At 66.7% G+C, this 56,274-nt stretch carries 52 protein-coding genes and 1 pseudogene (1 of these 53 only partly in view); 25 read left to right on the top strand and 28 right to left on the bottom strand.

Translation table 11 applies throughout. The features are described from left to right. The 4 genes from ASE63_RS28080 to ASE63_RS16820 form a co-directional block, all read left to right on the top strand. Positions 1–555: methyl-accepting chemotaxis protein (locus tag ASE63_RS28080; protein ID WP_244491430.1), on the top strand; the 555-nt coding region annotated here is incomplete at both ends. 865 nt (positions 556–1,420) lie between these two features. Further along, positions 1,421–1,690, top strand: a complete 270-nt coding sequence (gene rpsO / locus ASE63_RS16810; protein WP_056803628.1) for a 30S ribosomal protein S15 — start codon at positions 1,421–1,423, stop codon at positions 1,688–1,690. Between the two features lie 263 nt (positions 1,691–1,953). After that, positions 1,954–4,122, top strand: coding sequence for a polyribonucleotide nucleotidyltransferase (gene pnp, locus ASE63_RS16815; protein ID WP_056803631.1), 2,169 nt, complete (start codon positions 1,954–1,956; stop codon positions 4,120–4,122). A gap of 238 nt (positions 4,123–4,360) precedes the next feature. Next, the gene (locus tag ASE63_RS16820; RefSeq protein ID WP_082610047.1) at positions 4,361–4,996 is read left to right on the top strand and encodes a pyridoxamine 5'-phosphate oxidase family protein; all 636 of its coding nucleotides are present in this window, start codon (positions 4,361–4,363) and stop codon (positions 4,994–4,996) included. Positions 4,997–5,186: 190 nt separating this feature from the next. On the opposite strand, the gene ASE63_RS16825 is transcribed toward ASE63_RS16820, so the two are convergent. From ASE63_RS16825 to ASE63_RS16845, 5 genes are all read right to left on the bottom strand, one after another. Continuing rightward, positions 5,187–6,185, bottom strand: coding sequence for an adenosine kinase (locus tag ASE63_RS16825; RefSeq protein WP_056803638.1), 999 nt, complete (start codon positions 6,183–6,185; stop codon positions 5,187–5,189). Between the two features lie 85 nt (positions 6,186–6,270). Next, positions 6,271–6,648: a helix-turn-helix domain-containing protein gene (locus ASE63_RS16830; protein ID WP_056803641.1), complete on the bottom strand. Its 378-nt coding sequence runs from the start codon at positions 6,646–6,648 to the stop codon at positions 6,271–6,273. After that, a complete protein-coding gene (locus ASE63_RS16835) occupies positions 6,645–7,208 on the bottom strand; it encodes a Smr/MutS family protein (protein ID WP_082610039.1) in 564 nt (187 codons plus the stop codon). Before ASE63_RS16835 ends, ASE63_RS16830 begins: the two co-directional genes overlap by 4 nt. A 2-nt stretch (positions 7,209–7,210) precedes the next feature. After that, a complete protein-coding gene (locus ASE63_RS16840; protein WP_056803648.1) occupies positions 7,211–8,389 on the bottom strand; it encodes an MltA domain-containing protein in 1,179 nt (392 codons plus the stop codon). Next, positions 8,386–9,117 carry a Tim44/TimA family putative adaptor protein gene (locus ASE63_RS16845; protein ID WP_056803651.1) on the bottom strand — a complete coding sequence of 244 codons (732 nt, stop codon included), beginning with the start codon at positions 9,115–9,117 and terminating at the stop codon, positions 8,386–8,388. The genes ASE63_RS16840 and ASE63_RS16845 overlap by 4 nt, the downstream gene beginning before the upstream one ends. 243 nt (positions 9,118–9,360) lie before the next feature. Between ASE63_RS16845 and secB the strand changes: the two genes are divergently transcribed. Next, positions 9,361–9,846 (top strand): protein-export chaperone SecB, encoded by a 486-nt coding sequence (gene secB, locus ASE63_RS16850; RefSeq protein ID WP_056803653.1) that lies wholly within the window; start codon positions 9,361–9,363, stop codon positions 9,844–9,846. Between the two features lie 179 nt (positions 9,847–10,025). Then, positions 10,026–10,772 (top strand): TerC family protein, encoded by a 747-nt coding sequence (locus ASE63_RS16855; RefSeq protein ID WP_056803656.1) that lies wholly within the window; start codon positions 10,026–10,028, stop codon positions 10,770–10,772. Positions 10,773–10,783: 11 nt separating this feature from the next. Here ASE63_RS16855 and dnaQ read toward each other — a convergent pair whose 3' ends face one another. Genes dnaQ through ASE63_RS16880 form a run of 5 tightly spaced genes read right to left on the bottom strand, consistent with a single transcriptional unit; the run spans position 10,784 to position 14,477 of the window. Continuing rightward, positions 10,784–11,491 carry a DNA polymerase III subunit epsilon gene (dnaQ, locus tag ASE63_RS16860; protein ID WP_056803658.1) on the bottom strand — a complete coding sequence of 236 codons (708 nt, stop codon included), beginning with the start codon at positions 11,489–11,491 and terminating at the stop codon, positions 10,784–10,786. Continuing rightward, complete coding sequence (gene coaE / locus ASE63_RS16865; protein ID WP_056803662.1) at positions 11,484–12,110, bottom strand: dephospho-CoA kinase; 627 nt, start codon at positions 12,108–12,110, stop codon at positions 11,484–11,486. The genes dnaQ and coaE overlap by 8 nt, the downstream gene beginning before the upstream one ends. A gap of 60 nt (positions 12,111–12,170) precedes the next feature. Further along, positions 12,171–13,007, bottom strand: a complete 837-nt coding sequence (locus ASE63_RS16870; RefSeq protein WP_056803665.1) for a shikimate dehydrogenase — start codon at positions 13,005–13,007, stop codon at positions 12,171–12,173. A gap of 16 nt (positions 13,008–13,023) precedes the next feature. After that, on the bottom strand, positions 13,024–13,650 hold the full coding sequence (locus ASE63_RS16875; RefSeq protein WP_056803668.1) for a Maf family protein: 627 nt from the start codon (positions 13,648–13,650) through the stop codon (positions 13,024–13,026). After that, a complete protein-coding gene (locus ASE63_RS16880; protein ID WP_056803671.1) occupies positions 13,647–14,477 on the bottom strand; it encodes a pyruvate, water dikinase regulatory protein in 831 nt (276 codons plus the stop codon). The genes ASE63_RS16875 and ASE63_RS16880 overlap by 4 nt, the downstream gene beginning before the upstream one ends. A 450-nt stretch (positions 14,478–14,927) precedes the next feature. On the opposite strand from ASE63_RS16880, the gene hemE reads away from it, so the two are divergent. The 8 genes from hemE (at position 14,928) to ASE63_RS16920 (ending at position 23,819) form a co-directional block, all read left to right on the top strand. Then, positions 14,928–15,968 (top strand): uroporphyrinogen decarboxylase, encoded by a 1,041-nt coding sequence (gene hemE / locus ASE63_RS16885; RefSeq protein ID WP_056803674.1) that lies wholly within the window; start codon positions 14,928–14,930, stop codon positions 15,966–15,968. A gap of 32 nt (positions 15,969–16,000) precedes the next feature. After that, positions 16,001–16,423, top strand: a complete 423-nt coding sequence (gene hemJ, locus ASE63_RS16890; protein ID WP_056803677.1) for a protoporphyrinogen oxidase HemJ — start codon at positions 16,001–16,003, stop codon at positions 16,421–16,423. 219 nt (positions 16,424–16,642) lie between these two features. Further along, positions 16,643–17,908: a transcription termination factor Rho gene (rho, locus tag ASE63_RS16895; RefSeq protein ID WP_056803680.1), complete on the top strand. Its 1,266-nt coding sequence runs from the start codon at positions 16,643–16,645 to the stop codon at positions 17,906–17,908. A 230-nt stretch (positions 17,909–18,138) separates the two neighbouring features. Then, the gene (gene mnmE, locus ASE63_RS16900) at positions 18,139–19,452 is read left to right on the top strand and encodes a tRNA uridine-5-carboxymethylaminomethyl(34) synthesis GTPase MnmE (protein WP_056803683.1); all 1,314 of its coding nucleotides are present in this window, start codon (positions 18,139–18,141) and stop codon (positions 19,450–19,452) included. A gap of 86 nt (positions 19,453–19,538) precedes the next feature. Then, a complete protein-coding gene (gene mnmG / locus ASE63_RS16905) occupies positions 19,539–21,431 on the top strand; it encodes a tRNA uridine-5-carboxymethylaminomethyl(34) synthesis enzyme MnmG (protein WP_056803686.1) in 1,893 nt (630 codons plus the stop codon). 3 nt (positions 21,432–21,434) lie between these two features. After that, positions 21,435–22,079 (top strand): 16S rRNA (guanine(527)-N(7))-methyltransferase RsmG, encoded by a 645-nt coding sequence (gene rsmG / locus ASE63_RS16910; RefSeq protein WP_056803688.1) that lies wholly within the window; start codon positions 21,435–21,437, stop codon positions 22,077–22,079. Next, positions 22,079–22,909: a ParA family protein gene (locus ASE63_RS16915; protein WP_056803691.1), complete on the top strand. Its 831-nt coding sequence runs from the start codon at positions 22,079–22,081 to the stop codon at positions 22,907–22,909. Before rsmG ends, ASE63_RS16915 begins: the two co-directional genes overlap by 1 nt. A gap of 31 nt (positions 22,910–22,940) precedes the next feature. Continuing rightward, positions 22,941–23,819, top strand: coding sequence for a ParB/RepB/Spo0J family partition protein (locus ASE63_RS16920; RefSeq protein WP_056803694.1), 879 nt, complete (start codon positions 22,941–22,943; stop codon positions 23,817–23,819). A 13-nt stretch (positions 23,820–23,832) separates the two neighbouring features. Here the strand turns inward: ASE63_RS16920 and holA are convergent, their stop codons facing one another. The 3 genes from holA to leuS are packed head-to-tail and all read right to left on the bottom strand — an operon-like array spanning position 23,833 to position 28,046. Next, positions 23,833–24,864: a DNA polymerase III subunit delta gene (gene holA / locus ASE63_RS16925; RefSeq protein WP_056803698.1), complete on the bottom strand. Its 1,032-nt coding sequence runs from the start codon at positions 24,862–24,864 to the stop codon at positions 23,833–23,835. A gap of 16 nt (positions 24,865–24,880) precedes the next feature. Beyond that, entirely contained in the window at positions 24,881–25,435 is a 555-nt protein-coding gene (gene lptE / locus ASE63_RS16930) for an LPS assembly lipoprotein LptE (protein WP_056803702.1), read from the bottom strand. Continuing rightward, positions 25,422–28,046, bottom strand: coding sequence for a leucine--tRNA ligase (gene leuS / locus ASE63_RS16935; RefSeq protein ID WP_056803705.1), 2,625 nt, complete (start codon positions 28,044–28,046; stop codon positions 25,422–25,424). The genes lptE and leuS overlap by 14 nt, the downstream gene beginning before the upstream one ends. 95 nt (positions 28,047–28,141) lie before the next feature. Between leuS and ASE63_RS16940 the strand changes: the two genes are divergently transcribed. Further along, positions 28,142–28,807 (top strand): YggS family pyridoxal phosphate-dependent enzyme, encoded by a 666-nt coding sequence (locus ASE63_RS16940; protein ID WP_082610049.1) that lies wholly within the window; start codon positions 28,142–28,144, stop codon positions 28,805–28,807. A gap of 101 nt (positions 28,808–28,908) precedes the next feature. Here ASE63_RS16940 and ASE63_RS16945 read toward each other — a convergent pair whose 3' ends face one another. Beyond that, a complete protein-coding gene (locus ASE63_RS16945; protein ID WP_056803711.1) occupies positions 28,909–29,292 on the bottom strand; it encodes a glyoxalase superfamily protein in 384 nt (127 codons plus the stop codon). Between the two features lie 116 nt (positions 29,293–29,408). Continuing rightward, complete coding sequence (locus ASE63_RS16950; RefSeq protein ID WP_244491431.1) at positions 29,409–29,978, bottom strand: L,D-transpeptidase family protein; 570 nt, start codon at positions 29,976–29,978, stop codon at positions 29,409–29,411. An 81-nt stretch (positions 29,979–30,059) separates the two neighbouring features. On the opposite strand from ASE63_RS16950, the gene ASE63_RS16955 reads away from it, so the two are divergent. Both ASE63_RS16955 and ASE63_RS16960 read left to right on the top strand, forming a co-directional pair. Beyond that, on the top strand, positions 30,060–30,746 hold the full coding sequence (locus tag ASE63_RS16955; RefSeq protein WP_056803716.1) for a response regulator transcription factor: 687 nt from the start codon (positions 30,060–30,062) through the stop codon (positions 30,744–30,746). A gap of 4 nt (positions 30,747–30,750) precedes the next feature. Continuing rightward, complete coding sequence (locus ASE63_RS16960; RefSeq protein ID WP_056803719.1) at positions 30,751–31,215, top strand: Crp/Fnr family transcriptional regulator; 465 nt, start codon at positions 30,751–30,753, stop codon at positions 31,213–31,215. Positions 31,216–31,255: 40 nt separating this feature from the next. Here ASE63_RS16960 and xth read toward each other — a convergent pair whose 3' ends face one another. From xth to tesB, 6 genes and pseudogenes are all read right to left on the bottom strand, one after another. After that, positions 31,256–32,071, bottom strand: coding sequence for an exodeoxyribonuclease III (gene xth / locus ASE63_RS16965; RefSeq protein ID WP_056803723.1), 816 nt, complete (start codon positions 32,069–32,071; stop codon positions 31,256–31,258). Between the two features lie 128 nt (positions 32,072–32,199). Continuing rightward, positions 32,200–33,051, bottom strand: a complete 852-nt coding sequence (locus ASE63_RS16970) for an outer membrane lipoprotein carrier protein LolA (RefSeq protein WP_056803726.1) — start codon at positions 33,049–33,051, stop codon at positions 32,200–32,202. A gap of 180 nt (positions 33,052–33,231) precedes the next feature. After that, positions 33,232–34,487 (bottom strand): annotated as a pseudogene (locus ASE63_RS28460) (DNA translocase FtsK); the annotation flags it as partial. Positions 34,488–36,231: 1,744 nt separating this feature from the next. Beyond that, positions 36,232–37,578 (bottom strand): ammonium transporter, encoded by a 1,347-nt coding sequence (locus tag ASE63_RS16980; protein ID WP_056803728.1) that lies wholly within the window; start codon positions 37,576–37,578, stop codon positions 36,232–36,234. 31 nt (positions 37,579–37,609) lie between these two features. Then, the gene (locus ASE63_RS16985; protein WP_056803731.1) at positions 37,610–37,948 is read right to left on the bottom strand and encodes a P-II family nitrogen regulator; all 339 of its coding nucleotides are present in this window, start codon (positions 37,946–37,948) and stop codon (positions 37,610–37,612) included. Between the two features lie 238 nt (positions 37,949–38,186). Further along, the gene (gene tesB, locus ASE63_RS16990; RefSeq protein ID WP_056803734.1) at positions 38,187–39,053 is read right to left on the bottom strand and encodes an acyl-CoA thioesterase II; all 867 of its coding nucleotides are present in this window, start codon (positions 39,051–39,053) and stop codon (positions 38,187–38,189) included. A 163-nt stretch (positions 39,054–39,216) separates the two neighbouring features. Here tesB and ASE63_RS16995 point away from each other — a divergent pair, with 163 nt between their 5' ends. Beyond that, positions 39,217–40,464 (top strand): ubiquinone biosynthesis hydroxylase, encoded by a 1,248-nt coding sequence (locus tag ASE63_RS16995; protein ID WP_156410426.1) that lies wholly within the window; start codon positions 39,217–39,219, stop codon positions 40,462–40,464. Positions 40,465–40,594: 130 nt separating this feature from the next. On the opposite strand, the gene ASE63_RS17000 is transcribed toward ASE63_RS16995, so the two are convergent. Both ASE63_RS17000 and ASE63_RS17005 read right to left on the bottom strand, forming a co-directional pair. Next, the gene (locus tag ASE63_RS17000) at positions 40,595–40,795 is read right to left on the bottom strand and encodes a Trm112 family protein (protein WP_056803739.1); all 201 of its coding nucleotides are present in this window, start codon (positions 40,793–40,795) and stop codon (positions 40,595–40,597) included. Between the two features lie 48 nt (positions 40,796–40,843). Continuing rightward, on the bottom strand, positions 40,844–45,679 hold the full coding sequence (locus ASE63_RS17005; RefSeq protein WP_244491432.1) for an NAD-glutamate dehydrogenase: 4,836 nt from the start codon (positions 45,677–45,679) through the stop codon (positions 40,844–40,846). 186 nt (positions 45,680–45,865) lie between these two features. On the opposite strand from ASE63_RS17005, the gene ASE63_RS17010 reads away from it, so the two are divergent. Together ASE63_RS17010 and ASE63_RS17015 are read left to right on the top strand one after the other, a co-directional pair. Further along, on the top strand, positions 45,866–46,414 hold the full coding sequence (locus ASE63_RS17010) for a peroxidase-related enzyme (protein WP_244491434.1): 549 nt from the start codon (positions 45,866–45,868) through the stop codon (positions 46,412–46,414). A gap of 373 nt (positions 46,415–46,787) precedes the next feature. Further along, positions 46,788–47,156, top strand: coding sequence for a DUF2794 domain-containing protein (locus ASE63_RS17015; RefSeq protein WP_056803745.1), 369 nt, complete (start codon positions 46,788–46,790; stop codon positions 47,154–47,156). Between the two features lie 7 nt (positions 47,157–47,163). Here the strand turns inward: ASE63_RS17015 and ASE63_RS17020 are convergent, their stop codons facing one another. From ASE63_RS17020 to ASE63_RS17035, 4 genes are all read right to left on the bottom strand, one after another. Further along, a complete protein-coding gene (locus ASE63_RS17020) occupies positions 47,164–47,700 on the bottom strand; it encodes a GNAT family N-acetyltransferase (RefSeq protein ID WP_056803748.1) in 537 nt (178 codons plus the stop codon). A gap of 89 nt (positions 47,701–47,789) precedes the next feature. Then, complete coding sequence (locus tag ASE63_RS17025; protein ID WP_056803751.1) at positions 47,790–48,566, bottom strand: Bax inhibitor-1/YccA family protein; 777 nt, start codon at positions 48,564–48,566, stop codon at positions 47,790–47,792. Between the two features lie 221 nt (positions 48,567–48,787). Next, positions 48,788–51,373, bottom strand: a complete 2,586-nt coding sequence (locus tag ASE63_RS17030; RefSeq protein WP_056803755.1) for an FtsX-like permease family protein — start codon at positions 51,371–51,373, stop codon at positions 48,788–48,790. Between the two features lie 2 nt (positions 51,374–51,375). Further along, a complete protein-coding gene (locus ASE63_RS17035) occupies positions 51,376–52,104 on the bottom strand; it encodes an ABC transporter ATP-binding protein (RefSeq protein WP_056803758.1) in 729 nt (242 codons plus the stop codon). 177 nt (positions 52,105–52,281) lie between these two features. On the opposite strand from ASE63_RS17035, the gene ASE63_RS17040 reads away from it, so the two are divergent. From ASE63_RS17040 to ASE63_RS17055, 4 genes are read left to right on the top strand one after another with little or no spacing between them, the layout of a single operon-like run. Beyond that, positions 52,282–52,878 (top strand): arylesterase, encoded by a 597-nt coding sequence (locus ASE63_RS17040; RefSeq protein WP_056803761.1) that lies wholly within the window; start codon positions 52,282–52,284, stop codon positions 52,876–52,878. Positions 52,879–52,930: 52 nt separating this feature from the next. Then, positions 52,931–53,986 (top strand): aldo/keto reductase, encoded by a 1,056-nt coding sequence (locus ASE63_RS17045; protein WP_056803764.1) that lies wholly within the window; start codon positions 52,931–52,933, stop codon positions 53,984–53,986. Positions 53,987–54,042: 56 nt separating this feature from the next. Next, positions 54,043–54,621 (top strand): RNA 2',3'-cyclic phosphodiesterase, encoded by a 579-nt coding sequence (gene thpR, locus ASE63_RS17050; RefSeq protein WP_056803767.1) that lies wholly within the window; start codon positions 54,043–54,045, stop codon positions 54,619–54,621. A 2-nt stretch (positions 54,622–54,623) separates the two neighbouring features. After that, the gene (locus ASE63_RS17055; protein WP_056803882.1) at positions 54,624–54,914 is read left to right on the top strand and encodes a 4a-hydroxytetrahydrobiopterin dehydratase; all 291 of its coding nucleotides are present in this window, start codon (positions 54,624–54,626) and stop codon (positions 54,912–54,914) included. A 23-nt stretch (positions 54,915–54,937) separates the two neighbouring features. On the opposite strand, the gene ASE63_RS17060 is transcribed toward ASE63_RS17055, so the two are convergent. After that, positions 54,938–55,612, bottom strand: a complete 675-nt coding sequence (locus ASE63_RS17060; protein WP_244491435.1) for an RNA pseudouridine synthase — start codon at positions 55,610–55,612, stop codon at positions 54,938–54,940. Between the two features lie 229 nt (positions 55,613–55,841). On the opposite strand from ASE63_RS17060, the gene ftsY reads away from it, so the two are divergent. Beyond that, positions 55,842–56,274, top strand: the 5' end (the start) of a protein-coding gene (gene ftsY / locus ASE63_RS17065; protein ID WP_056803771.1) for a signal recognition particle-docking protein FtsY. Its footprint extends 758 nt past the window's final position; the window shows 433 of its 1,191 coding nt (coding positions 1–433); its start codon is at positions 55,842–55,844; its stop codon lies beyond the right edge, outside the window.

The raw sequence follows: 56,274 nt of genomic DNA on the forward strand, positions 1-56,274 counted from the left end.
GAGACCGCCGCCACCACCGAGGAGCTCGCGGCCTCGGTCAAGGCCTCGGCCCAGGCCTCGAAGGAGGCCGCCGCCATCGCCGACGATGCGATGCARGCGGCCCAGTCGGGCGGGCAGATCGCCGGCCAGGCGGTCGAGGCGATGGCGCGCATCGAGAGCGCCTCGACAAAAATCTCCGACATCATCCGGGTGATCGACGACATCGCCTTCCAGACCAATCTGCTGGCGCTGAACGCGGCCGTCGAGGCGGCCCGCGCTGGCGATGCCGGCAAGGGCTTTGCGGTCGTGGCCTCCGAGGTGCGCACCCTGGCGCAGCGCTCCAGCGCCGCCGCCAAGGACATCTCCGGCCTGATCTCGTCCTCGAACATGGAGGTCGGCGAGGGCGTCAAGCTGGTGCGCCAGGCCGGCGAGCAGCTCGACCAGATCCTGTCGCATTCGCGCAAGGTCGCGGCGACCATCGCCGACATCTCGGCGGCGGCCGGCGAACAGGCCCACGGCATCGACGAGATGAGCCAGGCGGTGGCGCATCTCGACGAGATGACTCAGCAGAACGCGNGAGGGCGTCAAGCTGGTGCGCCAGGCCGGCGAGCAGCTCGACCAGATCCTGTCGCATTCGCGCAAGGTCGCGGCGACCATCGCCGACATCTCGGCGGCGGCCGGCGAACAGGCCAACGGCATCGACGAGATGAGCCAGGCGGTGGCGCATCTCGACGAGATGACCCAGCAGAACGCGGCGCTGTCCGAACAGAGCGCGGCGTCGGCCGCCTCGCTCTCCTCCCGCATCGGCCAGCTCAACGACCTCGTCGCGGCATTCAGGACCGGACAGGAGCAGGGCGCGGCGAACACAGAGCGCGGCGTCGGCCGCCTCGCTCTCCTCCCGCATCGGCCAGCTCAACGACCTCGTCGCGGCATTCAGGACCGGACAGGAGCAGGGCGCGGCGAACTCCGAGCCGGACCGCCTGCGCAAGCTCGCCGAGGCCGCCTTCGCGCAGACCAAAGCACAGGCTCCCAAGGCACAGGCTCCCAGGCCGCCGGCGGCCCCTGTCCCGGCGCCCGCAGCCGCACCGCGCCAACCCGCCCGCAAGGTCGCCAACGGCCGCGCCAACGATGCCGGATGGGAAGAGTTCTGAGCGCGGCCGTCGTTCCGGAATGAATTGTCTTCGGGGCCTGAACCGCTTGGCGGTTCAGGCCCCGATCATGTCGAAACCCGGAACGCCTAACCCGTCGGCCGCGGGGGCGGGGCCTGCGACAGAACCCGCGGATCCACTGGCCTTTCCCGCGATTTCGTGTATACCCCCGCCATCCGGCGTCGAAACCGGCTGCGCGACCCCTCCACGATGAGGCGCTCGCGGGCTTCGGACCCTGCTGGACGACATCCCGGCTGGGCCCGCCAGATCAACCCCAATACGAGGATCATCCGATGTCGATCACTGCCGAGCGCAAGACCGCGCTCATGAAAGAGCATGCCACCAAGCCGAACGACACCGGCTCGCCGGAAGTCCAGGTCGCGATCCTGACGGAGCGCATCAACAACCTGACCGGCCACTTCAAGTCGCACACCAAGGACAACCATTCGCGTCGCGGCCTTCTCAAGATGGTCTCGCAGCGCCGTTCGCTGCTCGACTACCTGAAGAGCAAGAGCGAGCCGCGCTACCGGACGCTGATCGAGAAGCTCGGCATCCGCCGCTGATCGACGCCTGACGCTGAACGCCCGGTGCGACATCGCTCCGGGCGCTTCGATAAGGGGGATGCCGCAATGGTGCGGCATCGGCCCCGCTACCACGCGGCAACCGCATGGGCGGCCTGCCGCATGACCCGCCGGGACGTTCTCTGCGTCCATGGCAGGATTGCCAAGCGCTCGGGCGCGACCCTCGTCCGGAACCCGAACGCTTCGCCGTCTTGCCCATGGGCCTGGGACACCGGCCGGGTCGCATCCGATCCGAAAGAAAATCCATGTTCGATGTACAGACCGAAGAACTGATCTGGGGCGGGCGCAAGCTCGTGCTCGAAACCGGCAAGATCGCCCGCCAGGCCGACGGCGCCGTGCTCGCCACCTATGGCGAGACCGTCGTGCTCGCGACCATCGTCTCGGCCAAGGAGCCGAAGCCCGGCTTCGACTTCTTCCCGCTGACCGTCAACTACCAGGAAAAGACCTTCGCGGCCGGCCGCATCCCCGGCGGCTACTTCAAGCGTGAAGGCCGCCCGAGCGAGAAGGAGACGCTGGTCTCGCGCCTGATCGACCGGCCGATCCGCCCGCTCTTCGCCGAAGGCTACAAGAACGACACGCAGGTCGTCGTAACCGTGCTGCAGCATGACCTCGAGAACGATCCCGACATCGTCGCAATGGTCGCAGCTTCCGCTGCGCTCACGCTGTCCGGCGTGCCCTTCATGGGCCCGGTCGGCGCTGCCCGCGTCGGTTATTTCGACGGTGCCTACAAGCTCAACCCGCTGGTCGACGAGATCAAGGAATCGGGCCTCGACCTCGTCGTCGCCGGCACCCAGGACGCCGTGCTGATGGTCGAGTCGGAAGCCAAGGAGCTGCCGGAAGACGTCATGCTCGGCGCCGTGATGTTCGGCCACAAGCATTTCCAGCCGGTGATCGACGCCATCATCCGCCTCGCCGAGAAGGCCGCCAAGGAGCCGCGCGACTACGTGCCGGCCGACAATTCGGTCGTGCTCGATGCGGTGCTGAAGCTGGTCGATGCGGATCTGCGCGCCGCCTACAAGATCACCACCAAGGCCGAGCGCTACAAGGCGCTGGACGCCGCCAAGGCGAAGGTCCAGGCCCTCGTCTCGGCCGAGCCGGACGGCAAGACCACCTTCACCAAGGAGCAGGTCGGCGGCCAGTTCAAGGAAGCCCAGGCCAAGGTCGTGCGCTGGACCATCCTCGACGACGGCACCCGCATCGACGGCCGCGACCTCAAGACGGTCCGCAAGATCGTCGCCGAGGCCGGCATGCTGCCGCGCACCCATGGCTCGGCGCTGTTCACCCGCGGCGAGACGCAGGCGCTGGTCGTGACCACGCTCGGCACCGGCGACGACGAGCAGTTCATCGATTCGCTGGAAGGCACCTACAAGGAGACCTTCCTGCTGCACTATAACTTCCCTCCCTACTCCGTCGGCGAGACCGGCCGCATGGGTTCGCCCGGGCGTCGCGAGATCGGCCATGGCAAGCTCGCCTGGCGCGCCATCCGGCCGATGCTGCCGGCGAAGGCGGAGTTCCCCTACACGATCCGCGTCGTCTCGGAGATCACCGAGTCGAACGGCTCCTCCTCGATGGCCACCGTCTGCGGCACCTCGCTGGCGCTGATGGATGCCGGCGTGCCGCTCAAGGCGCCGGTCGCGGGCATCGCCATGGGCCTGATCCTGGAAGGCGAGCGCTTCGCGGTGCTCTCCGACATCCTCGGTGACGAGGACCATCTCGGCGACATGGACTTCAAGGTCGCCGGTACCGCCGCGGGCATCACCTCGCTGCAGATGGACATCAAGATCGCCGGCATCACCGAGGAGATCATGAAGGTCGCCCTCGACCAGGCCAAGGGCGGCCGCGACCACATCCTCGGCGAGATGAACAAGGCGCTGTCGGCGTCGCGTGGCCAGCTCGGCGAGTATGCCCCGCGCATCGAGACGATGAAGATCCCGGTCGACAAGATCCGTGAAGTCATCGGCTCCGGCGGCAAGGTCATCCGCGAGATCGTCGAGAAGACCGGCGCGAAGGTCAACATCGAGGATGACGGCACCATCAAGATCGCCTCGGCCGACGGCAAGTCGATCGAAGCGGCGATCAAGTGGATCAAGTCGATCGTCTCGGAAGCCGAGCCGGGCATGATCTATGACGGCACGGTCGTGAAGATCATGGAGTTCGGCGCCTTCGTGAACTTCTTCGGCGCCAAGGACGGTCTTGTTCATATTTCGGAGCTGGCCGCCAATCGCGTCCAGAAGGTCTCCGACGTCGTCAAGGAAGGCGACAAGGTCAAGGTCAAGTTCCTCGGCCAGGACGATCGCGGCAAGATCCGCCTCTCGATGAAGGTCGTCGACCAGCAAACCGGCGAAGACCTCACCGAGAAGCTGAAGGCCGAGCGCGACGCTGAGAAGTCCCGCGAGAAGCAGCAGGCCGAGTAAGCCAAGCCGGCTTCGTCGGATTCACGTGAAACGGGACGCCCCGCATCGAAGGATGCGGGGCGTTTTGTTTTCGGCATCGCACGTCGTGCTCGGGCTCCGGCCCGACGGCTCTTGCCAGAAGAGGTTCTCGAACCTTCGCGTCGGGAGATTCTCGGGTCGTCGCTTCGCGTCGCCCGAGAATGACGGTGGCGGTTCGCTGCGCAATAGTCTAGACATATGCCGATCCATGGAGACCGGCATGTTCGACCATCGCATCACCTCGCTAGACCAGCTCGCGGCGCTCTACCCCAACCCGATCGCGCCGGCTTCGATCGCCAAGGAGATCGATCATCTCGATGCGAACTATGCGGCGCTGATCGCGGCCTCACCGTTTTTCGTGCTCGCGACCAACGGTCCGGAGGGCCTGGATTGTTCGCCGCGCGGGGATTTGCCGGGCTTTGTCACGGTCCAGGACGCGAAAACGCTGCTGATTCCGGACCGAAGAGGCAATAACCGACTGGATTCACTTAAGAATATCCTGTCCGACCCGCGCGTCGGAATGCTCTTCATCGTGCCCGGTTACGGGGAGACGCTGCGCGTCAACGGAGTCGCGACCCTCTCCAGCGACCCTGAGTTGTGCGGGCGCTTCGAGATGACGGGAAAGCTGCCAGCCTGCGTCATCGTCGTCACGGTGGAGAGCGTCTACTTCCAGTGCTCGCGGGCCGTGGTGCGGGCCGACCTCTGGAACCCGACCAGGCATGTCGCGCGGGGCGAGTTGCCGAGCGCCGGCCAGATCCTGAAGGACATCACGTCGCGTGACGCGGCCGTCGCGACCTTCGATGGCGAGGCCTATGACAAGGCGCTGCCGGAGCGAATCAAGGCGACGCTGTACTGAGCAAGCGCGGGATCCCCTCTCCTGTAAGGAGAGGGGTAGGGGTGGGGTGTCGGCCGTTCGACCAGTAGAGCTTTGCCTGACAGCGGGGCAGCGGTGAGTTCACGGCTTCGGCGTCAGATGGCCGACCCCTCACCCTACCCTCTCCCTACGGGAGAGGATTCCCCGTGCCTTTATGGAAAGAGATGCACGCTCAGAGCAGCCCTTCGTTACCGGCCAGCGTTTTCAGGCTGACATCCGGACGGGCGCCGACATGGCTGATGATCTCGGCTGCGGCGAGCGCACCGAGCCGCAGCGAATCGCGAACCTCGCGGCCCGAGGTCAGGCCGAAGAGGAAGCCGGCGGCGAAGAGGTCGCCGGCACCGGTCGCATCGACCACGCGCTCGACCGGGAAGATCGGCTCCTCGACGATGCCATCCGGGGTAACGGCGAGAGCGCCCTTCTCGGAGCGCGTTACGACCGCGAGGATGTTCTCCGAGCGCAGCCAAGACAAGGCCGTGTCGAAATCGCCGGTCTCGTAGAGGCTCTTGAGCTCATGCTCGTTGGCGAAGACGATATCGACCATGCGGTTGCGGATCAGGCCGACGAATTCGTCGCGATAGCGGTCGACGCAGAAGGAATCGGACAGGGTTATCGCGACCTTGCCGCCGGCCTTGTGGGCGATCTCGGAGGCCTTGCGGAAGGCGTCCTTCGCCGCCGGCGGATCCCAGAGGTAGCCTTCGAGATAGACGATGTCGGCGTTCTCGATCGCCTTCGCGTCGACATCGGCGACGGTCAGACCCTGGCAGGCGCCGAGATAGGTGTTCATCGTGCGCTCGCCATCCGGCGTGACGATGATGAAGGAGCGGGCCGTCGCCGGGCCGTCGGCAGCCGCAGCAGAATCGAAGGCAACGCCCAGCGACGTCAGGTCGTGCCGGTAGAGGCGGCCGAGTTCATCGGCCTTGACCTTGCCGATGAAGGCGCCCTTGCCGCCGAAGGAGGCGAGGCCGGCGATGGTATTGGCCGCAGAGCCGCCCGAAATCACCTTGCCGGGCCCCATCGAAGCATAGAGCGATTCCGCCCGCGCCTCGTCGATCAGCGCCATCGCGCCCTTGGTCAGGCCGTGCTTCGCCAGGAAATCCTCCTCGGCGGCGGCGATCACGTCGACGATGGCGTTGCCGAGGGCGAGGACGTCGGTGCGCGTGCTGGTCATGAGGAAGCCCGATGCTGTGCGGATGGAAATGGCGGAAAACAGACGAAATGGTTGGCGCGGCGTGTCGCACCCGCGGCCGCCGGGGTCAAGCGGGGCCGCTGCGCCGGGCCGCGGCCGCATCCAGCACGGCGGCGAGACGATGCAGATCCTGTACCTCCAGCTCGCCGATCTCGCGCGCGAGCCGGTTGGCGAGCAGGGTCGCTTCCGGGTCGAGGCCGGCCGTGTCGACGGTCACGCGCGGATGGGAGAGATCGGCCAGCCGCACCAGCTCATCGGCCTCGTCCCAGATCACGCCGAGGACATGGATGACGCCCTGGATCAAAGTGAAGGTCGGGCGGCCGCGCTTCCCGTGCTCGAGTGCCGAGAGATAGGCCGGCGTCACGCCGAGCACCGCGGCCATCTCGGCCAGCGTGATGCCGCGCCGCGCACGATGATCGCGGACGCGCTGGCCGAAAGGCGTCACCGTCCCGGTTCCCGCGTGCGGCGCAGGCGGACATAGAGCGCGCCCGATCCGCCATGGCGCAATTGCGCCTCCTCGAAGCCGACCACCAGCGGCCGAAGATCGGGCAGCCGCAGCCAATGAGGCACGACCCGGCGCAGCACGCCGCGCTCCTCGCCGAACAGGGGCGTACCGGCGCCACCCTTGCCGGTCACGACGAGCGCGATCCGCGTACCCCGACCCTGCTCGCGCCGCAGAAAGGCATTCAGCGCCAGATGCGCCTCGTCCTGGCGCATGCCGTGAAGGTCGATGACGGCCTCGACGCCCAGCTGCCCGCGCCTGAGCTGCGTGCGCAGGCGATTCTCGAGCGGAGCCAGCGGTGGCGGAGACGGCGGTGATTGCTTGGCGCCCGCAGCGACGAGAAAAGCCTGCGTCGTCGCCTGCACCGCCGGCCGGGCCACGGGGATAGGCGCCGGCTCGGGCTCGATCGGCAGGCGGCCGGGCAAGGGCGTGACCGAGCACGCGACCTGTCGCCAGAGCGCGAGGTCGACCTGAGACAACGTCTTTCCGCGACGTGCCTTCATCGTCAAGGACCGGGTTGGCGCGGCCAGAGCACGGTGAATTCGACCGGATGCCGGACGAGGCCGGCACGGTGGCCCGCCTTGGCGCCCGAGCCTACGAAGAGATCGAGCCGTGCCGGGCCGAGAATGGCGGAACCGGTGTCCTGCGCGATCATCAGCCGGGCGAGCCGCTCCATGCCACCATCGCCGGCCGGCAGCGTGGCATCGATCCAGACCGGCAGGCCGTAGGGCCAGATCGTACGGTCGATGGCGATGCTGCGCAGCGGCGTCAGCGGCAGGCCGGCCCCGCCGATCGGCCCGGATTCGGCCGGGAGGTCGTCACGGCGGGCGAAGAAGACGAAGGAGCGGTTCAGCCGGATCAGGTCCCGGGCGAAATCGGCATCGGCCTTCAGTCGCGCGATCAGGCGGTCCATCGTCATCTGCGCCGGCGGGATGCTCTCGCGCTCGCTCAGCACGCGGCCGAGCGAGGTATAGGCATGGCCGCTGCGGCCAGCATAGACCAGCCGCGTCACCGAGCCATCCGGCAGGCGGATGCGGCCGGAGCCCTGAACCTGCAGGACGAAGCGGTCGACCGGATCGCGCATCCAAAGGATCTCGAGGCCGCGCCCGTCCAGCGCGCCGGTCTCGATCGCCGTACGGTCGGGAAAGGGTTCCAGCCCGTCTGCCGAGCGTCGCGCGGCCGAAAGCGCGGGATCGAGGCCGGGCCAGACATCATCCGGCATGCGCGTCACCAGTTCGGGCGGGCGACCGTAAAGCGGTGTCGGGTAAGCCTCCGAGCGGGTCAGGGAACCTTCGAATTCGGGCTCGAAATAGCCGGTCATGAAGCCGGTGCCAGAACCAGCCTGCCGGATTCGCCAGAAGCTGAAATGCTGCTCGAAGAAGGCTCGCGCCGTTTCGCGATCGACGGGGCCTGCGGCCACAGCGCGTTTCGCCTGCTCGCAGACGGCGCCGAGCGCGGCAGGCACGGCAACGGAGGTGCGCAAGGGAGGCTCGGTCTGGCAGCCGCTGGCGAAGATGTCGAAGGCCGCCCGGTGGTCGTCGGCGGCCCAGCCCGGGACCTGCGCCGGCTCAAGGACCTCGGCGCTGGCGCCGGGCGGCAGAGGTGGGGATGCTGCGGCCATGGCGCTCACCGCCGCCCAAGGCGCTGCAAGCAGCACCAGCGCGACACCGGCGCCACGGATCACGCTGCGGATTCGGTGGCGACCAGGAGCCAGTTGGGGTCGCGGCTGCCGAGCTGGCGCGAGAAGGTCCAGATGTCGTTGACCTCCGAAACCGCCTCGGCGCTGCCGTCGACGACCGCGCCCTGCGCGTCGCGGGTCACGCTGATGAGTTGCGAGACGAAGGCAATGGTGACCTGCGCGGTCTTGCCCTTGACGTCGACAGCGGTGATCTCGGCCTTGTCGATCGAGACGAAATTGGACTCGGCCTTCTCGCCGCGCTTCTCGCGATCGGTAATGGCCTGTTCGAAACCCTCATAGACCTCCTTGGCGAGGAGGCCCTTCAGCGTCTTGCGGTCGCCGCGGGCGAAGGCCGTGACAATGGCCTCGTAGGCATCCTTGGCGCCGCCGAGGAAGCCGCGCGGATCGAAGTCCGGCTCCTGCCGGACGATTCCGTCGATGCCGGCGATGATCGGCGAATCCGGCGGGGCGATGTCGGACCAGCGATCGGCGGGCTGCGGCGGGCCTGCGGCGGGATCATTCGCAGCGCCGGGCAGGCGGATGACGTTGTCGCGCTTGGGGTCGGCCGCGCCGGGCTGGTCGGGCCGCACCGGCGGCGTCTCGCGGCGCGAGAAGGGATCGGTCGGCGGTTGCTCGCTGCCGGTCTTCTGGCCGAGGACGGAGCGCAGCTTCCAGGCGACGAAAACGGCCAGAGCCAGGAAGACCAGAGTCGTCATGTCGAAGGAATTTTGCATCGAAAGCTGACCCGAGGCTCCAGTCGTGGTGAGAAACCGGCGCTCCCGTTGGGGCGCCGTTACGCGTCATATGGTGAGTTAGGCTCGTAACATCCACCCCCCTGCTTGTGAAGGCAGCTTCTTGTGCGGCGCTGTCGTCCATGATAGCCGACGCCCGCGTTGAACCGGAGAGCGGAGCGCAGTCCCTGACGCCCTGAACGGCGCGGGATTTCCCGAGACAGCCTGCCAGAAGCGATGGGACCGATGGCCAACGAACTTCCCAACGGCAACGGTGCCGGCGATGCTGCGCCGAGCATGAGCGCCCTGATCCAGTACACCAAGGACTTCTCCTTCGAGAATCCGAAGGCGCCGCGCGCGCTCGGCCAGCAGGCGGCCCAGGAAGGCCCGCAGATGTCGCTGCAGGTCAATGTCTCGAGCAACGCGCTCGGCGAGAACGATTTCGAGACGGTCCTCCAGCTCGAGGGCAAGGCCGAGATCAACGGCGAGACGCTGTTCGCCTTCGACCTGAGCTATGGCGGCGTATTCCGGCTGCTGAACGTGCCGCAGGAGCATATCCACCCTGTGTTGGTGATCGACTGCGCCCGCCTGCTCTTCCCCTTCGCGCGGCAGATCATCGCCGAGGCGGTGCAAAATGGCGGCTTCCCGCCCTTCTACGTTCCGCCGATCGACTTCGCGGCTCTGTTCCAGCAACGCGTGCAGGAACTCCAGGGCCAGCAGGGCAACGCCTGAGAGGCGCTAGGTTTCATCCAATCGATACAAAGGGCCCTTCGGGGCCCTTTTTCTTGCAATCCACCCCATCTTTTCGCTTGCCGTTGCTCTTGCGAGAACAGCCGGTGCTCTCCATCTCGCTCCCACTGACAGGCGGACGGCTCATGGCCGCCCGCCGTTTTCATGATCCAGGAGCACTGATGGACTACCTTATGACGCTTGCCGCCGACCCCGCAGTCTGGGCTGCTCTCGGCGCCTTGATCGCCATGGAGGTGGTTCTCGGCATCGACAACCTGATCTTCATCTCGATCCTGACCAACAAGCTGCCGGAGCACCAGCGCTCGCGCGGGCGCCGGATCGGCATCGGGCTCGCGCTCATCCTGCGGCTCGCCCTGCTGGGCACGGTCGCCATCATCGTGCAGCTCACCGCGCCGATTGTCTCCGTCTTCGGCAAAGCCTTCTCCTGGCGCGACCTGATCCTGATCGCAGGCGGCCTCTTCCTCGTCTGGAAGGCGACGGCGGAGATCCGGCACAAGGTCGACGCGAATCACGGGCCCGATGTCTTCGATGGCGGTAAGGCCGCAGTCGTTACCTTCGGCGGCGTGATCTTCCAGATCCTGATCCTCGACCTGGTGTTCTCGATCGACTCGATCATCACAGCCGTCGGCATGACGGAGCATATTCCGGTCATGGTCATCGCCGTGGTCTTCGCAGTGCTGGTGATGCTGCTCGCCGCCGACCCGCTGGCGCATTTCATCGAGCAGAACCCGACGATCGTGATGCTGGCGCTGGGCTTCCTGCTGATGATCGGCGGCACGCTGATCGGCGAGGGCTTCGGCGCGCATATCCCGAAGGGCTACATCTACGCCGCGATGGCTTTCTCGGCCTTGGTCGAGGGGCTGAACATGATGTCCCGTCGGGCGGACCGGAGGAAGCGAGGCAGCTGAGCGGTTTCGCTTCAGCCCTCGTCGGCGATGCCGAGATAGCCGCGCCAGAGCTGGTTCTTGCCGAGCGTGCGGATGAAGGCCTCATGGGCCATGAGCGCCGCGTCATCGAGACGCGGCGCCAGCGGCCGCACCCGTTGCGGCCGCTCGACGACGATGCCGGCGAGGCCCCCCCGGCCGGTCTCCGCCGCACCCAGGCCGAGCGAGGCCTGCTTGCCGCCGAGCAGCTCGATATAGACCTCCGCCAGGATTTCAGAATCGAGCAATGCTCCGTGCTTGGTGCGGCGGCTGTTGTCGATGCCATAGCGCGAGCAGAGCGCGTCAAGGCTGTTCGAGGCGCCGGGATGCTTACGGCGCGCCATCGACAGGGTGTCGACCACCAGGGGCTGCGCGATCGGCGGCAGGCCGAGGCGCTTGAACTCCATGTTGATGAAGCCGACGTCGAAGGCGGCGTTATGGATCACCAGCTTCGCGCCGGCGATGAACTCCGCAAATCCCTGCGCGACCGCGGCGAAGACCGGCTTGTCCGACAGGAACGCTTCCGAGAGGCCGTGGACGTTGAAGGCCTCGCCCGGCATCGAACGCTCGGGATTGATGTAGACGTGGAAAGTCTGGCCGGTCGGGCAATGATTGACCAGTTCGACGCAGCCGATCTCGACGATGCGGTCGCCGTTGTTGGCCTCGACGCCCGTGGTTTCGGTATCGAGAACGATCTCACGCATGGTTCGCCGCCCGGTTCTGCCCGCCCCGGCCGGGCCGGCCGGCGAGTGCGATCAGGATAGAGCCGACCTGCCGGCGCGCGGCCAGCACGCCCCGTGAGGTGTCCACAATGAAATGAGCCCGGCGGCGCTTCTCCGGGTCCGGCACCTGCCGGGCGAGGATCGCGGCGAGCTTCTCCTCGGTCATCGCCGGGCGGGCCAGGACGCGCTGGCGCTGCACCTCCGCTGGGGCACTGACGACGAGCACCGCATCGCAACGCGCTTCACCGCTGGTCTCGAGCAGAAGCGGTATGTCGAGAACGGCGAGCCCGGCGCCTGACGCACGGCAGCGGCGCAGGAAGGCTTCCTCCTCCTCGCGCACGAACGGGTGGATGATCGTCTCGAGCCGGCCCAGGGCCTCGGGCCTGCCGAGCACGGCCGTAGACAGCCTCTGCCGATCGACTGCGCCATCCCGAACCACGCCGGGGAACGCGGCTTCGATCGGTGCGGCGGCGCGTCCACGATAGAGACCATGCACGGCGGCGTCGGCATCGTGGACCGGGACGCCGCGCTCCCGGAACAGATCGGAAGTGGTTGACTTGCCCATGCCGATCGAGCCCGTCAGTCCGAGAATGAAGGTCATCGCGTGGGGAGTGCCGTCCTTCTGTCGATTGCGCGCCTTAGCCGAATCAATCTGGCCGAATCAATGGCCGAGGATATCGGCTTCCAGCCGGGCGCGCAGCGTCGGCGTAACGAGAGGCGTGATGCCGAACCAGCGCGCGAAACCTGGAACGGCCTGGTGCAGCAGCATCCCCAGCCCATCGACGACGATGCCGCCGCGGCGCTCGGCCTCCAGCAGCAATGGCGTTTTCAGCGGCACATAGACGATGTCGTCGACGATGGTGCCGGGATGAAGATGCGAGAGATCCAGATCCAGCGGCGGTTGGCCATTCATGCCGAGCGCCGTGGTGTTGACGATCAGATCCGCCTCCGCCACGAGCGCGTCGCGTTGCGACCAGTCGGCAGCGGCGAGCGGGGCACCACCGAGCGCTGCAACCAGCGCATCAGCGCGGGCGCGGCTCCGGTTGACGAGGATGATCCTGGACAGGCCGCGCGCCTTCAATCCTGTCGCGATGCCGCGCGCCGCTCCCCCGGCTCCGAGCACGAGCGCCGTACCGACCCGCTTGTCCCAGCCGGGAGCGGTGGCATCGAGATGGGCGAGAAAGCCGGCGACGTCCGTGTTGTCGCCAAGAATGCGATCGCCCTCGCGCCAGAGCGTGTTGACCGCTCCGATCGCCTGCGCCGCGTCGCTGACCTCGTCGATAAGCGGCAGCATCGCTTCCTTATGCGGTACGGTGACGTTGCCGCCGGTGAACTCCCCGGCGCGCAGCCGGGCAATGAAGGCGGGCAGATCGACGGGGGCCACATCGACGCGTTCATAGGAACCGGCCAATCCGTGCTCGGCCAGCCAGGTGCCATGGATCAGCGGCGAGCGCGAATGGGCGACGGGATGGCCGAGGATGAAGCAGCGAGGAGACATGGGTAGTCCGTCAGGTTCAGCGGGCGAGCACGCCTTGATCGCGAAGCGCCGCGAGCACGGCAAGGAGCGGCAGGCCCATGATGGTGAAATGATCGCCTTCGATGCTCTCGAAGAGCTGGGCACCGGCATCTTCGATCTGGTAGCCGCCGACGCTCGACAGCGCCGCTGTGCCGACCTGTTCGAGGTAGCGCAGGATGAATCCGGGCGAGAGGCTGCGCATCGTCAGGCGCGCGACGGCAGCGTCCTCGAAGACAGGCGCCCCGTCCCGCGCCAGCACGAAGGCACTGTGCAGTTCATGGGTCCGGCCGGCGAGCGCCGCAATCTGATCGGCAGCCGCAGCAAGATTCTCTGGCTTGTGGAAGGCGGCGCCGTGACAGGCGAGCGTCTGGTCGGCGCCGAGAACGAGACGATGCGGATGAGCCTGAGAGACGGCGAGCGCCTTCGCGCAGGCAAGCGCCGCAGCGACCGCATCGGGCGGAGAGCCCTCGGCGACGAGCGGTGCCTCGACCGCGCGTTCGTCGATCGCGGGCTTGACCACCTCGACCGGGATGCCCGCCGCGATCAGCATGTCGCGCCGCGCCGCGCTGCCGGAAGCAAGCAGGAGCGGTTCTGCAGCAAGCCAGAGAGTGGGTCCTTGATTCATGTTGCGATGAACTTCATGCGGTGGTCGCGCAGCAGATCGAGGATCGAGGCTGCCGTCTCTTCGATCGAGCGGCGCGTGACGTCGATGACCGGCCAGCCCCGGCGCGCGCAAAGGCGGCGGGACTGGACGACCTCGTCGGCCACCGCAGCCGGATCGACATAAGGCGTCTCGTCGTCTGCCTTGAGCGAGAGCAACCGGTTCTGGCGGATCTGCACGATGCGGTCGGCACTGGCGACGAGGCCCACGATCAGAGGCTTGCGGACATGCTCGAGTTCGGGCGGCAGCGGCACGTTCGGCACCAGCGGAATGTTGGCGGTCTTGATGCCGCGGTTCGCGAGATAGATCGAGGTCGGCGTCTTCGAGGTGCGGCTGATGCCGACGAGGATGATGTCGGCGTTTTCGAGGTCTCCGCCGAGCTGACCGTCATCATGCAGAAGCGTGTAGTTCATCGCATCGATGCGGCGGAAGTACTCGGCATTGAGGACATGCTGTGCACCGGGCCTGGGGGCCGAGGCCTGGCCGAGATAAGACTGGAACAGCGAGAGCACCGGGTTGAGAACCGACAGGCAGGGACAGCCGAGCTCGGCACAGAATTTCTCCAGGCGCTCCGACCATTCCGGCTCGACCAGGGTGTAGAGCACGACACCCGGCGAAGCCTCGATTTCGGCCAGGACGCGGGCGAGCTGCGCCTCCGAGCGGACCAGCGGATAGACATGCTCGATCGCCGAGACGCTTTCGTACTGGGCGGCGGCAGCACGGCTGACGGCGATCAGCGTTTCGCCGGTGGCGTCCGACACGAGGTGGAGATGGAAATAATTGCGGGCCACGGCTGCTCTCTGGTCTATGCGGCGTCAGCCACCTCTAGCCCGGCACGCCCGCAAAGCAAATTCGCCGCGTTAAGGAATGAGGCGATGGATCGGCCGCTTTGGGGCGCCGAATTAGGCTGGGGAGCGCTGTGGACAAAGCGGCACTCCGGTCCGTATGGCCGCCGTCCTTGTATAACCTCGGCGCTTCATCAACAGGCGCGCACCTGTGGGTACGATCGGGAGTGTTTCACGTGAATCATTCCAGCCGCCTCAAAGGTTACCGCCGATTAACACGTCTTAATAACACCTTAACAGCCGGCGCCTGACCCCGGCTGGTGTGGCCGGGCCCATTGCGACCTGTGGACCCGTTGTGGACAAGGCTGCGTCGGGCTATCTGCCCAGCTCCAAGAGTAAAAGAAGAAGATTCTCTCTAAGAGATTATCTTTAAGAGAGATCGGGATTGGATGACCGATGAGCACCGCGACACAGGACCGATCTGCCTTTCTGCGTGCACTCTCCGGCGAACGCCTGGCGACACCGCCGATCTGGATGATGCGCCAGGCCGGGCGATATCTGCCCGAGTATCGCGAGCTGCGGGCCAAGGCGGGAAGCTTCCTCTCGCTCTGCTACAATCCCGAGCTTGCCGCCGAGGTTACGCTTCAGCCGATCCGCCGCTTCGGTTTCGATGCCGCCATCCTGTTCTCGGACATCCTCGTCGTGCCCCAAGCCCTCGGGCAGAAGCTCTGGTTTGTTGAGGGAGAAGGGCCGCGGCTCGAGCCGGTTGCCAATGCACAAAGGCTCGGCGAAATCGATGGGCAGGCCGATGCCGATGTCCTTGCGCCGGTGATCGAGACAGTTCGCCGGGTCAAGGCCGCCCTGCCCCGGGAGACCGCCTTCATCGGCTTTTGCGGTGCTCCCTGGACGGTCGCGACCTATATGGTCGCAGGCCGCGGAACGCCGGACCAGGGCCCCGCGAAAGATCTTTTCGGGAAGGATCCCGCGCTGTTCCAGGAGATCATCGATCGGATCGTGGTTGCGTCTGTCGGTTATCTCGATGCCCAGCTCACAGCGGGCGTCGATGCGGTCCAGATTTTCGACAGCTGGGCGGGGTCGCTGGGGCCGGAGGATTTCGATCGCTGGTGCATCGCCCCGACGCGCCGGATCGTCGAGGGCGTGCGTCAGAGGCATCCCGATGCGCGGATCATCGGCTTTCCGCGCGGCGCCGGCCGGCTGATCCCGCGCTACGTCAAGGCGACCGGCGTCGATGCCGTGGGACTGGAGTCGGATATCGACCGGACATTCGCGCGAGACGAGATCCAATCCCTCGTTGCCGTCCAGGGGAATCTCGATCCGCTGGTGCTCCGCGCCGGCGGTCCGGAGCTCGAGCGCGAGGTTGCCGCAGTGCATGCGGCATTTGGCGCAGGTCCGTTCGTGTTCAACCTGGGCCATGGCATTCTGCCGGATACCCCGATCAGCCATGTCGAGCGGCTGCTCGCCGCCGTGCGGGCCTGAGGTGTCCTCACGGCAGATGGAGCGCGATTGCAATGTATGAGTGGCTCAAGGCCTTCCATGTCCTGGCGGTGATCTCCTGGATGGCCGGCATGCTCTATCTGCCGCGGCTGATGGTCTATCACGCCGAATCGCCGGTCGGCTCGATCCAGTCGGAAACCTTCAAGATCATGGAGCGGCGGCTCCTGAAGGGCATCATCAATCCCGCCATGACCGTCGCCTGGGTGCTCGGCCTGTACCTCGCGTGGGAGGCCTTCGGCTTCAAGGGCGGCTGGCTCCACGCCAAACTGATGCTCGCCTTCATCCTGTCCGGCATCCATGGCTATCTCGTCGGCCGCGTCCGCGACTTCGCCAATGACCGCAACACCAAATCGGCGCGCTTCTACCGGATCCTCAACGAAGTCCCGGCGGTGCTGATGGTCGGGATCGTCATTCTGGTGATCGTCAAGCCGTTCTGACGATCTTCTGTTTCCCGCTTGAGCAGGACGATGATTCCGGTTATCAGGGATTTGCGCTTCTCCAGCGTTCTCCCTGTTGTCGATGGTTCGTGAGCCGACTGCCCTAGCAGCTGCTCATGGTGCGCAACCCCAGCGCCTCCCGTCCGGACCTGTCGATCATCTCATCTACCGTCCTGGTCCCAGGCCCCTGAGCCGGGACATTCATGATCCGGGTGCCCCATGCGGGAAATCAAACTCCAAGACCTCAAGGTCAAATCGCCGACCGAGCTGCTCGCCTTCTCCGAAGGGCTCGAGGTCGAGAATGCCAGCACAATGCGCAAGCAGGAGCTGATGTTCGCGATCCTGAAGCAGCTCGCCGCCAAGGAGACCGAGATCCTCGGCGAAGGCGTGGTCGAGGTGCTGCCCGACGGTTTCGGCTTCCTGCGCTCGCCGGATTCGAACTATCTGCCCGGTCCGGACGACATCTATGTCTCGCCGACGCAGATCCGGAAGTTCGGCCTGCGCACGGGCGACACCGTCGAGGGACCGATCCGCGGCCCGAAGGACGGCGAGCGCTACTTCGCCCTGCTCAAGGTCAACACGATCAATTTCGAGGATCCGGAGCGGATCAAACATAAGATCAACTTCGACAACCTGACGCCGCTCTATCCCGACGAGCGCCTGCGGATGGAAGTCGCGGAGCCCGTCAAGAAGGACTTCTCGGCGCGGGTCATCGACATTGTCGCGCCGATCGGCAAGGGCCAGCGCGCGCTGATCGTGGCGCCGCCGCGAACCGGCAAGACGGTGCTGCTCCAGAACATCGCGCAGTCGATCACCACCAACCATCCCGAATGCTATCTGATCGTCCTGCTGATCGACGAGCGGCCGGAAGAAGTCACCGACATGCAGCGCTCGGTGAAGGGCGAGGTCGTGTCCTCGACCTTCGACGAGCCGGCGACGCGCCACGTCCAGGTCGCGGAAATGGTGATCGAGAAGGCCAAGCGCCTGGTCGAGCATGGGCGCGACGTCGTCATCCTGCTGGATTCGATCACCCGCCTCGGCCGCGCGTACAACACGGTGGTGCCGTCCTCAGGCAAAGTCCTGACCGGCGGTGTCGACGCGAACGCCCTGCAGCGTCCGAAGCGCTTCTTCGGCGCGGCCCGCAACATCGAGGAAGGCGGTTCGCTGACCATCGTCGCCACCGCGTTGATTGATACCGGCAGCCGGATGGACGAGGTCATCTTCGAAGAGTTCAAGGGCACCGGCAACTCCGAGATCGTGCTCGACCGCAAGGTCTCGGACAAGCGTATCTTCCCGGCGATCGACATCCTGAAGTCGGGCACGCGCAAGGAAGAGCTGATCACGCCGAAGGACGTCCTGGCCAAGACCTATGTGCTGCGCCGCATCCTCAACCCCATGGGGCCGCAGGACGCGATCGAGTTCCTGATGGACAAACTGCGCCAGACGAAACAGAACGCCGACTTCTTCGATTCGATGAACACCTGAGTTACCGTCGGTTGCCGGGTGTGGCCCACGCCGTCGCCCGGCCCAGACCGATTCGCTCCCGAGACGGATTGCAGGCTGTGCCTGCTTCCCTTCCAAACACGAGAAGATCTGACGCCGAGTCAGGCCCGGTAGTGCCGGGCGAGAGGAGCCCTTACCCGGCCCGAACGCCCTGATCTTTCACGCGGATCGCCAATGGCGATCCGCCTACCCTCCCGAATGCGAGCGCGGGTATGACCGGGTCTGACCCTCATCCGACCATCGTCGCGCTGTCGTCGGCTGCCGGACGCGCCGGCGTCGCGGTCGTCAGAATCTCCGGCGCTCGCGTCCGATTCGTTCTCGAAACAATTGCCGGCATGGTACCGCCGCCGCGCCAGGCCTTGCTACGCCGGCTCCGGGATGAGCACGGCGAGCCCATCGACAGCGCCCTCGTTCTTTACTTTCCTGGTCCTGCGAGCTTCACCGGCGAGGATGTCGCGGAGTTTCAAGTCCATGGCGCGCGAGCGGTGCTGGCTCGGCTGCTAGCCGTCCTCTGTGCCCTGCCCGGCGTCCGGCTCGCAGAAGCCGGGGAATTCACGCGCCGTGCCTTCGAGGCCGGCAAGCTCGACCTTGCGGCGGTGGAGGGTCTTGCCGACCTGATCGATTCGGAAACGGAATGGCAGCGCCGCCAGGCGCTGCGGCAGATGGAGGGCGCGCTCGGAGATTCGGCGGCGCGCTGGCGCCTGCAGTTGGTCGAGGCGATGGCACTCCTGGCCGCCGAGATCGACTTCTCCGACGAGGCTGACGTTGGAGGCCCGCTGATGGAGCAGGCCCTGGCTGCTGCAGCGGAGGTGACCGCGGATCTCCGTTCCGCCCTTGGCAGCTTCGATATGGGCGAGCGCGTACGCGACGGCTTTGTCGTCGTCCTCGCCGGACCACCCAATGCGGGCAAGTCGAGCCTGCTGAACGCTCTGGCACGGCGCGATGTGGCGATCGTCTCGCCGGTCGCTGGAACGACACGTGATGCCATTGAGGTCCGGCTCGATCTTGTCGGCCTGCCTGTCGTGCTCGTCGATACAGCTGGGTTGCGTGACAGCACGGACCCGATAGAGGCGGAAGGCGTGCGAAGAGCGCGGAGTCTCGTCGCGCGTGCCGATCTCGTCCTGAGCCTGCGGGCCACCGATTCGGACCCGGATCGAATCCATGATCAAACCGAATCCCTTCCAATCGCCACCAAGGCGGACTTGGCGGGGACGCTCCTACCCCACGAGCTGCCGATCTCTGTCAAAACCGGAGAGGGGTTGGATCGCCTCCTGTCGACGATCGTCGAGCGGCTATCTGCCGTGGCCCGGCCGGAACCAGCTCTGCTGACACGCGAACGGCATCGCCTGGCTGTGACCAACGCGATTGCTGCGCTGGAGCGAGCAACGGGAACCGAGCACGGCCAGGCCGAGCTCGTCGCGGAAGACATCCGGATTGCCGTGCTTGCGCTCGAGCGGCTGTTAGGGCGCATCGATGTGGAAGACGTGCTGGATCAGCTCTTCGCCGGGTTCTGCATCGGTAAGTGATAGTCTCAAGGTCGCCTTGAGTGTTGGGAATGCTGCCGAAATCGATAATCGTTGATTCTTGCGGGCGGCTTCGCTAGCGATCAGCAATGTCCCGTGAATCTGTCGAGATGCGTTACGACGTCGTTGTCGTCGGTGGCGGCCATGCCGGCACCGAAGCTGCGGCTGCCGCGGCGCGGAGTGGCGCGCGAACCGCCCTGGTGACGCATCGGGTCGATACGATCGGCGTGATGTCCTGCAACCCGGCGATCGGCGGGCTGGGGAAGGGCCATCTCGTCCGCGAGATCGATGCGCTCGACGGCATCATGGCCCGTGCCGCCGATCATGCCGGCATCCAGTTCCGGATGCTGAACCGGCGCAAAGGCCCAGCGGTGCGCGGCCCCCGCGCCCAGGCAGACCGTAAGCTTTACCGGCAGGCCGTGCAGGACTTGCTCGCTGAGCAGCCCAATCTCGACATCATCGCCGGCGAGGTATTCGACCTGGACGTCCGCGAGAACCGAGTCGCGGCCGTTGTGATGGCGGATGGTCGTCGATTCGGTACCGGAACAGTCGTGCTGACGACCGGAACTTTCCTGCGCGGATTGATCCATATCGGCGAGGCGAAAATTCCGGCCGGCCGCGTCGACGAGGCGCCTTCGCTCGGTCTTTCCGCGACGCTCGAACGGCACCACTTCCCGCTTGGACGACTCAAGACCGGCACGCCGCCGAGACTGGATGGCCGGACCATCGATTGGGCGGCGCTGGAGATGCAGGCCGGCGACGATCCGCCGGAACCGTTCTCGGCGCTGACGGCTGCAATCACCACGCCGCAGATCTCCTGCGGAATCACGCGTACCACCTTGGCGACGCATGACTTGATCCGCGCCAATCTCCACCGGGCTCCGATGTTCTCGGGCCAGATCGAGGGGCGCGGCCCTAGGTACTGTCCCTCGATCGAGGACAAGGTCGGCCGCTTCGGCGATCGCGATGGCCATCAGATCTTCCTTGAACCCGAGGGGCTCGACGAACCGACGGTTTACCCGAACGGCATTTCGACCTCCTTGCCCGAAGACGTGCAACGCGGCGTCCTGGCGACGATCCCAGGGTTGGAACGCGCGACGATGCTGCGCCCCGGTTACGCGATCGAATATGATTTCGTCGATCCGCGCTCCCTGCGGAACACGCTGGAAACCCGCGCCATCTCCGGGCTCTTCCTCGCCGGCCAGATCAACGGAACGACCGGTTATGAGGAGGCGGGCGCCCAAGGGCTGTTCGCTGGCCTCAATGCCGCGCGCCGTGCCAGCGGAGCCGAGCCGATCGTGTTGGAGCGGATGTCCTCCTATATCGGCGTGCTGGTTGACGATCTGGTCACACGCGGCGTTACGGAGCCGTATCGGATGTTCACGTCCCGCGCCGAGTTCAGGCTTTCCTTGCGGGTCGACAACGCCGATGAGCGGCTGACGGCGCTGGGATCGCAGCTTGGCGTCGTCGGCACGGAACGTTTCGGAGCCTTCACGAAGCGGCAGGCCGCGATTCAGGAACTGCGGTCTAAGCTGCAGGATTTGTGGCTGACGCCGCAACAGGCCGGAGTCGTGGGGCTGCAGCTCAATCGTGACGGCCTGCGTCGTAGCGCCTACCAGATCCTGTCTTATCCCGATGTCGGGTTCGAGCGCCTTGCGGAAATTTGGTCTGGGCTCGCTGCCTACTCGCCGGCAGTCACCGCCCGGGTCACGGCGGACGCCGTCTATGCGGTGTATCTCGACAGGCAGTCGGCTGAGATCGACGCTTATCGGCGCGACCAGGCGCTTAAGGTGCCGGAGGATCTCGATATCGAAACGATCTCGGGGCTGTCGAACGAACTCAAGGCCAAGCTGGTGAGCGAGCGCCCGGCTGATCTGGCGCAGGCGGGAAGGATCGAGGGGATGACACCTGCCGCGCTGACCTTGCTTGCGGCGCATGCGCGGCGCGGCCGGCGTGCGCAGCACAGCGAGCCGGTGGCCTGATCCGTGGCTGTTGATAATTCCGACCGCGCCCGCGCTTTGCGCTTGACGCCTGTTTCACGTGAAACAGAGGAGCGGCTCTCGCTCCTCGTCAGCGAGTTGGCGCGCTGGCAGACTGCCAAGAATCTGGTCTCGTCGGCGACATTATCCGATGTCTGGACCCGTCATATTGCCGATTCCTTGCAGCTCTACGGGCTCGCCCCCACTGCGAAGAACTGGCTCGATCTCGGCTCCGGCGGCGGGTTCCCTGGCCTGGTCCTCGGTATTTGTCTCGCGGAGCAGTCCGGCGGTCACATCCATCTGGTCGAGAGCAACGCCCGCAAATGCGCCTTCCTGCGTCATGCTGCCCGCATGACCGGTGCTCCCGTGACAGTTCACATGGCCCGGATCGAGGATGTGGTGGATGATTTCGCCGGCCGCGTCGATGTGGTGACCGCGCGTGCGCTCGCCCCGCTGCCGCAGCTCCTCGACTGGTGCAAAGAGCTGTTGAGAACCGGCTCGCTTGGGCTTTTTCCCAAGGGGCAACATCTAGATAGCGAATTGACGGACTCGTCCAGATATTGGAAGATTCAGGCCTCAACGGTTTCCTCCGTTACGGATGGCGCCGCCCGGATCCTGATGGTTCGCGCGGCCGAGAAGCGGGCCGATTAATGAGCGATCTCAAGTCTGTGGCTACGCCGCGCCGCCCGCGCGTGCTGGCGCTCGCAAATCAAAAGGGCGGGGTGGGCAAGACCACCACTGCGATCAACCTTGGGACGGCGCTGGCCGCGATCGGCGAGAAAGTTCTGATCGTCGATCTCGATCCGCAAGGTAACGCGTCCACAGGGCTTGGCGTTGATCGCAGGAGCCGTCGCTCCTCGACTTATGATGTACTCTGCGGCGATGTCGGTCTCGGCCAGGCCTTGCAGGAGACGTCTGTTCCCGGTTTGTTTCTTGCTCCCTCGACGTTGGACTTGCTCGGTGTCGAACTTGAGATCGCCGCCTCGAAAGACAGAGCCCACCGTCTGAAGAAGGCGATCGATGAACTGGTCTACGATCAGCGCTGCGCCGATCTGACCTATGTGCTGATCGATTGCCCGCCTTCGCTGAGCCTGATCACCATCAATGCGATGACGGCGGCGGATGCGGTCCTGGTGCCGCTGCAGTGCGAGTTCTTCGCGCTGGAAGGTCTCAGCCAGCTGCTGAAAACGGTTGAGCAGGTGCGCGCCGGGCTCAATCCCCGGCTCATCATCCAGGGTGTGGTTCTCACGATGTACGACCCGCGCAACAACCTCTCGGGCCAGGTCATGGCCGATGTGCGCGAGTTTCTGGGTGACAAGGTCTACGACACCGTGATTCCGCGCAATGTTCGGGTGTCGGAGGCGCCCTCCTATGGCAAGCCGGCACTGCTCTATGACCTGCGCTGCGCAGGGTCGCAGGCTTATCTGAAACTGGCCTCCGAGGTCATTCGGCGCGAGCGCGCACTGCGCGCCGCTGCTTGAGCAGGACCGTAGAGAGTCGAGGAGGGTGGCAATGGCGGAAGAACAGGGGCGTTCGCGCTTGGGCCGGGGCCTCGCGGCCCTGATAGGCGATGTCGGCGAGGAGATCGGCGCCCTCGATCGGGCGCGCGGGCAGCGGCGTGTGCCGGTCGAGTTCCTGCGGCCGAGCGCGCGCAATCCGCGCCGCACCTTCATCGAAGACGATCTGGAGGAGCTGACTGCCTCGGTGCGGGAGCGAGGCATTCTTCAGCCGATCATCGTGCGCCCGATCGTCGGCATGCTCGATGCCTATGAGATCATCGCCGGTGAACGGCGCTGGCGGGCGGCACAGCGTGCCGGCCTGCATGAGGTGCCGGTGATCCTGGTCGAGGCCGATGATCGCGAGGCGCTTGAAATTGCGATTGTCGAGAACGTCCAGCGCACTGATCTCAATGCTATCGAAGAAGCCGCAGGCTATGAGCGGCTCATCGCCGAATTCAGCTATACGCAGAATGACCTGGCGCGGGTGATAGGCAAGAGCCGGAGCCATGTCGCCAACACGCTGCGGCTGTCGAAATTGCCGGAGCCGGTGCGGCAGATGGTCAGCGAGGGTGCAGTCTCCGCCGGGCATGCGCGCGCCCTGTTGTCGGTTTCGGATCCGGAACTGATGGCGCGCAAGATCGTCGATGAGGGCCTCAGCGTCCGCGACATCGAGCGCATCGTTCAGGACGAAGCCCGGGGCGGAAGCAGGGGTACTGCCGCCAAGCCGAAGGTCGAGAAGGATCCGGACACGCGGGCGGTCGAAAAGGCGCTGGAAGAGGCGCTCGGGCTATCCGTCTTCATCGCCCATCGCGCGAATGGCGGGGGCGAAATGCGGATTGGCTACAAGACGCTCGAGCAGCTCGATGCGCTCTGCCGCAGGCTGCGGGACTGATCAGAAGCGTAGCTCAGTCTCCGCGCCCACCGGCGCGGCCCATGCGCGCCAGGGTCCACAGCGCCCGGGTTGCTCCGGCCTTGCCCGTATCGGCATCGCGGCGGGCCGCCAGCGTGGCGTTGCCGAGCAGGCTGACGGCTTCCACCAGCTTTGCTGTCGTCCAGTTGCCGAGCGCAACTTCGGTGGCCGCGATCCGCGGATAGGGAAGGCGCATGGTCGCGACCATGTCCCGGGCGCTACGGCCCGCATCCATGCCCTGGCGCGCCTTCAGCAGGGCCAGGGCATGCCGCAGCACGGCGCCGAGCATGACGCCGGCATCGAGCCCCTCGCCCGCGAGCTTGGCCTGCGCCAAGTCGAGGGCCGGCAGCCGACCGGAAAAGACCGCATCGACCAGCATGGCCTGCTCGCGCTGCGCGGTATCCCCCACGACAGCGTCGATATGATCCCCCGTCAGGGCCGTTTCGGTGCCGACGTAAAGCAGGAGCTTTTCGATCTCGCGACGTGATGTCTGCCTGTCCCCGCCAAGAAGCCCGGCAAGATGCTCGCGCGTCGTGCGGTCGATCGTCTTGCCGGCAGCGCGCACCATCTCGTCGATGATGGTGCCGAGATCGCGCGCGGCGTCGCCATAGCAGGGCACGGCAAGCGCCGTGCGGGCCCGCTCGCAGGCGGTGCGAAGCGGGTTGCTGCGCTGCAGGTCGCCGGCTTCCACGATGACGATGGCATCGCGCGACGGGATGGCAAGCAGCGGTTCAACGCCGGCGAGCAGCTGTTTCGATGTCGGCGAGACGCGAATGGCCCGACGGCCACCGAACAAGCCGATGGTATTCGCCTCGTCGACGAGCTTCAGCGGGTCGGAGGCGATGTCGTCGCCGCTCATCCGCACGAGCTGAAAGGCGTCGTTGGCATCGTCGACATGGGCGCGGGCGAGGGTGGCGGCACGCTCCGAGACCAGCCCGGCATCCGGGCCGTAGATCAGGATCAGGCGATAGGCCGGGTCGAGCCTTGCCAGCGCGCGGTCGGCTTCATGCGCCTTGATTGCAACCATCGTCCCGGCCGATCCCTCAGCCGGCGACGAGATCGGCCGCCATCTGCCCGCGAATCAGGGTCGCAAGGTTCTTCGCGGCCCTGACCTGCGCGTCGCGGGCGGCGCGTACGGTCGAGAAGCGCTGCGAAGATCGTTCATAGGGTGCGCGCACGGCATTGGTGCCCGAAGAGACGACCTTGCCGCTGGCGATATCCGTCACCGACCAGGTTGCGGTCGCGACGAGGACCGCGGAGTCGGCGCGGCCGTTGGCGTAATCCACCGTCACGACCTCGAGCGATTCGGCGATCTGAGCGCTGAACTTCAGCCGCTTCGGGCGGTCGGGCTCGCCCGAGCCGTCGAGCTCGAAGACCATCTCGTTGCGAAGATGATGGCCGATCAGCCCCTTGATCTCGGGGATCTCGACCTCCTTCATCGTGTCCTTGATGCTGCCGCCGGTGATGCTGCGGGTGTTCTCGGCGTAGAGCGGCTGGAAGCAGCCGCCCGCGAGGCCGGCCGCGACCAGCGCGGCCGCGATCATCGCGCGGCGCGAGGGCGGCGTCGCGTCGCGGTTTGCGGCTTCAGACGACGACATTCACGATTCTCCCGGGGACGACGATGATCTTGCGGATCGCGCGGCCGTCGAGCGCCCTGGTGACGACGTCGGACGATCGGACGATCGCTTCGACCGCGATGGTATCCGCATCGGCCGCAACCGTCACCTCCGCGCGCTTCTTGCCGTTGATCTGCACCGGCAGGACGATGCTGTCGTCCTTGAGCAGGGCAGCTTCGGCTTGCGGCCACGACGCTTCGCCGGCGAGACCGGGCTGACCGAGCGCCTGCCAGCATTCCTCCGCCAGATGCGGCATCATTGGTGCCACGAGCTGCGTCGCGATCACGCCCGCCTCGTGCAAGGCAAAGGCAACATCGTGCGCGAGCTCTGCATCCTCGGCGGCTGCGTCCAGGGCTTTTCCGATGGCGTTGGTCAGGGTGTAGACGTGGGCGATGCAGCGGTTGAAGCCGAGGCGCTCGATATCGGTGCCGACGGCGTCGAGAGCCCTGTGCGCGGCCTTGCGGAGCGTCTCCGCGGCCTCGCCGAAGCCCGCAGGCTGCTGGGGCTGATTGCCGGTGCGCTCGGCGATTTCGCTCAGCAGCCGCCAGAAGCGCTGAACGAAACGCGCGGCGCCCTGCACGCCTTCGTCGGTCCAGATCACGTCGCGATCGGGCGGCGAGTCGGACAGCATGAACCAGCGAGCGGTATCCGCGCCGTAGGAGGCGATGATGTCGTCGGGATCGACCACGTTCTTCTTCGACTTCGACATCTTCTCGATCGCGCCGATCTCAATCGGCGCGCCGGTGTCGACATGGAAGCCCTTGCGCTCGGCGCCGGCGCCCTCGATGCGGACATCGCCGGGCTCGACCCAGCTGCCATCGGCAGCGCGATAGGTCTCGTGAACGACCATCCCTTGCGTGAACATGCCGTCGAAGGGCTCGTCCAGGCCGGCATGGCCGGTCGCCTTCATGGCGCGCGTGAAGAAGCGTGAATAAAGCAGGTGCAGGATCGCGTGCTCGACGCCGCCGATATACTGGTCCACCGGCAGGAAACGGTCGACCACCGGTCGGTCGGTCGGGCTTTCGGTCCGCCACGGATCGGTGAAGCGGGCGAAGTACCAGGACGAATCGACGAAGGTGTCCATCGTGTCCGTCTCGCGCCGCGCATCCTTGCCGCATTGCGGGCAGGCGACGTGCTTCCAGCTCGGATGATGGTCGAGCGGATTGCCGGGCCTGTCGAAGGACACGTCGTCCGGCAGCCTAACCGGCAGGTCCGCATCCGGAACGGGGACCGTTCCGCAGGCGGCACAATGAATCACCGGGATCGGGCAGCCCCAGTAGCGCTGGCGCGAGACGCCCCAGTCGCGCAGACGAAAATTGACCTTCCTGGCGCCGACAGGGTGGTTGCCACGACTCTCGCTCTCGAGACGGCGCGCCACCTCTTCTTTCGCCTCCGGAATGGTCAAGCCGTCGAGGAAGCGCGAATTGATCATGCGTCCGTCATCGAGAAAGGCGGTGTCGGTGATCACGACGGTCGCCGGATCGACGCCTTCCGGCGCGACGACCGGGGTGTTGCCGAGGCCGTATTTGTTGACGAAGTCGAGGTCGCGCTGGTCATGCGCCGGGCAGCCGAAGATCGCGCCGGTGCCGTATTCCATCAAGATGAAATTGGCGACGTATACCGGCAACGTCCATGACGGATCGAAGGGATGAGCGACGCGCAGGCCGGTGTCGAAGCCGAGCTTCTCGGCCTTGTCGATGTTCTCCTGGGCCGTTCCGGTGCGCTTGCATTCCTCGATGAAGGCCTGCAGCGCCGGGTTATCGATTGCCGCCGCCTTGGCCAGCGGATGGTCGGGCGCTATGCCGACGAATTTTGCGCCGAACAGCGTGTCGGGGCGGGTGGTGTAGACCTCGATCTCGTCCTGCCCGAAAGCGGTCGATTCGAGCGCGAAACGAATCAGCAGCCCTTCCGAGCGGCCTATCCAGTTCTTCTGCATCAGCCGGACTTTTTCGGGCCAGCGCGTCAGGCCCTCCAGCGCGTCATGCAGCTCCTGGCCGTAAGCGGTAATCTTGAAAAACCACTGCGTCAGCTCGCGGATCTCGACGGGGGCGCCGGAACGCCAGCCCTTGCCGTCGATGACCTGCTCGTTGGCCAGCACAGTCTCGTCGACCGGATCCCAGTTGACCTTTGCGGTCTTGCGGTCGACCAGCCCGGCCTTGAGGAAATCCAGGAACATCTTCTGCTGGTGGCGATAATAGGAAGGGTCGCAGGTCGCGAGCTCGCGGCTCCAGTCCAGCGACAGGCCCATCGACTGCAACTGCGTCCGCATCGCCGCGATGTTGGCGTAGGTCCATTCGCGCGGATGGACCCCCTTCTGCTTGGCGGCGTTTTCCGCAGGAAGGCCGAAGGCGTCCCATCCCATTGGATGGAGCACGGCAAAACCCTTGGCCCGCTTGTAGCGCGCCACGACGTCGCCCATCGCGTAATTGCGGACATGGCCCATATGGATGCGCCCCGATGGATAGGGGAACATCTCGAGGACATAGTAGCTCGGCCGGGGATCGTCGTTCTTCGTCTCGTAGAGCTTGCGCTCTTCCCAGACGGCACGCCATTTCGGCTCGGTTTCCTTGGGATTGTAGCGTTCGGCGGCCATGATGACGGGCTATTCTTGCATGATCGGATGTGGCCGGACTAGGACACCATTGCGTGCACGCGGTCAACGCCGGCCCAGGCATGAAGGGATGCGAGATGAGCGATACGGTTACGCGATTGGCCGAGACGAAAGCCGCGATTGCGCGGGCGGCGCGGGATTTCGAGCGTGATCCCGCTTCGGTCACATTGATCGCAGTTTCCAAGACCATGCCGGCCGAGGCGATCCTGCCGGCGCTGGAGGCCGGTCAGCGCGTCTTCGGCGAGAACTACGTCCAGGAGGCCAAGGCCAAGTGGCCCGGTCTGAAGGAGCGCTTTCCCGATGCGCAGCTGCACATGATCGGGCCGCTCCAGTCCAACAAGGCGCGCGAGGCCGTCGAGCTTTTCGACGCGATCCATTCGCTCGACCGCGAAAGCCTCGCCAAGGAGCTTGCGCGCGAGATCGCCGGCAGCGGCCGGACGCCGCGGCTGTTCGTGCAGGTGAACACCGGCGACGAGCCGCAGAAGGGAGGCGTCAGCCCATCTCAGATCGACGCCTTCCTCTTACGCTGCCGGGACGGTCACGGCCTGGCGATCGATGGACTGATGTGCATACCGCCGGCTGCCGATCCGCCTTCGCCGCATTTCGCCCTGCTGGCGAAGATCGCGGCGCGGCACGGGCTCAAGGGTTTGTCGATGGGTATGAGCGCCGATTACGAGGCGGCTATCCAGCTCGGCGCCACCCATGTCCGAGTGGGAAGCGCGATCTTCGGCGCGCGGGGTTGATGCCTCATGCTCGGGCTTGGCCCGAGCATCTCGAATGAGGCTGCGCTCCTTTTGGCCGGAGATTCGCGGGTCTTCGCTTCGCTGTACCCGAGAATGACGAGCTACCGTTTCAGCGGCTGGCCGACATCGATGCGGTTGCCGTCCGGATCCTCGAAGACGAAGGCGCGCAGGCCGTAGTCGTTGTCGCGCAGCCCCTTCACGATTCGCAGGCCGCGCGCGCGGATGATCTCATGCAGAGCATCGACGTCGTCGACCATCATATGCGCGACGTTGAAGGGCGCGGCCTTGTGCCCGGGCTGGAGCGTCAGATGCAGCTCGGCGTCGTCCCGCCGCAGGATCATGAAGCCGACGGGCGTGCCGTTCTCGAAGGTCTTCGCGAAGCCGAGCGCGCCGACATAGAAATCATGCGCGCGCGCCATGTCGTTGATGGGCAGCATGGCGGCAATCCGGCCGAAGCGGAGGGTGTCATGGGGAGAATGGTTCATCGCAGGTCTCGTGCTGGGACGCAGGGCGGTGCGAGGCGGTGCCCGCGATTCCGAACGCTGTGATCCTGTCATGGCTGCCGAGACGGTGCTCGACGTCCATTGTAGCGGAGTGCCCGCTACCTGACCAGAATCCTGCAGTTTCGCGCGAGCCGTGGCAGCACCTTGGCGAAGACGTGCCGCTCGACCGCGACGCAGCCGGCGGTCGGGGTGAAGCCCGGCCGGGCGAGATGCCAGAAGATCGCGCTGCCGCGGCCGCGAATCACCGGCGCATCGTTCCAGCCGAGTTCGACGATGACGTCATAGAGATGGTCGTCGCGGGTCAGCCGCTCCTCGGCCTCGCCGGGTGGCCGGTCGATCAGGCGGTTGTAGCGGCGATCCGCCACATCGTCGCACCAGGCATCGCGCGGGCGGATGGTGCGTAGGGGCAGCAGGGTGTGCGGCCGGCCGATGCGATCGGCTCGGAACATCACGCTGCGCAGGGGCAGCGCGGTGCGCGGTGTTAGGCCGTCGCCCTCGCGCTTCAGGGTGCCGATCCCGGAGCGCCCCAGCGCGCAGGGAAAGGTGGCACCTCCGGCCAGCAGGAAGCCCTTGCGGCGGTCCTGGACCGAAGCGAAGACGCGGAGCGTCGTCAGGCGGCGCGGCCCGCCCCAGCCAGGGCGCAAGGCCCTGTTCTCACGGTTTCTCACGGGAATTCCATCGGGCGTGACTTGCGGACATGATTCAGCGGGCTCATGGTGTCGTGTCATTTCTCGCACGAACGATGCTTCATGCCCGCCGTCCATCATATCCTCCTGGTCGATGACGACCAGACCCTGCGCGATGCGCTTGCGGAGCAGCTCGCGCTCTACGAGGAGTTCAAGCTCTCGACCGCGGGCACGGCGACCGGCGCGGTCAAGGCCGTGCAGGCGGAGCGCGTCGATCTCGCTATCATGGATGTCGGCCTGCCCGACATGGACGGACGAGAAGCCGTCAAGCTGATGCGCAAGAACGGTTTCAAGAGCCCCGTGATCATGCTGACCGGGCAGGGGTCGGACGCCGACACGGTGCTCGGACTGGAGGCCGGCGCCAACGACTACGTCGTCAAGCCGTTCAAGTTCGCGGTGCTGCTGGCGCGGATCCGCGCACATCTCCGGCAATATGAAGCGAGCGAGGATGCGGTCTTCCAGGTCGGTCCCTATACCTTCCACCCCGGATCGAAGCTGCTGGTCAGCGAGAAGGGCTCCAAGACCAAGCTGACGGAGAAGGAGACGGCGATCCTGCGCTTTCTCTATCGCGCCGGCCGCAAGCCGATCGCGCGCGAGGTGCTGCTGCAAGAGGTCTGGGGCTATAACAGCCAGGTCACGACGCACACGCTCGAAACTCATATCTACCGGCTGCGCCAGAAGATCGAGCCTGATCCGGGCAATGCCCGGCTGCTCGTGACGGATGCGGGCGGCTACAGGCTCAATCCGTAAGCGAATGGCGCTCGACGACGACATCGCCCTTTTGGCCCGGCAGCCCTTGCTGAGCCTGATGGAACGCGATGCGCTCCGGCTCGTCGCCTTCGCGGCGGAGAACCGCATCCTGCGTGCCGGCGACGTGCTGTTCCGGGCGGGCGAACCCTCCGACGGTGCCGTGCTGATCGTCTCGGGAAGCATCGCGCTGACGAGCCGGGAAGACGGGCAGCCGGCCGAGGAGATCGTCGGTGCCGGCGCCCTGATCGGCGAGATGGCGTTGTTCACCTCGGTCGCCCGTCAGGTCACGGCTATCGCGCGCGAGCCTACTCAGCTGATGCGGCTTTCTCGCAGCGTGATGCGCCGCGTCCTCGCCGAATCACCGGCTTCGGCCGAGGCCGTTGCAACGGCGATCAGCGACAGGCTGCGCGGCTTCGTCAGCCAGCTGACGGCGGTTCAGGATGCCCTGACGGCGATCGAGCGCCGGTAGGCCGCTGCGCTGTCCGCGCTGGGGCCGGCCGGGTCAGGGATCAGAGTTCCAGCGTCACCGTCACGGGCACATGGTCGGAAGGCCGTTCCCAACCCCTGGCCTCGCGCAGGAAGGTCACGTCCCGCAGCGTCGGCGTCAGCCCGTCCGAAAGCCAGATGTGGTCGAGGCGCCGGCCGCGGTTGGAAGCCTCCCAGTCGGCCGCGCGGTAGCTCCACCAGCTGTAGAGCTTCTCGGGCTCCGGCCGCAGCTTGCGGGCGGCGTCGGTCCAGCCGAGCTCCGAGCGCAGCTTTTCCAGTGTCGTGGTCTCGATCGGCGTGTGGCTGACGACGTCGAGGAGTTGCTTGTGACTCCAGACGTCGTGCTCATAGGGCGCGATGTTGAGGTCGCCGAGCAGGATGGCGGGGCGGTCCGTGGGGCGTTTGGCGACTCCCCAGCCCCCGATCTCGTCGAGAAAGGCGAGCTTGTGGGCGAACTTGTCGTTCTTTGCGGGGTCCGGGATGTCGCCGCCCGCCGGGATGTAGAAGTTATGGATCGCGATCCCCGCGGCTGCGCCTGCGCCCTTGTCGAGGACGACTGTCATGTGGCGCGCGTCGTTGCGGCCGCACATCGCCATCGCGTCCTTCTCGCTGAAGGGGAGCTTGGAGACGATCGCGACGCCGTTATAGCCCTTCTGGCCGATGAAGGCCTGATGGACATAGCCGGCCTTCTCGAAGGCCTTGGCCGGGTACTGCTCGTCCGGCGTCTTGGTTTCCTGAAGACACAGGATGTCGGGCTGATGCGTGGCCAGGAAATCGGTGACCATGCCGATCCGAAGTCGGACCGAGTTGATGTTCCAGCTGGTAACGGTGAGTTGCACGTAAGGATTCCGGCGGGAGGGTGCCGGAAACTGGTTCGCGGTGCGTGGAAAAGCAAGCGCGAACCGTCATTGCGGGCACCCGGGTGTTGCCTTGGGCAAGCCCAAGCGCGCGCAACGACGGACCAGAGTCAGAGCTTGCGCTGGTAGTCGATCACGAAGTTCTTCGAATCAGGCCGGCGCTGGGTGTCGAGGTTGTAGAGCGAGACGGCGGTCTCGTAGCCTTGGGGATCGACCACCACCCATTGCCGCAGGACATTGGCGGCGAGGTCGAACTTCAAGGTGATCTTCGAGGTGCCGCCCAGCGTCGAGCGATCTTCCAGCCGCAGCGACAGCATGTCGCCATCGACGCTCGCGCCGGTGATCGTGCCCTCACGGGCGAGATCCATCCGTTCGCGCACGAGGAACTTCAGCGGAGTCTGCCCGAGGGAATAGATGTCCTGCGTTGCCAGCCGCTTGTCCCGGACTGCGACCGAGCTGCCATCCGCGATGACTTCGATCGTCGCCGGCGGTTCGTATTCGAAGCGCATCTTGCCAGGCCGCTGGATATAGATACGGCCCTCGAGGCGCCGCCCATCATTTGCGTGCTGGATGAAGTTGCCCTGCAGCGACGTGAAGCTGTTGAGATAGGTGTTGAGCCGGTCGATCGCGTCCTCGCGCGTCGCAGGTGCGGCGGCCTTTGCGCGAGCGGGTGCGGTGGCCGCACGGGGCGCCTCGGCCGCCATCGAAGCCGCGACGGGTGCAGCAGCAGGCGTCGCGGCCGTGGCAGGTGCCGCAGCGGCAGCCTCGGCGACGCGCGACTGGCCGAGATTGGCAGGACGGGCCGGCGGCAGCGGCAGGGGGCGGGCCGCAGCGGGCTTCGCCGCGACCGGCTTCGGCGGCACGAGCTGCAAGGGCTGGGCGGCCAGCTGACCAACCAGCGTGACGCTGCCAAGCAGGCCGAGGGCGGCAACCGAAGCCCGCAAAACGGGGGGCGAGATCATGAGCAGGTCTGCTCCATTCCTGTTCGTGGCGGCTCGCGCGGAAGGACAGATTCTATTCGTCGATCCGCCTGCCGGCACGCTGTGCATATCAAACGCATCCGACGCGGCGGAGGTTGCAGCAGCCTGATGGCAATTTGAGGACTCGATGCCGCAACTGCAAGGTCCCGGCGCCTGGATAGCCTATTCCTCGTCTTCCCTGGCGCGTCCTGCCTCGACGAGGATCTCGCGCTTGCCGGCATGGTTTGCGGGTCCGACGATGCCCTCGTTCTCCATCCGCTCCATGATCGAGGCGGCGCGGTTATAGCCGATCTGGAGCCTGCGCTGGATGTAGGAGGTCGAGGCCTTCTTGTCGCGCAGCACGACCGCGACCGCCTGCTCGTAAGGGTCGTCGCTCTCGGCCTGGCCCATGCCGCTCTTGTCGAAGACGGCGCCGTCCTCCCCCTCGCCCCCCTCTTCCTCCTCGGAGGTGACGGCGTCGAGATATTGCGGCCGRCCYTGCGTCTTGAGATGCGCCACGACCTTCTCGACCTCGGCATCCGAGACGAAGGGGCCGTGCACGCGGGTGATCCGCCCGCCGCCGGCCATGTAGAGCATAAGGAGATGCGCGTCGGGAAGTTCGCCTTGATCGTGCCGGTGATGACGTCGACCGACGGCCGCTGGGTCGCGAGAACCACATGGATGCCGGCGGCGCGCGCCATCTGGGCGAGACGCTGGATCGTGCCCTCGATCTCCTTGCCGGCGACCATCATCAGGTCGGCCATCTCGTCGACGATCACGACGATATAGGGCAGAGGCTCGAGGTCCATGACCTCCTCCTCGTAGATCGCCTCGCCGCTATGCTTGTCGAAGCCGGTCTGGACGGTGCGGGTGATGACCTCGCCGGCGGCCTTGGCCTCGACCACCCTCGCATTGAAGCCGTCGATGTTGCGCACCGAGAGCTTCGACATCTTCTTGTAGCGCTCCTCCATCTCGCGCACCGCCCATTTCAGCGCGACCACCGCCTTCTTCGGATCGGTCACGACGGGGGTGAGCAGATGCGGGATGCCGTCATAGACCGACAGTTCGAGCATCTTCGGATCGACCATGATCAGCCGGCACTGCTCGGGCTTGAGCCGGTAGAGCAGCGACAGGATCATCGTGTTGATCGCGACCGACTTGCCCGAACCGGTGGTGCCGGCGACGAGCAGATGCGGCATCCGTGCGAGATCGACGATCACCGGCTCGCCGCCGATGGTCTTGCCAAGGCCCAGCGCCAGCTTGTGCTTGGAACTCTCGAAATCCTGGCTGGCGAGCAATTCGCGCAGGAAGACCGTCTCACGCTTGGCGTTGGGCAGTTCGATGCCGATGGCGTTCTTGCCCTGCACCACCGCGACGCGCGCCGAGATCGCGCTCATCGAGCGCGCAATGTCGTCCGCAAGCGAGATCACGCGGGAGGANCGGCTCGCCGCCGATGGTCTTGCCAAGGCCCAGCGCCAGCTTGTGCTTGGAACTCTCGAAATCCTGGCTGGCGAGCAATTCGCGCAGGAAGACCGTCTCGCGCTTGGCGTTGGGCAGCTCGATGCCGATGGCGTTCTTGCCCTGCACCACCGCGACGCGCGCCGAGATCGCGCTCATCGAGCGCGCAATGTCGTCCGCAAGCGAGATCACGCGGGAGGATTTCGTGCCTGGCGCTGGCTCGAGCTCGTACAGCGTCACCACCGGGCCGGGGCGAACCTGCGTGATCTCGCCGCGGACGCCGAAATCCTCGAGCACGCCTTCGAGCAGCGTGGCGTTCTGCTCCAGCGCGTCGGTCGAGATCGCGTTCGCGGGCAGCTTCTTGGGCTCGGACAGATAGGTCAGCGGCGGCAGTTCGAACTGGTCGCGGTCGAGCAGGGAGGGCTGGGCTTCACGCTGGATGCGCTTGCCCGGCTTGGGCGCCGCCGGCGGCGCCGTGACGCGTGGCGCGTTCAGGTCGCGCAAATCCTGCGGCTCGTCGTCGTCGAGATCGAAAGGCGGGTCGAAATCGGGTCGGGCAGCCGCCTTGCCGCTACGCGCGCCGGGCAGCGGCTCGGGATCGAAGGCCGGAACGACCGGCCGCATCGGCGGCTCGCGGCGGGGGCCGTCCTGGAACTGCGGTTCGCGGCGAACGCGGCCAGCGGCGGGAAGCGCATCGCCGGCATGACCGCCAGGATGTGCGCCCTGCGTCGCGGCCCTTGGCGCCTGCGGCAGCCGGCGCAGGATCATGCCGCGCAGCGCCATCGCGCCATGGGCGAGCCAGCCGATCAGGATGACGGCGATGCCCGGCTCGTCATCGCGGCGATCCTCGCTCTCGGACCAGGATTCATTGGCTTCATCGAGGTCGGAGGCCGGATCCTCGTCATGGACGAAGCCGAAGCCGGCGGCAGCGGTCACGGCCAGAATGGCGATGCCGGCATAGAGGAAGCCGACGAGGCCGCCGAGCGCATTGCCCGCGATGCCGGCGATGTTGCGGGTGCCGAACAGCAGGCCGTCGCCGATGACGCCGCCCATGCCGGTGGGCAGAGGCCAGCGTGGCGTTGCCGGCAGAGCGCTGCCGACGGCGGCCGTGGCGGCGACGCCGACCACCCAGAGGCCAAGCTTGAGCGCGCCCCGGTCGAAGAGATGGAACCGCACCAGCCTGAGCGACCAGATCACCGGCGGAAAGAGCAGCGCGATGACGCCAAGGCCGATCAGCTGCATCAGCAGGTCGGCGATCATGGCGCCGGGCCGGCCGAGCCAGTTCCTGACCGCGCCGCTGGTGGCGTTGTTGAGGCTGGGATCGTCGACCGACCAGCTCGCCAGCGAGAGCGCGACGACGGCCATCAGGGCGAGCAGGGTCAGGCCCGTGATCTCGCTGGCGCGGCGCGACAGGAACTCGCGCACCGGATCGGGCAGGCGGTCCATCAGCGAGGAGGAGCGTCGGATCGTGCGCATGCGTGGTTGGCCGTCATCCCGGGACTGCAGGCCGCGTCGCTCCGGCCATCCCGATCAGGTTAGGAAGACGAGGTTAAGACCCGCTTAACCTTGGCGGCGTTGCAGATCCGGTCCGCCGGCGGGCTGAGCCCCGATCAAGCATCGGCCCGAAAAGTGGCATGCGGTTCTCGGGAAAAGCCGATGCGAGATCCAAGCAAAATCCCCGGCGGGCGACCGCCGGGGATTGTTTCACGTGAGACGCGGGAACGATCAGATGTTGTAGGCGCGCTCGCCATGCTCGGCGATGTCGAGACCCTCGCGCTCCTCGTCCGGGGTGACGCGCAGGCCCATCACCACGTCGACGATCTTGAACAGGATGAAGGAGCCAACGCCGCACCAGACGATGGCGATGACCACCGCGACGATCTGCTTCCAGACCTGGGCGCCCATCGCGTAGTCGGCGACGCCGACGCCCCCGAGAGCGGGCGCAACGAAGATGCCGGTGCCGATCGAGCCGATGATGCCGGCGACGCCGTGGATGCCGAAGACGTCAAGCGAGTCATCGTAGCCCAGCGCGTTCTTGATCGTGGTGCACATGAAGAAGCAGACCACGCCGCAGAGCGCGCCGAGTACGATCGCGCCCATCGGGCCGATGAGGCCGGCGGCCGGGGTGACGGCGACGAGGCCGGCGATGATGCCGGACAGCATGCCGAGCAGCGAGGGCTTGCCCTTGATCACCCATTCGATGAACAGCCAGCCCAGAGCGGCGCCGGCGGTCGCGGTGAGCGTGTTGATCATGGCAAGCGCCGCACCGGCCGTGGCCTCGAGGTTCGAGCCGGCATTGAAGCCGAACCAGCCGACCCAGAGCAGGCAGGTGCCGATGAAGGTCATGGTCAGGGAGTGCGGGCTCATCAGCTCTTTGCCATAGCCGATGCGCTTGCCGAGCACGAGCGCGCCGACCAGCGCGGCGATGCCGGCATTGATGTGGACGACCGTGCCGCCGGCGAAGTCGAGCGCACCCAGCGTGAACAGGTAGCCCTCGCTGAACCAAACCATATGGGCCATCGGGAAATAGACGAAGGTGCTCCAGAGCACGACGAAGAGCAGCAGGGCCGAGAACTTCATGCGCTCCACCAGGCCGCCGATGATCAGGGCCGGGGTGATGATCGCGAAGGTCATCTGGAAGCAGATGAAGACGTATTCCGGGATCACGACGCCCTTGGTGAAGGTATCGGTCGTGGTTTCGGTGGAGACGCCGGCGAGGAAGGCCTTCGAGAAGCCGCCGATGAAGCTGGTCAGCGAGCCGCCGCCGGTGAAGGCGAGGCTGTAGCCATAGACCACCCAGATGATGATCATGACGGCGGCCGTCGCGGTGATCTGGCTCATCACCGAGAGCATGTTCTTCGAGCGGGCGAGACCGCCGTAGAAGAGGGCGAGGCCCGGGAGCGTCATCATCAGGACGAGCAGGGCGGAAACCAGCATCCAGGCGGTGTCGCCCTTGTTGGCCACGGGGGCGGCGGGAGCTTCCGCGGCAGCCTGCGCGAGCGCGATACCGGCGCTCGTCGTGGAGAGCGCGAGCCCGGTCAATCCGGCCCGCAGGAACGTCTTCAAAGTCATGGTTGGAACTCCTGGGAGTAGGATCGCGGGCTCAGAGGGCGTCGCCGTCGGTCTCGCCGGTACGGATGCGCACGGCCTTCTCGATCGACGAGACGAAGATCTTGCCGTCACCGATCTGTCCGGTGCGGGCGGCGGCGGTGATCGCCTCGATCACCCGGGTGACAAGCTCGTCGGCGACTGCCACCTCGATCTTGATCTTCGGCAGGAAGCTCACCGCGTACTCGGCGCCGCGATAGATCTCCGTATGGCCCTTCTGGCGGCCATAACCCTTCACCTCGGTCACGGTCAGGCCATGCACGCCGATGGCGGTGAGCGCGTCGCGCACCTCCTCCAGCTTGAACGGCTTGATGATAGCCATCACGATCTTCATTGCAGGGTTTCCCGTTTTCGCCGCCCGGAACCCAGCCCCGGCGATCTCGTTGCGCCTCGCGCGGCTGCAAGATGCAGAGCGCCGGCACCTGCAATTCAAGGCGCGTGCCAACCTGCCCCGTGGCGCGCGCAGGGAGATGACGCGCAGCGAACCACACGGTTGCCGGCGCTTTGGGCACTGATCGACTGCTTAGGTTTTGAGCGTCTGATGAGAATCTAGGCGTGTGCCTAGATTTTGTTCAGGCGAGGTCCGGGCGCGGCCGGATCAGGCCTTCCTGCGCGACGGAAGCGACCAGGCGGCCCTGCCGGTCGAAGATGAGCCCGCGCGAGAAGCCGCGCGCCCCGGATGTCGAGGGGCTGTCCTGCGAATAGAGCAGCCACTCGTCGGCCCGGAACGGCCGGTGGAACCAGAGGGCGTGGTCGAGGCTGGCGCCCTGGATTTTCTGGTCGAAGACAGTCGTGCCGTGTGCGATCAGGCTCGAATCGAGCAGCATCAGGTCGGAGGCGTAGGCGAGGACACTCTGGTGCAGCGCCGGTTCGTCCGGAAGCGGCTCCATCGCCCGGATCCAGACATTAAACTTCGGCTCCATCTTGCCGCCATCGCGATAGCGCTGGAGCTCGACCGGCCGGATCTCGATCGGCCGCTCGCGCTTGTAATAGGCCTGAATCGGATCGGGCATATGCGGCAGGATGGTGCGCGCCATCTCCTCGCGGTCGGGCAGCTCCTCCGGCATCGGGACCTTCGGCATCGGCATCTGATGGTCGTAGCCCGGCTCCTCGACCTGGAAGGAGGCCGACATGGCGAAGATCGCCTCGCCCTTCTGGATCGCAAGCACGCGCCGCGTCGTAAAGGAGCGGCCGTCGCGCAGGCGGTCGACCTCGTAGATGATCGGTACCGTCGGGTCGCCGGCCAGCAGGAAATAGGCGTGGAGAGAATGCGGCTGGCGGCCTTCGACGGTCTTGCAGGCGGCGTAAAGCGATTGCGCGATGACCTGCCCGCCATAGACGCGCGGCCAGGTCGATTTCGGGCTGCGACCGCGGAACAGGTTGCGCTCGAGCGGCTCGAGGTCGAGGATCGCCGTCAGGGAAGCGCTGATCTGGGACATGGTCGCAAGGCTCTGATTCTTGTCGGACGCATTTTCTTCACTCGAACCGGTGTCGAGCTCGCTCGAAAATGCCCCAGCAAACGGATTGACGGTTCGGCCGGTCGTGCCGCATCAGCACCGACGCATCCAGAGCCGTCAAGCCGGCACGCCAAGGAGATAGATGATGGCCGTCGTGACCGAGTCCAGCGAGGCGATCGTGATCGCGGGCGGCGGCATCGCCGGGCTCTCGCTGGCTCTCGCGCTGAAGCAGGCCCTCGGCAAGGCGTTTTCGGTCGTCGTCACCGATCCGGCGTTGACGGCGCCGCCGCGCCCCGACAACAGGGCCTATGCGATCGCCGCTGCCGCGCAGGCGATGCTGCGCGCGCTGGGGATCTGGGAGGCGATCGCAGCCACCGCCCAACCGATGACCGAGATGATCGTCTCCGACAGCCGCAATGGCGACGCGGTTCGTCCGGTCTTCCTGACCTTCGACGGCGAGGTCGAGCCGGGGCAACCCTTCGCCTATATGGTCGCGAACGGCGCATTGGTCGCGGCCCTGACCGAAGCCTGCCGCGCGGCCGGCGTCGTGCTGCGGGGCGATCGGGTCCGCAGCTTCGAGAGCGGGGCCTCGGGCGTCGCGATCATGCTGGCCGATGGCGAGCGGCTTTCCGCCCGCCTTCTGGTTGCGGCAGACGGGGCGCGGTCGAAGCTGCGCGAACAGGCGGGGATCGGCTGGGTCGGCTGGGATTACCGGCAGTCGGGACTGGTCGCGACGGTCGGCCATGAGCGGCCCCATGGCGGCCGGGCTGTCGAGCACTTCCTGCCCTCGGGCCCCTTCGCCATCCTGCCGCTGAGCGATGACGGCCGTCTCGGCCATCGCTCCTCCATCGTCTGGACCGAGCGCGCCGAGAACGTGCCGGCGCTGCTCGCCCTCGACGAGATCGACATGCTGGCCGAGATCGAGCGGCGTTTCGGGCTGGAGCTCGGCGAGATCGCGCTGGAGAGCCCGGTTTCGGCGCATCCTCTCGGCTTCGGTATCGCGCGAAGCTTCGTCGGCGAGCGGCTGGCGCTCTTGGGGGATGCGGCGCATCTGATCCACCCCATCGCAGGTCAAGGCCTCAATCTCGGCCTCAAGGACGTGGCGGCGCTGGCCGAGACGATCGTCGATGCGGCCCGGCTCGGGCTCGATCCGGGCGCGGCCGAGGTGCTCGAGGGCTACGAGCAGGCCCGTCGCTTCGATACGCTGGCGATGGGCGCGGTCACGGACGGGCTCAACCGGCTGTTCTCGAACGATGTCATGCCGATCCGGCTGGCGCGCGATCTCGGCCTCGGGCTGGTCGACCGGCTTCCGGGGCTGAAGCGCTTCTTCATCCGCGAGGCCGCGGGCGTCGCCGGCGAGCCGCCGCGGCTGCTGCGCGGCGAAGCGCTGTAGGGCTTACGTCATGGTCGGGCTCGACCCGACCATCTCTTGCTGACGATCATCATCGCCGATGGCGCTCGCATGGCGGCGCTTCATTCGGCACGAGCTTCTCGGGACAAGCCCGAGAATGACACGGTGCTTCCTACCCCTCCAGCGGCCGCGCCTCTTCCGGCAGCATGATCGGGATGCCGTCGCGGATCGGATAGGCGAGCTTCGCCGCCTGGCTGATCAGCTCCTGCCTGGCCGCGTCATATTCGAGCGTCGTCTTGGTCAGCGGGCAGACCAGGATCTCCAGCAGCTTGGGGTCGATGCGGGTGGCGGGTTCGTTCGTGTCGTCGGTCATGTCATGGCTCGTTTCGGTTGATCCGGTGCGGATGGAGTGGCGTCGGTTTCACGCTCGCTTCCGCGGCAGGTCGGCCAGCATTCCCGCGGCGACCATCAGCTTGGGCAGCGAGAGACCCGATGAAGCGATCGCCTGGATCGTGCTGCGGGTTCGGTCGGCATCGGCGCCTCGCTCTGTGAGCCAGGCATCCAGCGCGCTCTTGCCGTCCGCGGCCGCGGCGATCTCGCGGGTGAGATTGGCCTGCGCGTCGAACAGTGTCTCGATGGCGCGCTCCCGAGCGAGGCGTTCGTAGTCGTCGGTGGCGGGCACTGCGGCTGCCGCGCTCGCCAGCGCCGAGAGGCCGAAGACCGAATCGACTCCGAAATGAATCCGCGCGACGTCGGCGATGTCGCGCTTCGTCTGTTCCGCGATATCCACGATCTCCGTCGCCTGGGCCAGCGACGGCAGGCTGGCGATGCGCACAGCCAGGGTTTCGGGCACACCCTCCGAGGTCAGGACGGCGATGCGGGCTTGCCGCGCCTGACCGGCTGCGTCCGGCAGCAACTGGTCGAGCTCGGCGGCGAGCGCCGCCACGCCGGCTGCGTAATGCGCCACGGTCGGTTCGATGGCGCCCGGCTTCGCCACGCCCCGGCGCAGGAACCAGCCCATCCTGTCGCTGACCAGCTGCTGAACGGCAGCATAGAGCCCGAGCTGGGTCTTGCCGGGCAGCTGGGCGTCGAGGGCGTCGATCGCACCGTTCAGCGAAATCAGGTCGAAGGAATCGCGCGCGATCGCATAGGCTGCGGCGATGGCCGGAGCGTCGGCATGCGTCAGCGCGGCGAGCACCGGCACCAGTGCCGGGCCGCCGCGATTGACGATGGCGTTGGCGAGCTGGGTCGCGACGATCTCTCGCCGCAGCTTGTGGCTGGCGATCTCCTGGCCGTAGCGCTCGCGCAGTGCCTGCGGGAAGTAGCGCACCAGCTCGCTGTTCAGATAGAGATCGTCCGGAACCTCCGATGCCAGCAGGGCGTCGTGCAGGGACAGCTTGGCATAGGCCAGCAGCACCGCGAGCTCCGGCCGCGTCAGCCCCTCGCTGCGCTTCTCGCGCTCGGCCAGGACGGCGTCGCTCGGCAGATACTCCACCGTGCGGTCGAGCCGGCCATCGGCTTCGAGCGTCTGCATCAGGTAACGCAGGCCGGGTGTTGCGGCCACGCCCTTGGCCTCGGTCAGCGACAGGGCCAGCGTCTGGAGATAGTTGTTGCGCAGCACGAGCAGGCCGACCTCGTCGGTCATCTCGGCGAGCAGCGCGTTACGGGCCTCCTCCTTCAGCTGCCCGCTCTGCACCGGACCTGCCAGCGCGATCTTGATGTTGACCTCGACGTCGGAGGTGTTGACGCCGGCGGAGTTGTCGATCGCGTCGGTGTTGAGCCTGATGCCCTTGCGCGCCGCCTCGATGCGGCCACGCTGGGTCACGCCGAGATTGGCGCCCTCGCCGATGACGCGGGCCCTGACATCGCTGCCAGTGACGCGGATCGCGTCATTGGCGCGGTCGCCAACCTGGGCGTCGCTCTCGTCCGAGGCGCGGATATAGGTGCCGATGCCGCCGAACCACATCAGGTCGACGCGAGCCTTCAGGATCGCCGTCATCAACTCGGGCGGCGAAACCTCGGGCTTGTCGATGTCGAGCAGCTCCCGCAGCGTCTTGTTCAGCGGAATGCTCTTGGCCTGGCGCGAGAACACGCCGCCGCCGGCCGAGATCAGGCTCTTGTTATAATCCTGCCAGGACGAGCGCGGCAGGTCGAACAGGCGCCGGCGCTCGGCCAGCGAAGCGGCCGGGTCCGGGTCGGGATCGAGGAAGATGTCGCGATGGTCGAAGGCGGCGAGGAGCTTGATCGCCGGCGAGAGCAGCATGCCGTTGCCGAAGACGTCGCCCGACATGTCGCCGACGCCGGCGACGGTAAAGGGCGTCGTCTGGATATCGATGTCGACCTCGCGGAAATGCCGCTTCACCGCTTCCCAGCCGCCGCGCGCCGTGATGCCCATGCCCTTGTGGTCGTAGCCCTGCGAGCCGCCGGAGGCGAAGGCATCGCCGAGCCAGTGGTGCTTCTCCAGCGAGAGCGCGTTAGCCGTGTCGGAGAAGGTCGCGGTGCCCTTGTCGGCGGCGACAACCAGGTAAGGGTCGTCGCCGTCATGGCGCACCGTGTCGGGCGGCGGCACCACGGTCTCGCCGTCGAGATTGTCGGTGAGCTCGAGCAGGGTGCGGATGAAGATGCGGTAGCTCTCGGTGCCCTCGGCCAGCCAGGCCTGCCGATCGGTCGCCGGCGGGAGCAGCTTCGGCACGAAGCCGCCCTTCGCGCCGACGGGTACGATGACCGCGTTCTTGACCTGTTGCGCCTTGACCAGGCCGAGCACCTCGGTGCGGAAATCCTGCGGCCTGTCGGACCAGCGCAGGCCGCCCCGCGCGACCTTGCCGAAGCGCATATGCACGCCTTCGACGCGCGGCGAATAGACGAAGATCTCGTAGAGCGGATGCGGCAGCGGCAGCGAATCGACCCTGGCGCAGTCGTATTTGATCGAGATCGTCCCGCGCGGCTGCCCGTCCGGGCCGATCTGGAAGAAATTGGTGCGCAAGCTCGCGTCGATCAGGTTGACGAGGCGGCGCAGGATGCGGTCCTCGTCGAGGCTGGTGACGGCCTCCAGAGCCGCCTCGATGTCGTTGCGCGCCGCTTCGGATTTCTCCGCGCGCTTGGCCTCGCCGAGGCGTGGATCGAATTTCGCGGTGAAATAGGCGATCAGCCCTGAGGCGATGCCGGGATGGCGGGTCAGCGCGTCGGCGATGTAGCCCTGCGCATAGGGTGCGCCGACCTGGCGCAGGTAGCGCCCGAACGCACGCAGTAGCGCTGCCTCGCGCCAGGCCAGCCCAGCCGCCAGGACGAGCTGGTCGAAGCGGTCGGATTCGGCGAGGCCGCGGAATTGCGCCATCAGCGCGGCCTCGATGGTCGGGTCGAGGCGCGCGACGTCGATCTCGCTGTCATCGGCCCGTTCGAGTGTCATGTCGTGCAGCCAGACTCGCGTCGTCTCGGCTCCGTCGCCGGCGGCTGGCTGTGGCGTGATGTAGTAGGTGCGCTCGTTGACGACGCGGAATCCCATGTTCTCGAGCACGGGCACGCGGGCCGAGAGCGAGATCGCCGCGCCGCGCGAGAACACCTTCAGGTTGGCGCGGGTCGCCGGATCGCCCTCGCGCCGGTAGAGGTTGACCGCCCGGCCCCGCTCCGGCGTCAGCTGCTGCAGAATGTCGATATCCTCAAGCGTCTCGGCCGGCGAGAAGCGGTCGCGATAGGCGGCACCGAAGGCCTCGGCATAGCGCTCCGCCAGCGCCCTTGCGGCCGGGCCGCTGCGCTCATGGTCGAGAACGTCCTTGAGGCCGTCGCTCCAGGTGCGGACGATCGCGGCGATTCCGGCTTCCAGGGTAACGCGGTCGACCTTCGGGGTTTTGCCCTCGTCGCGGCCGACGATGTAGTGGGTGCGAGAAAGCGGCCCCTCCGGATAGGCGGGATAGGCGGCCGAGATGCGCCCCTGATAGATGTTGGCGAGGAATTCGCCGACGCGGGCACGCACCCGCGTGTCGTAGCGGTCCTTCGGGATGAAGACGAGGACCGAGACGAAGCGGTCGAATTCGTCGAGGCGGGCCAGCGCCCGGATGCGCGGCCGCTCGGTGAGCTGGAGGATGGCGAGTGCGAAGCTCTCCAGCGTGCCGACGTCGATCTGGAAGAGCTCGTCGCGCGGATAGGCATCGAGCACGTTGAGCAGCGACCGGCCGGAATAGCTCGCGGGATCGAAGCCGATGTTCTTGGCGACGCGCGCCACCTTGAGGCGCAGATAGGGGATGGCGAGCGCGCTGCCGGTATAGGCATTCGAGGTCAGGAGGCCGACGATGCGCAACTCGCCGTCGAGCCTGCCATCGGCGGTGAAGAGCTTGACGCCGACATAGTCGAGATGGACGCGCCGGTGCACCCGGCTCTTGACGTTGGCCTTGGTGATGATCAGCGCATGGGGCTTGGCCAGGAACGCGCGGATCTCTGGCGTCACCGTGACCATCTCACCATTCTTGCGCAGCACCTTGACGCCGGGGTTGCGCAGGATGCCGAGGCCCGAGCCCTCGATGGGATCGGCGGCGGCATCGCCATTGGGGAAGCGGTAGGCGCGGATGCCGAGCAGGGTGAAGTTGTCGCCTGCGATCCATTCGAGGAACTGCAGCGCCTCGTTGACCTCGTCCTCCGCCAGCGGCGGCGGGTTGGCGCGATAGGCCTGGATCACCTCGGTGATGCGTCCGCGCATCGCGGCCCAGTCCTCGACCGCAAGTCCGACATCGGTATAAACGCGCTCCAGCCCGGCGCGGAGCCGGTCGCGCGCCTCGGCCGAGTCGATCCGCTCCAGGGCGATCTGGATCAGGCTTTCGCGGCGCGTGCCCTCTGGCGCCCGGCCGGCGGCCTCGCCCGCGAGCGAGACGAACTTGCCGGCCTTGTCCCTGGCGACGGCGAGGATCGGGTGCGCGACGAGGCGGGGCTCATAGCCCTGCTCTGTGAGTTCGGCGAGCGTCGAATCGAGCAGGAATGCCTTGTTGTCGTTGACCACCTCGAGAATCGTCAGTTGCCGCTTGCGGCCCTCGCTCTCGAAGGCCTCGTCACGGAAGCGCAGGTTGATCGTCTCGGGCCGGCGCGGCGCCGCAAGGTGTTCGTAAGCCGCGGCCGCCGAGCGCGCGAGCAGGTCCGCGGGCAGCGCCTCCACATCCTCGGCGACGACACGGCCGTAGAGCAGGCGCGGAAATCCGGCTGGCATCTCGCCGGGCAACCCTGCTGCGGCCGTCTCGATCGCGGAGACGGTCGCGGCCGTTGGATTGCTCACCCGCTTGCCCATGGTGTCCACCCTGTTGTTCTGCCGCAGCGATGGCATAGGCTGTGCGGCACTTCATTCTGGCCGCGGTGCGCGACGGCAACCGCGGACGACACGACAGGACCTATCATGGCGACGAGACATGACAAACCGAAGCCGGGCGAAAAGCCGGCGCGGCAGGACGCCACCCCGGCCGCGATGGCTCTCGCGCTCAGGCCGGAAGCGCTTTCGGCCGAGAATCAGGCCTATTTCGACAAATGCGTCGAGAAGCTCGGCTTCGTGCCGAACGTGCTGGTCGCCTATGCGCATGACGACGCCAAGCTCTCGGCCTTCGCCGCCTTCTACAACGACCTCATGCTGGCGCCGTCCGGGCTGTCGAAGCTCGAGCGCGAGATGATTGCGGTGGCGGTCTCCAGCGTGAACCGCTGCTATTACTGCCTGACCGCGCATGGCGCTGCGGTGCGCCTGCTCTCGGAGGATCCGGTGCTGGGCGAACTGATGGCGATGAACTACCGCGCTGCCGAGCTCTCGTTGCGCCACCGCAGCATGCTCGATTTCGCCGTCAAGCTGACGGAGAGCCCGCAACTCGTTGGCGAGGACGACCGGGCCGGGCTACGGGCGGCCGGGTTCAGCGAGCGCGACATCTGGGACGTGGCTGCGGTCGCTGCCTTCTACAACATGTCGAACCGCATGGCATCGGCGGTCGATATGCGGCCCAATGCAGAGTATCACCGGCAGGCGCGCTGAGGGGTGCAGAGTGTGCAGGACAAAGAAAAACGGCCAGCGCAGAACGCCAGCCGCTGAGTTGGCCTCGAAAGTAATGGCCCGGCACCACCAGATCCCCGGGGGGCTGGGGGGCTGACAAACCGACGATCGACGAAGCCGAGCCGTCGAGGCTGTAACCCCATTCAAATCGAGCAACGGGGCGGCCACTTGGCATGATGAGGGCGAAAATGCGGCAACGCTGACGAATCTGTGATCGGTAGCGAACATTGTGGGTGTAACCTCGCGGCGGCGGGACGAGGCCCTGGCCTCGATTGCTTGCCAGCTTGGCATCGGGGGCGCATCATCGATCCCCAGGCATCGGAGCGGCCCGAGCGGCTGCTGATCGGGAGGCGCAATGAGCGAAAGCGATACGCCGCAATCGCAGCCGACGGCCGGGGTGATCCCCTTTCCGGGGGGGGCGAAACCGGCCGCAGTCACCTTCGACCGCCGCGAGCTTTCGGAACTGCTCAATCTCTATGGCCGCATGGTCGCTGCCGGCGAGTGGCGGGACTACGCCATCGATTTCCTCAAGGACAAGGCGCAGTTCTCGGTCTACCGCCGTTCTTCCGAGGTGCCGCTCTACCGGATCGTCAAGGATCCGGCGCTCGCCAAGCGGCAGGGCGCCTATTCGGTCGTTGCTGCGACGGGGCTCGTGCTGAAGCGTGGCACGGAGCTGTCGCGGGTGCTGCGCGTGCTGGACAGGAAGCTCAGCGTGGTCGGCTGACGGCCCGTCAGGATGCGGGCGGTGCCCTGTCGCCCTCGCCCAGCTCCTTCTGCATCAGCATCTGGTCGAGCCAGCGGCCATGCTTGAAGCCGACCTTCTCGGCGACGCCGATCAGGCGAAAACCCGCGCGCTCATGCAGGCGCCGCGAGCCGATGGAGGCGCCGGTGCCGTCGCCGATCACGGCGATCATCTGGCGGAAGCCGCGAGCCGTACAATCCTTGACCAGGGCAGCGAGCAGGGCGCTGCCGACGCCGGAGCCTTGGGCGTCGGGGGCGATGTAGATCGAGTTCTCGACGGTGGCGCGATAGGCCGGACGCGGACGATAGGCGCCGGCATAGGCATAGCCTAGGAGCCGTTCGTCGCGTTCGGCGACGAGATAGGGATAGCCGCCCGCCAGGAGCGCTTCGTAGCGCCGCAGCAGCTCGGCCTCGCCGGGCGGCTCGATCTCCCAGGAGGCGGTGCCGTTCACCACGGCGTCGCCGTAGATCAGCGCGATGGCGGGAATGTCGGCGGGCGTGGCCGGGCGGATCGACAGGCTGGTCATGCCCGAATTTTACGCAAGCGACATGCCAAAGAAAAAGCCCCGGCCTTGCGGCCGGGGCTCGTCTTGATCCGCATCGCGGATCGATCAGGTCACTCGCTGCGGTTGCCGAAGAGCGACAGCAGCATCTGGAACATGTTGATGAAGTTCAGGTACAGCGACAGAGCGCCGTTGACCGAGAGCTTCGCAGCCGATTCCCCGTCCAGGTCGGAGTAGAGATACATCTCCTTCAGGCGCTGGGTGTCCCAGGCGGTAAGGCCGGCGAAGACGAGCACGCCGATCACCGAGACGGCGAAGGCGAGAGCGCTCGAGGCCAGGAAGATGTTCACCACCGAGGCGATCACCAGGCCGATCAGGCCCATGATCAGGAAGGATCCCATGCCCGAAAGCGACTTCTTCGTGGTGTAGCCGAACAGGCTGAGGCCGCCGAAGGCCGCCGCCGTGATGAAGAAGACGCGCGCGATCGACTCGCCGGTGAAGACGATGAAGATCGACGAGAGCGAGATGCCCATCACCGCGGCGAAGACGAAGAACATCGTCCGCGCGGCCGAGGCGCTCATGCTTTCGGCCTTGAACGAGAAGAACAGGATGAAGGCCAGCGGGGCCAGCATCACGGCCCATTTCAGCGGGCTGAGATAGAGAGCCTGGCCGAGCGGCGTCAGAGCCGTGACCTTGCCGGTCGGCGAGACGCCGGCGATGGCGAGCATCGAGATGCCGATCGCGACGACGCCGGTGATGGCGAGGCCGATCGTCATGTTGTTGTAGACGCCGAGCATGAACGAGCGCAGGCCCTGATCCATCTCGACGGCGCTGGTCTGCTGTGCGCGGCCGGCACCCCAGACTGGAGCATTGCGGTCGAAGTTGCTCATGGAGCGATTTTCCCCTGACAGTGAATCCGAAGGCCGACTCGCATGTCCGCGCCAGCCCATCGTCGCGCACAATCGTGGCGATGGACGGAATATGAGGGCGTTCGCGGGTTCTTACAAGAGGCCTGCATGGTTAAGCAGCGACGCGCCATAGAAACGCGGCGCTGCTGCCATGCAAAGTGACGAATCTGTAATGTCTATCGAGAGCCGTTCTCAGATAGTCATCATAAATTCCGCAGATGAGAAGCCGGCGCTTTCGACAGTATTTTCAGGGTGCCCGTAAGCCCGAACAGGACGGTGACGCCAACTGCGGCAGTTGCAGCCAGTAAAGCCCCGGTAGGGTCATTGACGAATTCGATCTTCATCACTTGTGTTACGACGCCCCAGCCGGCGAGAGCGCCCGCGACAACGCCGAACAGCGCCGAGACGAGGCCGATTGCCGCGTATTCGAGGGCGTACGACGAAAGTATGAAGCGGCGCGTCGCGCCCAGCGTCTTCAGGATCATCGCGTCGTAAAGTCGCGCGTGTTGCCCGGCCGCGAGCGCTCCGCCCAGCACGAGCAGGCTTGCCGCGATGGCGAGTCCCGACGCGCCACGGATCGCGGTGGCGAGCTGGCCGACGATGGTGTTGACCGCCTCCAGCGCGTCCTTGACGCGCACCGCCGTAACCGAGGGAAACTCGACGGCGAGGCGGCGCAGCAGCGCGGCATCGGCGGCGCTCGTGCCCTCCTGCGGCTGGGTTATGGTCGCGAGATTGGTGTGGGGCGCCCCGGCAAAGGTGTTGGGCGAGAACAGCATCACGAAATTGATGCCGAGCGAGCGCCACTCGACCTGTCGCAAATTGGCGACGCGGGCGGTGATGTTGCGACCGAGCACGTTGACGGTGAGCCTGTCGCCGATCTTCAGCCCGATCCCGGCGGCGTTCTGGGCCTCGAAGGAGACCAGTGGTTCGCCGCGATAGTCGGCCGGCCACCATTCGCCCTCGGTCAGCTTCGAGCCCTCCGGCAGCTCGGCCGAATAGGTGATGCCGCGGTCGCCGTCGAGTATCCAGGCCGACTGTTCCGAGGCCTTGATGTCCTCGGCCCGGACGTCGTTCACGGAGACGATGCGGCCGCGCATCATCGGCACGCGGGTCAGCGTCGCGCCCGGCCGCTCCTGCGCCAGGAGATCGTCGAAGCGGGCGGCCTCGGCATTGGGGATGTCGAGGAAGAAGAAGCTCGGCGCCTTCTGCGGCAGGGCCTGGGTCAGCTGGCGGGTCAGGCTGACATCGATGAAGGCCAGCGCCGAGAGCAGCGCGACGCCGAGCCCCACCGAGAGCACGAGCGAGGGCGTCAGCGCGCCGGGGCGGTAGCTGTTGGCGAGCGCCATGCGCAGGGCCGGATGTTTCGGCCGCGGAGTCCTGCGCGCCAGCGCCATCAATCCAAGGGACACGCCGCGCAGCAGCAGGAAGACGCCGGTCATCACGCCGATGTAGATCAGCGCGATGCGCCGGTCATAGGCGAAAGCGAGCGCGACGCCGATCAGGCCGGCAAGTGCCAGCAGGCAGATGGCGAGATAGATCGCGCGGGGTCGGCGTGCATCGGGCTCGATCTGGTCGCGGAAGAGCGCCGAGACCGGCACGTCATGGGCGCGCCCGAGCGGCAGGATGGCGAAGACCAGCGCCGTCAGCAGGCCGTAGATCGCGGCGACGCCGAGCTCGCCCGGCGCCAGCGTCGGCTCGAAAGGCACGGGCAGGACAGCCTGCAGCGCGGCGCCGAGCGCGAAGGGCGCGGCTGCGCCGAGCACAAGGCCGATGCCGGTGCCCAGGCCTGCGACCAGCATGACTTCAGTCAGGTGGATCGCGACGACGCGGCCGCCGGTCGCGCCGACGGCCTTCATCGTGGCAAAGTCGAGCTTCTTGGCCTCGACAAAGCGGCGCACGGCATTTGCCACGCCGACGCCGCCGACGAGCAGGGCGGTGAGCCCAACCAGGGTCAGGAACTGGGTGAAGCGCTCGAGATTGCGCTGGAAGCCCGGATTGGCATTGGCGCGGGAGCGGATTTCCCAGCCGGCATCGCGCTGTTCGGTTCCGGCCGCTGCGATCAGGGCGTCGAGATCGGCATCGCTCATCGCCTGGGGCGGCAGCGAGACCCGGTAGGTCCAGCGCACCAGGCTGCCGGGCTGGAGCAGGCCGGTCGCGCGCAACGCGTCCTGCGAGATCAGGAGCCGCGGGCCGAAGCCGACGCCGGCTGCGATCTTGTCGGGCTCGGAGACGAGATTGGCGCGCAGCTGTACGCGCGCGCCGCCGACCATGATCGTATCGCCGGGCTTCAGGTCGAGCCGGCCGAACAGCACGGGATCGGCGACCGCGCCGAAGGCGCCGTCGTTGGGAGCGAGGAGTTCCGCGATCGGCGTGGCCGGGTCGGTCGTGAGAGTGCCGATGGCGGGATAGCCGGCATCCACCGCCTTGATCTCGACGAGGGCGGTGCCCTTGTCGCCGGCATTGGCCATGCCGCGCATCGTCGCGATGGTCGAGACGCTGCCACGCGATTCGAGGAAGGCGCGTTCCGGCGTCGTCGCCTCGCGATGGATCAGGCTGAAGGCGGCGTCGCCGCCGAGGATGCGCCGGCCCTCGCGCGCCAACCCCTCGGTGAGGCCGCGCGAGGCGGAGGCGACGGCGGCGATGGTCATGACGCCGAGCGCGAGGCAGGCGATGAAGACGCCGAAGCCGCGCAGGCCGCCGCGCAGGTCGCGCCAGGCAAGGCGAAGGGCGAGCGAGAATCCCGAGGCGCCGGATGGAGACAGAGGTGCGGGCTTGGCCGTTCCGTGCATGCTCAGCCCACCGTCGCGTCGGCGTCGGTGCTGGCGGGCGCCTCGATGCGTCCGGCGCGCAGGCGCACCGTTCGGTCGCAGAGCGCCGCCAGCGACAGATCATGGGTGACGAGCACCAGGGTCGCGCCTCGTTCGCGCCTCAGAGCGAAGATCAGGTCGACGATGGAGCGGCCGGTGGTCTCGTCGAGATTGCCGGTCGGCTCGTCGGCGACGAGGATCGCCGGATCCGGTGCGACCGCTCGCGCAATGGCGACGCGCTGCTGCTCGCCGCCCGAGAGCTGCGCCGGGTAATGGTCCATGCGTTCGCCCAGGCCGACATTGCGCAGCTCCGCTTCGGCACGCGCGAAGGCGTCGCCGGCGCCGGCGAGCTCCAGCGGCAGGGCGACGTTCTCGCGCGCCGTCATGGTCGGGACGAGATGGAAGGACTGGAAGACGATGCCGATATGCCGGCCGCGGAAGACGGCGAGGCCGTCCTCGTCGAGCGCGCCGAGATCCTGGCCGGCGACCCTGACGGTGCCGGAATCCGGGCGTTCCAGACCCGCCATGGTCATCAGCAGGGTCGACTTGCCGGAGCCGGAGGGGCCGACCAGCCCGGTCGCCTGGCCGGAGGCCAGGGACAAAGAAACGCCCTTGAGGATATGGACGCGGGCGGCCGCACGCCCCAAACTAAGCTGAACATCCCGCAATTCGATCGCCGGCCGTTCTGTCGGTGGGACGCTCACTTCGCTCATCAGCCAATGACCCTGCCTTCGATATCCATTCTCGCCCCCCGCCGCACCCGGCCGCGGGCCGAGCCCGGCGACACGCGTGTGCACACCGCAAGAGGCCGATATGGGCTTGGCCCGGCGCTTGTCCAATCGCTCTGCGCCGCTTTTCTGATCTGCTGCACGCTGCTACCGCTCCCGGCCATGGCCCAGACCAGCCCGCCCGCGCCGGCGCGGACGCTGAAACTCGTCGCATTGGGCGACAGCCTGACCGCCGGATACAATTTGCCGGGCAGCGCAGCCTTCCCGCCGGTGCTCGAGCAGGCGTTGCGCGAGAAGGGCATCGCTGTCGAAATCGTGAACGCGGGAGTCTCCGGCGACACGGTCCAGGGCGGGCTCGAACGGCTCGACTGGTCGGTGCCGGACGGGACCGACGGCGTGATCCTCGAACTCGGCGCCAACGACGCGCTGCGCGGCCTTGATCCGGGCGTGACCCGCAAGGGGCTGGAAGCGATCATCACGCGCCTCAAGGAACGCGGCATCCCGGTACTGCTCGCCGGCATGTATGCGCCGCGCAATCTCGGCGCCGAATATGCCGCGCGCTTCGACGCCATCTATCCGGAGCTTGCGAAAAGCCACGGGCTGATGCTTTACCCCTTCTTCCTGGAAGGGGTCGCGGGCGAGCGCGCGCTCAACCTGCCCGACCAGCTCCATCCCACGGTCGAGGGCGTGCGCGTCATCGTCCGCAACATCCTGCCCACGGTCGAGCGCTTCCTCGCGTCGCTTCCGGCCAAATCCTGACACTCAACGTCCCGCCTGCGCCACCGCCGGCCGTCTCCGGAGCTCACTTCCCATGGAATACCGCCGTCTCGGGCGCACCGATCTCAAGGTCTCGGTGATCTGCCTCGGAACCATGACCTGGGGCGAGCAGAACACCGAAGCCGAGGGTCATGAGCAGATGGACTACGCCCTCGACCAGGGCGTGAACTTCTTCGATACGGCCGAGCTTTATTCGATTCCGCCCAGGCCGGAGACGCAAGGCTCGACCGAGCGGATCATCGGCAGCTGGTTCAAGGCGCGCAAGAACCGCGACAAGGTGATCCTCGCCTCGAAGGTCTGCGGCCGCGGCGGCAACACCTGGTTCCGCGACGACAAGAGTCCGACGCGCGTCACCCGGGCCCAGGTCTTCGAGGCGGTCGACAAGAGCCTGCAGCGCCTCGGCACCGACTATATCGATCTCTACCAGATCCATTTCCCCGAGCGGCCGATGCCTTGGGGCTCGAATCCGACGCGCTTCAACAGCGCCGCCTTCGAGCGGCCGGAGGACGAGACCTCGATCCCCGACCAGCTCGACGCCTTCGCCGAGCTGGTCAAGGCCGGCAAGATCCGCCATCTCGGCCTCTCCAACGAGAGCGCCTGGGGTACGATGAGCTTCGTGCAGGACTCGGCGGCCCGCGGGACGCCCCGCGTCCAGTCGATCCAGAACGCCTACAACCTGCTGAATCGCACCTTCGAGACGGCGCTGGCCGAGGTCGCGCTGCGCGAGGATGTCGGACTGCTCGCCTATTCGCCGCTGGCGCAGGGCTTCCTGACCGGGAAATATCTCGACGGCGCGCGGCCGGCCGGCGCCCGCACGACGCTGTTCGACCGCGGCCAGCGCTACCAGACCGCCGGGGCCGAGGAGGCAATCAAGCGCTACATCGCGATCGCGCGCGAGGCCGGGCTCGACCCTGCACAGATGGCGCTGGCCTTCGTCAATGCGCGCGTTTTCGTGACCTCGAACATCATCGGCGCGACCTCGATGGAGCAGCTCAGGACGGACATCGCCTCGATCGGCGTGACGCTCTCGGCCGAGGTCGAGGCGAAGATCGATGCGGTGCACCAGCTCGCCGGCAATCCCTGCCCTTAAGAGGGGCTCCGGCATTTCGTCTCGCCAGAGTCACAAAAAGCTGGCACTGATTCGGGATGCCGAGGCTGTTCACAGCTCTGGAGATTCCCGCCGAGGTCGCCTCGGCGCTGACGCTGCACCGGGGCGGACTGGCCGGAGCGCGCTGGATCGAGCCGGCCGACTACCACGTCACGCTCCGCTTCCTCGGGGATGTCGACCGGCGCACCGCCAATGATCTCGACGAGTTCCTCGCCGAGATCCGCAGCTATCCGTTCGAGGTGACTCTCGATGCGCTCGGCAGCTTCGGCGGCGACAAGCCGCGCAGCGTCTTCGCGCGCGTGCAGCCCAGCCCGCGGCTTAGTGAGCTCCAGGCTGATCTCGAGCGCCTGACGCGTCGGCTGGGGCTGCCGCCGGAGGGGCGTAAGTTCGTGCCGCATGTCACGCTGGCGCGTCTGCGCGATACGTCGCCGGTGGATGTGGCGCATTATCTCAGCCTCCACCCGATCGTCCGCCCGATCAGCTTCACGGCGCGGCGCCTCGCCCTGATGTCGTCGCGCGATTCGGTCGGCGGCGGGCCCTATGTCCTGGAGGCGGCCTATCCCCTCGGTCCGTCCTATCCGAACAGGCCGCTGGGGAGCGTGAGCCAGCGGAGGTGACGATGCCCAAGCGACTCGGTCATGAGGCCCGCGACGAGGCCCTTGCGACCCTGACGGGCTGGAAGCTTGTCGAGGGACGCGAGGCGATCAGCAAGCGCTTCGTGTTTCGCGACTTCAGCGAAGCCTTCGGCTGGATGACGCGGGTGGCGTTGCTGGCCGAGAGGATGAATCACCATCCTGAATGGTCCAATGTCTATCGCACCGTCGAGGTGACGCTCTCGACGCATGATGCCGGCGGGCTGACCGAGCTCGACGTGAAGTTCGCCCGCGCCCTGGATGGGCTTGGGATCTGAAGGGTGGTGTCGTTGCCGGCGGATCAGGGATCGGTCGGGGGTGGCGCCCAGCCACAGGCGCGCAGTGCCGCCTCCATATGGGGCGGCGGCGGCGCCTCGACGCGGATTGCAGGCTTCTTGCGGTAGAGCGGCACGGTGATCGCGCGGGCGTGCAGCTGCAGGCCCAGGCCGCCTTCGCGCGGTGCGTCGCCATAGATCTCGTCGCCCAGCATCGGCCAGCCGGAGGCGGCACAGTGGACCCGCAGCTGGTGAGTTCGGCCGGTCAGCGGTTCGAGCTCGAGCCAGGCGAGCGGGCCGGCCTCGTCCTCGCCGCGGCCGCGCAGGCGATAGCGCGTCTGCGAGGGCAGGCCCGCGGGATCGACCTTCATCCACCAGCCGCGATCCGGCGAGCGCTTCCCAAGCGGCAGATCGATAAGTCCCTCCTCCGCTTCAGGGCTGCCCTGGACGATGGCCCAATAGGTCTTGTCGATCCGCCCGTCGCGGAACATCTGGTTGAGCTCCGCCATGGCGCGTGGGTGGCGGCCGAGGATAAGGCAGCCCGAGGTGTCCTTGTCGAGCCGGTGCGCGGCCTCCGGGCGGCGCGGCAGGCCGAAGCGCAAGGCGTCGAGATGGTCTGTCAGGACAGGGATGACGCGCCGTTTCGCCTGCGGCCCGCGATGCGAGGGCAGGCCTGCGGGCTTGTCGATGACGAGCATCATCGCGTCGCGATAGAGCAGCGGGAAGGGCAGCGGCGCCTCATCACGCGATGCCTCCTGGCGCGGATGCGAAATCTCTGGTCGGTCGGGCGCTGTCATGGCATTGCGCTAGAACACACGGCCCGGCGGTGCAACCGCGCCGGCAGGCCCCTATATGAGCCTTCTCGTCCCGACGGGGAATGGCGACGAAGGCGGGGCTCCCGAGACCGGGCGGCCGGATACAGGACGGGTGATGAGCGAGAGCGAACCGAAGAAGCGCGGCTTCTTTTCGAGATTGTTCGGCAGCGAGCCGGAGCCGGCTCCTCTTCCGCCCGCGCCGTCACCGGAGCCGGCGGCCACCCCGCCCGAGCCTGCCGAGGATGCGCCGCTCGCGCCGGAACTGCTCGCCGGCGAGGCCGCGCCGCTGCCGATCGCCATGCCGGAGCCTGCGCCCGTCGCGGCGCCGCCTGTCATGGAACCGCCAGTCGTTGCAGCGCCTGCACCGGCCCCGGAGCCGAAGCGAAGTTGGTGGCGCCGCCTGACCGAGGGCCTGTCGCGGACGTCCTCGGCGCTGACGACGGGCATCACCGACCTCTTCACCAAGCGCAAGCTCGATGCCGGCACGCTGGAGGACCTCGAAGACATCCTGATCCAGGCCGATCTCGGCCTCGCCACCGCCGCCCGCG

Origin of the sequence: Allobosea sp. Root381 (genome assembly GCF_001429395.1) — a bacterium.
Taxonomy (GTDB): Bacteria; Pseudomonadota; Alphaproteobacteria; order Rhizobiales; family Beijerinckiaceae; genus Allobosea.

What these genes read in the sequence shown, in the direction of transcription:
- rpsO (WP_056803628.1), top strand. Translation starts at nt 1,421, where the DNA reads ATGTCGATCACTGCCGAGCGCAAGACCGCGCTCATGAAAGAGCATGCC.
- pnp (WP_056803631.1), top strand. Translation starts at nt 1,954, where the DNA reads ATGTTCGATGTACAGACCGAAGAACTGATCTGGGGCGGGCGCAAGCTC.
- ASE63_RS16820 (WP_082610047.1), top strand. Translation starts at nt 4,361, where the DNA reads ATGTTCGACCATCGCATCACCTCGCTAGACCAGCTCGCGGCGCTCTAC.
- ASE63_RS16825 (WP_056803638.1), bottom strand. Translation starts at nt 6,185, where the DNA reads ATGACCAGCACGCGCACCGACGTCCTCGCCCTCGGCAACGCCATCGTC.
- ASE63_RS16835 (WP_082610039.1), bottom strand. Translation starts at nt 7,208, where the DNA reads ATGAAGGCACGTCGCGGAAAGACGTTGTCTCAGGTCGACCTCGCGCTC.
- ASE63_RS16845 (WP_056803651.1), bottom strand. Translation starts at nt 9,117, where the DNA reads ATGCAAAATTCCTTCGACATGACGACTCTGGTCTTCCTGGCTCTGGCC.
- secB (WP_056803653.1), top strand. Translation starts at nt 9,361, where the DNA reads ATGGCCAACGAACTTCCCAACGGCAACGGTGCCGGCGATGCTGCGCCG.
- ASE63_RS16855 (WP_056803656.1), top strand. Translation starts at nt 10,026, where the DNA reads ATGGACTACCTTATGACGCTTGCCGCCGACCCCGCAGTCTGGGCTGCT.
- dnaQ (WP_056803658.1), bottom strand. Translation starts at nt 11,491, where the DNA reads ATGCGTGAGATCGTTCTCGATACCGAAACCACGGGCGTCGAGGCCAAC.
- coaE (WP_056803662.1), bottom strand. Translation starts at nt 12,110, where the DNA reads ATGACCTTCATTCTCGGACTGACGGGCTCGATCGGCATGGGCAAGTCA.
- ASE63_RS16870 (WP_056803665.1), bottom strand. Translation starts at nt 13,007, where the DNA reads ATGTCTCCTCGCTGCTTCATCCTCGGCCATCCCGTCGCCCATTCGCGC.
- ASE63_RS16875 (WP_056803668.1), bottom strand. Translation starts at nt 13,650, where the DNA reads ATGAATCAAGGACCCACTCTCTGGCTTGCTGCAGAACCGCTCCTGCTT.
- hemE (WP_056803674.1), top strand. Translation starts at nt 14,928, where the DNA reads ATGAGCACCGCGACACAGGACCGATCTGCCTTTCTGCGTGCACTCTCC.
- hemJ (WP_056803677.1), top strand. Translation starts at nt 16,001, where the DNA reads ATGTATGAGTGGCTCAAGGCCTTCCATGTCCTGGCGGTGATCTCCTGG.
- rho (WP_056803680.1), top strand. Translation starts at nt 16,643, where the DNA reads ATGCGGGAAATCAAACTCCAAGACCTCAAGGTCAAATCGCCGACCGAG.
- mnmE (WP_056803683.1), top strand. Translation starts at nt 18,139, where the DNA reads ATGACCGGGTCTGACCCTCATCCGACCATCGTCGCGCTGTCGTCGGCT.
- mnmG (WP_056803686.1), top strand. Translation starts at nt 19,539, where the DNA reads ATGTCCCGTGAATCTGTCGAGATGCGTTACGACGTCGTTGTCGTCGGT.
- ASE63_RS16915 (WP_056803691.1), top strand. Translation starts at nt 22,079, where the DNA reads ATGAGCGATCTCAAGTCTGTGGCTACGCCGCGCCGCCCGCGCGTGCTG.
- ASE63_RS16920 (WP_056803694.1), top strand. Translation starts at nt 22,941, where the DNA reads ATGGCGGAAGAACAGGGGCGTTCGCGCTTGGGCCGGGGCCTCGCGGCC.
- holA (WP_056803698.1), bottom strand. Translation starts at nt 24,864, where the DNA reads ATGGTTGCAATCAAGGCGCATGAAGCCGACCGCGCGCTGGCAAGGCTC.
- lptE (WP_056803702.1), bottom strand. Translation starts at nt 25,435, where the DNA reads ATGTCGTCGTCTGAAGCCGCAAACCGCGACGCGACGCCGCCCTCGCGC.
- leuS (WP_056803705.1), bottom strand. Translation starts at nt 28,046, where the DNA reads ATGGCCGCCGAACGCTACAATCCCAAGGAAACCGAGCCGAAATGGCGT.
- ASE63_RS16940 (WP_082610049.1), top strand. Translation starts at nt 28,142, where the DNA reads ATGAGCGATACGGTTACGCGATTGGCCGAGACGAAAGCCGCGATTGCG.
- ASE63_RS16945 (WP_056803711.1), bottom strand. Translation starts at nt 29,292, where the DNA reads ATGAACCATTCTCCCCATGACACCCTCCGCTTCGGCCGGATTGCCGCC.
- ASE63_RS16955 (WP_056803716.1), top strand. Translation starts at nt 30,060, where the DNA reads ATGCCCGCCGTCCATCATATCCTCCTGGTCGATGACGACCAGACCCTG.
- ASE63_RS16960 (WP_056803719.1), top strand. Translation starts at nt 30,751, where the DNA reads ATGGCGCTCGACGACGACATCGCCCTTTTGGCCCGGCAGCCCTTGCTG.
- ASE63_RS16970 (WP_056803726.1), bottom strand. Translation starts at nt 33,051, where the DNA reads ATGATCTCGCCCCCCGTTTTGCGGGCTTCGGTTGCCGCCCTCGGCCTG.
- ASE63_RS16980 (WP_056803728.1), bottom strand. Translation starts at nt 37,578, where the DNA reads ATGACTTTGAAGACGTTCCTGCGGGCCGGATTGACCGGGCTCGCGCTC.
- ASE63_RS16985 (WP_056803731.1), bottom strand. Translation starts at nt 37,948, where the DNA reads ATGAAGATCGTGATGGCTATCATCAAGCCGTTCAAGCTGGAGGAGGTG.
- tesB (WP_056803734.1), bottom strand. Translation starts at nt 39,053, where the DNA reads ATGTCCCAGATCAGCGCTTCCCTGACGGCGATCCTCGACCTCGAGCCG.
- ASE63_RS16995 (WP_156410426.1), top strand. Translation starts at nt 39,217, where the DNA reads ATGGCCGTCGTGACCGAGTCCAGCGAGGCGATCGTGATCGCGGGCGGC.
- ASE63_RS17000 (WP_056803739.1), bottom strand. Translation starts at nt 40,795, where the DNA reads ATGACCGACGACACGAACGAACCCGCCACCCGCATCGACCCCAAGCTG.
- ASE63_RS17010 (WP_244491434.1), top strand. Translation starts at nt 45,866, where the DNA reads ATGGCTCTCGCGCTCAGGCCGGAAGCGCTTTCGGCCGAGAATCAGGCC.
- ASE63_RS17015 (WP_056803745.1), top strand. Translation starts at nt 46,788, where the DNA reads ATGAGCGAAAGCGATACGCCGCAATCGCAGCCGACGGCCGGGGTGATC.
- ASE63_RS17020 (WP_056803748.1), bottom strand. Translation starts at nt 47,700, where the DNA reads ATGACCAGCCTGTCGATCCGCCCGGCCACGCCCGCCGACATTCCCGCC.
- ASE63_RS17025 (WP_056803751.1), bottom strand. Translation starts at nt 48,566, where the DNA reads ATGAGCAACTTCGACCGCAATGCTCCAGTCTGGGGTGCCGGCCGCGCA.
- ASE63_RS17030 (WP_056803755.1), bottom strand. Translation starts at nt 51,373, where the DNA reads ATGCACGGAACGGCCAAGCCCGCACCTCTGTCTCCATCCGGCGCCTCG.
- ASE63_RS17035 (WP_056803758.1), bottom strand. Translation starts at nt 52,104, where the DNA reads ATGAGCGAAGTGAGCGTCCCACCGACAGAACGGCCGGCGATCGAATTG.
- ASE63_RS17040 (WP_056803761.1), top strand. Translation starts at nt 52,282, where the DNA reads ATGGCCCAGACCAGCCCGCCCGCGCCGGCGCGGACGCTGAAACTCGTC.
- ASE63_RS17045 (WP_056803764.1), top strand. Translation starts at nt 52,931, where the DNA reads ATGGAATACCGCCGTCTCGGGCGCACCGATCTCAAGGTCTCGGTGATC.
- thpR (WP_056803767.1), top strand. Translation starts at nt 54,043, where the DNA reads ATGCCGAGGCTGTTCACAGCTCTGGAGATTCCCGCCGAGGTCGCCTCG.
- ASE63_RS17055 (WP_056803882.1), top strand. Translation starts at nt 54,624, where the DNA reads ATGCCCAAGCGACTCGGTCATGAGGCCCGCGACGAGGCCCTTGCGACC.
- ASE63_RS17060 (WP_244491435.1), bottom strand. Translation starts at nt 55,612, where the DNA reads ATGATGCTCGTCATCGACAAGCCCGCAGGCCTGCCCTCGCATCGCGGG.